This is a genomic window from Mesorhizobium sp. B2-3-11 (assembly GCF_006442215.1).
GTDB lineage: Bacteria > Pseudomonadota > Alphaproteobacteria > Rhizobiales > Rhizobiaceae > Mesorhizobium > Mesorhizobium salmacidum.
In genome coordinates this window covers 56172-111414 of record NZ_VFVS01000018.1, presented here as the reverse complement: position 1 = coordinate 111414, position 55243 = coordinate 56172, and the positions used below count along the sequence as shown (strand labels likewise).

Below are 55243 nucleotides of genomic sequence, written 5' to 3'. Positions count from 1 at the left end.
GCAATCGGGCGACAGCCGCACGCGGTTGACCAGCGCGCCGAATTTTTCCGACGAGATGGTGACGATGTCGCCGACCTTGTGCGTGAACCCCTTGCCCTTTTCGTCGCGATCCTTCGACGGCACGAACATCGTGCCGAGATAGAGCGCCAGCCCGTCCGGATACTGGTGGTGCGGCCCCATGGCCGCCGCAACCAGTTCCTCCGGCGAACGGCTGATCTCGGCCATCGAGCTTGCGCCCTCCAGCGAGAATCCATCGTCGCCTTCGACCTTCAGGCGCACGACGGCCTGCTTCACATCGGCGATGGAGAACGTGTCGTCGAACAACCGGATGAAAGGGCCAAGCGAGGCCGAGGCGTTGTTGTCCTTGGCCTTGCCGAGCAGCAGCGCCGAGCGCCCTTCAACGTCGCGCAGATTGACGTCGTTGCCGATGGTAGCGCCGACGATCCTGCCGCTTGAGGCGGCGATCATGGCGATCTCCGGCTCCGGATTGTTCCAGGTCGACACCGGGTGGAGGCCGACATCGGCGCCGAAGCCGACCGAGGCCATGGGCTGGCACTTGGTGAAGATCTCGGCATCGGGCCCAATGCCCACTTCCAGATATTGCGACCAGGCGCCGCGCGAAATCAGCTTGGCCTTGATCTCCATCGCCTCGGGCGAACCGGGCTTGAGCTTCGACAGGTCGTGGCCGATCAGGCCGGCAATGTCGGCGCGGATAGCGTCGGCCTTTTCCGCCGAGCCGCGCGCCTGTTCCTCGATCACTCGTTCGAGCAGGCTGACGACGAAAGTGACACCGGATGCCTTGATCGCCTGCAGGTCGACCGGAGACAGCAGAAAGGGTTTTGCCGGATCGCGCATGGCTTCGAAACTGTTGGCCGCGATGTCGTCGAGCAGGCCGACCGGCCTGCCCTTGGCCGAACGCACATGGCCGGCCGGATCGGCCAATTCGCAAACGTCGCGCACCGTGGGCGCCGCGCTCGACGTGATGTCTAAAACCGTGCCGTCGCGCACGACAACCACCATGGGATGGGCGACATCGCCGCTCCTGGCGCGCCCGACAAACAGGCCTTCTGCGGGCAGATGTGTCGGGTTGGTCATGCGGGCGGTCCTCGGTCATCGCTGCGGTTTGCCGGATTGGCGCGGCACTTTCACCGGATTCCTGCCAAAGGTCTATCCCCCTTTGGGTGGTCCACTTGCCGTGTTGTCTGTGAGAGACCGATTTGCGACTGCGGTGACGACGCTTCGACGCCTGTGTCATTCCATACTTGAATTTGTTCCTGTTTTGTTCTAGATTGGGCGATCGGATACAAGTGCCGGACGAGATCAGTTGTGAGTGGGCAGCCTGCATTCGGGACAGCAAGGAACGGCCAGACCTTTTTCCGATGGGAGCAGGCCGAGCGACATTTTCATAATCGAATATTCTTCGCTATCCTTGCTGAGAGTGCGACCGCGGCCATGGTCGCGCAAAAGGCTGTCGCCTTGAGTGGAGAGTTCGAACTACAGGGTCGGTTCGTTCCGGAAAAGCACATCCATATCTCGCTCGTCGGTCTCGGCGACCATCATGAATATCCAGAAGAGCTGGTTGTAATCGCCCGGCATATAGGCTCGATGATCGTTGCAAAACCTTTCGAGGTTTCCTTCAATCGGTTGGCGGCTTTTGGTGGTGGTGCTCTGGTTCTGCGTAGCAGCGACGGCAATCCGGCGCTGCAGACGTTCTGGCGTGATCTCACCGCGGTGATTTCCGACAGTCCGCTGAAGCCTTTCATTACGAAATCCATCGAACCGCACGTCACATTGCTTCGCGACGAAGTGCGTGTTCCCAGGATACGCGAACGATTAATCGATCCGGTCGGCTGGACTGTACGGGATTTTGTGCTGGTCCACAGTCTTATTCGGAAGCGTGCCTACAGAGTGCACGGGCGTTGGGAACTGAACGGCCAGGACGATGCCCGGCCAGCGATCTAGAGGTTGGTCATCGTGCCCGCGCCCACCCATCCTGACAGCGCCATGTCAGCTATCGAACGGTCCGGCAATGGTCGGCCAGCAGGCGGTTCCCTATTTGCAATGGGTCTGAACAGGAGGAACACAAATGACCACAGCGGAAATTGCCAAGGATTTCACCGAGCTTCTCAAGCAGGGTGACAATGAAGGCGCTGCCGAGAAGTACAATGCCGACGATATCGCCAGCTACGAAGCCATGGAGGGGCCGATGGCCGTCAGCCACGGCAAAGCGGCTCTCAAGGAGAAGAGCCGGTGGTGGCAAGAGAGCAACGAAGTCCATGGCGGTTCGGTCGAGGGTCCCTATGTCAATGGTGACCAGTTCGCGGTGCGCTTCACGTTTGACATAACGCCCAAGGCCACGGGCCAGCGTGTCACCATGGATGAGGTCGGCCTTTACACGGTCAAGAACGGCAAGATCACCGAAGAGCGATTCTACTATTGAGCTACCGGGCCGGAAAGATCGCTTCCGGCCCACTTCGCGCCTACGATTTGCTGGCAAAGCGGGAAGGGCGGTTTTAGGCTGTGGGCGGATTCGACTGTCAGCCAGAGGACCACGCTTTGACGATCACCATGTACGGCATCACCACCTGCGACACGATCAGGAAGGCGCGCGTCTGGCTGGAGAGCCATGACGTTGCCTATCGGTTCCACGATTATCGCGCGGAAGGGATCGAGGCAGACAGGCTGAATGGCTGGGTCGGCAAGGTCGGCTGGGAAAAGCTGCTCAACAAGGGCAGCACGACGTTTCGCGAACTGCCGGAAGCGGACAGGCAAGGCCTCGACGAGAAGAAGGCGAAAGCGCTGATGCTGGCCAGGCCGACAATGATCAAGCGGCCAGTGCTGGAAGTCGGCGACAGTATCCTCATCGGGTTCAAGCCGGATGTTTATGAGGGGGCGGTGGGCGGGAAGTAGAACCGACTCTCACCCCCGCCGCGATCCTTCGCGCCCCTTCTGTCCCGCCGGCGCCTCGATGTTATGCGTGGGCTCGCAAATACCCCGCCAGCGCCACGGCGTTGTTATGCGCTTCGTCGTGGGCGCCATAGAGCAGCGTCACCTTGCCGTCGCCGAGCAGGGCGCGCAGTTGCGCCACCGCCTTTTCATTCCCATCCAGCTCGCCACGATACCGCTTCTGGAATTCCGCCCAGCGCGCCGGCTCATGCCCGAACCATTTGCGCAGTTCGTCACTCGGCGCGATCTCCTTGAGCCACAGCGCCAGCGCCGCATCCTTCTTGGCGACGCCGCGCGGCCATATCCGATCCACCAGCACCCGCTGGCCATCGTCCTTTACGGGTGCTTCATAGACGCGCTTGACCGCGATATCGAAGGCCATCACACCTCCGCTGGCTAGAGCCCCTGGGCCCACTCGCCCTTGCGCATCACCGGCACGCGGCTGCCATCCCTGGCGACGCCGTCAATGTCGATCTTGTCCGACCCGATCATCCAGTCGATGTGGATGAAGCTCTTGTTGCCGCCGCGCGCCGTGATTTCATCCTGGCTGAGCGACGCGCCGTCGACGAAGCACTTCGAATAGCACTGGCCGAGCGCGATATGGCAGGCGGCGTTTTCATCGAACAGTGTGTTGAAGAACAACAGGCCGCTGGCCGAGATCGGCGAGGAATGCGGCACCAGCGCCACCTCGCCGAGGCGGCGCGCGCCTTCGTCGGTGTCGAGCACTTTCTTCAGGACGTCCTCGCCTTTCGAAGCCTTGGCGTCGACGATCCTGCCTTCCTCGAAGCGCACCGAGATGTCGTCTATCAGCGTGCCCTGGTAGGACAGCGGCTTGGTCGAAGAGACATGGCCCTCGACCCGCCTCGCATGCGGCGTGGTGAAGACCTCCTCCGTCGGGATATTGGGATTGCAGGTGATGCCGTTCTTGGCGGTCGAGGCGCCACCCATCCACTCATGGCCATCCGCCAGCCCGACCGTCAGGTCGGTGCCCGGTCCGGCAAAATGCAGCGAATGGAAGTTATGTTCGTTCAGCCATTTGGTGCGCTCGGCTAACGCTGCGTTGTGCGCCTTCCAGTTGCCGATCGGATCCTCGACGTCGACGCGCGAAGCGGAAAAGATGGCCTCCGCGAGCTTCGCCACGGCGACATCGTCGGGCTCGCCCGGAAACACCTGTTTTGCCCAAGCCAGATCCGGATAGGCGACGATGTTCCAATTGATGTCGAAGCCGGTGATCTTCTCCAGCGCCGGCTGGTAGGCCATCGAATTGGCCTTGTTGGCGCGCGCCACCTTCGCCGGGTCCTGCGCCGACAGCAGCGACGGATCCTCGCCGCGCACGGCAAGCCTGGCGGCGTTGTTGGAAAAGGCCTTCGCCATGCCTTCATAGAGCCAGCCGGCGGCGCGGTCGAAGCCGGGGTCGGCGCCAAAACGGTAGCGCGCCAGCGTCATCTCGTCATCGTTGAAGATCGGCGTCACCAGCCCCGCGCCGGCCTTGTAGGCATGCTCGACGATGCGCCTGGACAGCGGCAGCGCCGCGATCGACGATGTCAGCACCAGATCCTGTCCGGGCTGCAATTGCAGCCCGACCTTGATTGCGACCTCCGCCAGCCTGTCGAGCTTCACCGGGTCGATCGTTGCGGAAACGCCGCGCGAATGTGTGGTCATGATCCTGCCTGTCGTAGTGGGATGTCTGATTGAACATAGACCGGTGCCGCGGTGCTTTCCACCGCGATCGCGCCGCTTGGCTCCGCGACCGACGATCCGAACTGCGCCATCGTCGCCGCGATCTCTTCCTTGATCCAGATTTTGAAGTCCCGGACCTTGCGGCTCTCGGCTTTGGTGGTGGAGGTCACCAGCCAGTAGCCGAGTCCGCTCTGGGCGCGTATTCCGAACGGCGCCACCAGGCGTCCGTCGGCCAGCGCATCGGCCGTCAGCAATTGCCAGCCTAGCATCACGCCATGGCCGGCGATCGCCGATTCCAGGCACAGCATCGGGTCGGTGAAGCGGGCGCCTTTCTGGAAGGTGACGGGTTGAACGCCGGCTGCCGCGAACCAGCTTTCCCAGTTGATCATCGCCCGCTCGTCGGTGATGGCGCAGGTCTGGGCGAGGTCGCCGATCGACGTCAGTTTTCTGGCAATCCCGGGCGCGCAGACCGGGAAGACTTCCTGCGCCAAAAGCAGCTCCGCCTTTCCACCCGGCCATTTGCCGTCGCCAAGCCGGATGGCAATGTCGACGTCCGAGTGATCGAGATTGGCCAGCCGCACCGAAGCGTCGATACGCAGCAGCACGTTGGGATGCCGGTCGAAGTGCCGAGACAGCCGTGGCAGCAGCCATTTGGAGGCAAGGGCCGGTGCCGCCGAAACGACCAATGTGCATTGGGTCGCCTCGTCGGCCAGTGCCACGGCCTGGGCAAGCTCGCGAAATCCAGCGCCAAGGCGGGCCGCGAAGACGGCGCCGAATTCGGTCAGCACGAGACCGCTCGTCGTGCGCTCGAACAGTGCCTTGCCGAGCTGTTTTTCGGTGCGGCTGATCTGCTGGCTGACGGCGCTGACGGAAACATTGAGTTCGCCGGCGGCGCTCGCGAGCGAGCCGACACGGGCGACGGTTTCCACGGCGCGAAGGCCGTTGAGATGAACGCGGTTGAGCATGGCCATTTGAGATTTTCTAAACCGATCCGGCCGAAATCTCAATTGAAAGACTCACCGAAACGGCTGACTTTATTGATGGGAGAACCTCCCGGGAGCCGGAAATGCTGAGGATATTGTCGCCGCTGAAGGTCCTGTTCGCCGCCAGTTCGTCGGATGACACGCGCTGCGATATCGATACGCTGAGGTGGCTGACCGATCCGCTTGCGCATCCGGCGCTTGACGCGATGTCGGAGCGCGAGCTCGGTGATGTGCCGTTCCGGCTGACGGCGCGCCGGACCGTGCATGAAACCGTTTCACTGAGCGCCGGTTTCAGCGGGCGCTGCTGAGCGTGCGATCAGGGCACTGAACTGGCCCAACATAAGGCGGATTGTTTCACCCGCCCGCACATCTATTGTGCACTGCAATGACTTCGCCCCAATCGACAGCGCTGCGTTACGCCTTCGCCGGCATGATCGCCATGGCCGTCGCCATGGGCATCGGCCGCTTCGTCTACACGCCGATCCTGCCCGGCATGATGGAGGAACTGCATCTGTCGCCGGCCGATGCCGGCTGGATCGCCTCGGCCAACTATCTCGGCTACCTCGTCGGCGCGTTGGCGGCGGCGGGCAACTGGGCGCATGGACGCGAGCGTTTGCTGATGCTCGTCGCCCTCGGTGCCAGCGCCATGCTGGCCGCCCTGATGGGGTTGACCGACGCCATGGCCGCCTTTCTCGCCATCCGTTTTCTGGCCGGTCTGGCGAGCGCCTTCGTCATGGTGTTCATGGCCAGCATCGTTTTCAGCCATATCGCCGCGGCGGGGCGCGGCGACTTGCAGGCCTGGCATTTCGGCGGCGTTGGCCTCGGCATCGCGATATCGGCGGCGATGATGGCCGTACTGGTCACGGGTCACGCCGGGTGGGCGCAGGGCTGGCTGTGGTCAGGTGCGATTTCGGCTTGCGGCTTCATCGCCGTGGGGCTGCTGGCGAACCAGGGTCCGCTCACCAATGGCGAAGCCCTCCCTGAACCGGCGCTGCCGAAAGACCGGTCGCTGATGAAGGTGATCGTCGCCTATGGCCTGTTCGGTTTCGGCTATGTGGTGACGGCGACCTTCCTCGTCGCCATTGTCCGGCAAGGCGGCGGCAGCCGCGTCTTCGAGGCCGTGGTGTGGATGGTTGCCGGCCTTGCCGGTTTCCCTTCGGTCTGGCTGTGGCAGAAGATAGCGGCGCGGATCGGGCTCTATGCCGCCTATGCCTTGGGATGCTTCGTCGAAGTTGTCGGCGTTACCGCGAGCGTCGCCGCCGGCGGGCGCACGGGGCCGCTGCTTGGGGGCGTGCTGCTTGGCGGCACCTTCATTGCCATCACGGCACTTGGCCTGCAGGCGGCGCGGCAGCAGGCGCCAGGGTCGCCCCGGCGCGTCTTTGCCCTGATGACTGCCTCCTTCGGTCTTGGCCAGATCATCGGCCCGATCGCGGCCGGGCTTCTGGCGCAGGCATCGGGCGATTTCTTCCTCGCCTCCATCGTCGCCGCGGCCGTCCTGGTCGTCTCCGGCGCCGTCACATGGTCGGCTGCGCCAAAATCGCCATGATTTGCCGTCTTGCTCCGCGCCTGAGATCGGGCAGGCATTTTCTTTCCCCCTAATGTGTGACTTTATGCCCGCCGAACCCACCTGATTTGCGCATAGATCGAGGAATTCGCCACAGTGTTCGTATCCTTCTTCCCGCAGCCGAAGCTCTTCTTCTCTTCGGCCGCCATCTGGAGCCTTGCGGCGATCCTGTTCTGGTTTTTCGGCGGGGAGCAGTTGGGAGGCCTTGTGGGCCTTCCGCCGGCAGCCGCCGATGCGGCGCCCATCATCGGCATCGCCGTGCTGGCGTCGAAACCGTTCATCTGGTTTTATATCTATTTCGCGCTGTGCGTGGCCATCTTCTACGCGTTCTGGAGCTGGTATTCGCCGCATCCATGGCAGCGCTGGTCGATCCTGATGACGGCGGTCATCCTGTTCTTCATCTATTTCAATGTGCAGGTCAGCGTGGCCGTCAACGCCTGGTACGGTCCGTTCTTTGACTATGTACAGGGGTTGATGTCGGGGACCGGAAAGTCGACGAACGCGGAGTTCTATATCGGATTGGCCGACTTCTCATGGTTGGCGCTGGTCGGCATGAACGTGCAGGTGGTCAACGCCTTCATTGTCAGCCACTGGATCTTCCGCTGGCGCACGGCCATGAACAATTACTTTATCGAGAACTGGAGCAGGCTGCGCCATATCGAGGGCGCCTCGCAGCGTATCCAGGAAGATACGATGCGGTTCTCCCAGATCATGGAGGATCTCGGTTCCAGCTTCGTTCAGTCGATCATGACCCTGATCGCCTTCCTGCCGGTCATGATCCAGTTGCAGGCCCATATCAGCGAACTGCCGATCGTCGGCGCGATCCCGCAGCCATTGGTGGTCGCGGCACTTGCCTGGTGCCTGTTCGGCACGATTTCGGTGATGATTGCCGGCATGAAGCTTCCGGGGCTGCAGTTCCGCAACCAACGCGTCGAAGCCGCTTACCGCAAGGAACTGGTCTATGGCGAGGATCATGCGGACAGGGCGCAACCCGCCACCACCACCGAGCTGTTCGCCAATGTCCGGCACAATTATTTCAGGCTCTATTTCCACTACATCTATTTCAACGTCGTCCGGTACACCTACCTGCAGGCCGACAATATTTTCTCGCTGTTGATCCTGGGTCCGTCGCTGGTCGCGCACAAGATAACATTCGGTGCGCTGAACCAGATCTCCAACGCCTTCGGCAAGGTGACGGGTTCGCTGCAATTCCTGCTCACCTCCTGGTCGACCATCGTCGAACTTCAGTCCGTGCACAAACGCCTGCGCGCCTTCGAGGCGACGCTGCTGGGTGAGCCGCTGCCGGATATCGATCAGCGTTATCTCGCAAGGCACGGCGCCGAAGATCCGGCTTGAGGAAGCTCTGACGAAAGACGGGTTGGCGGTTTAACCGCCAACCGAGGCCTGCTTTTGGATGCCATCCTGCCGCGAAACATAATCGCGAAAACTGATGCATTCGACATCTGATTTGACGCAGACCTCGCCGGCAAAGCGTTCCAGCGCGTTCCAGTAGGCGCCGTCATTCATCAGCGTGAAGTGGAGGCCGAGTTCCAGCGGAATGCGCTTGCCCTGATATTGCGCATCGAACGCGGCGCGAAACGCCTGATAGGTCCGGTCGGCGAACTCCCCGGCCTTGCTCGGCCGCTCGAAGCCGCCGGAATGCCGGACATAGAGATTGTAGTCCATGGCGATCACCGGCCGCGATGTCGGTCCCTCCGGGATTAGCGGTAGGGAAAAACGGGTGATGCCGCCGACGGTCGGCGGCAGGGCAGGGCCCTTTGAAACGCCGCTGGCGTCGAATTTATAGCCGGCCGCCGGCAGTGCCTCGTAAAGCGCTTTGCCTGTCGACAGATACGGTGCCCGGAAACCCACCACCGCATGCCGCGCGAAATCACGCCAGCCCTCGGGTTCGGGCGCAATGCCGTTGATCGCATAGGCGTTCTCGAGAATGTGCTCGAAGGAGCCGAACTCTTTCAGCCAGTCGGCCTTGGTCCAGTCCTTGCCGTCGAAATGGCCGCAGACGTGGCTGGCGATGTCGTGGCCCTCGTGGGCAGCGAGGCCGATCTGTTCCAGCCGCTCGGCCACTTCCTGCCTGGAAATGGCAAAGCCGATGTTGGATTTGCCCGCGCTCTTGCCCGGCGCGGTATATTGGCCGCGTGTCTCGGGCGACAGCAGGAAGACGCAGGACAGGAAATAAGTAAAATGCGCGCCGGTGCGCTGGGCCAGCGCCCTGCTGCGCTTCCACTGCGAGATGTCGCGCGCGCTGTCGAAGGAGATGATGACGACCTGCTTCGGCCCTGCCGGTGCTGGTGGCGCGGGCGGATCGGCCAGGGCCGCGCCGGCGGTGGCGAACGAGGCAAGCGAGAATGCGACAGCGCGGGACAAACAAGGGATCGGCAAACTTACGGGCTCCGGGTGGTCGGCAAGCCGGCTATCGCGCAAATGTGGCGCCGGTGCGATTGGGGTTTTCGTGGGTTTGCCCCGGGGACAAACATTCGTTTGCCCCGGCAATAGCCGATTTTCCGCTCGAACCCCTTCCATGCCGACAAAATTTCGCTAAAACGCGGGCTCATGAACCGCCCCGGCCCGGGGCAGGAATGGTTTGATTGATGTCCGACGACAGTTTTATCCGCGAAGTCAATGACGAGATGCGTCGCGAACAAGCGCAGAAGCTGTGGGACCGTTTCGGCCCGGCCTTGCTTGTGATTGCCCTCCTGGTGGTGCTCGGTACCGCCGCCTTCGTCGGCTATCGCTATTGGGACGAGACACGTGCCAACCGCTCCGGCGACGCCTTCTCGCAGGCGCTGAAGCTCGCCAATGACGGCAAGAACGATGACGCGCTGGCCGCGCTCATTCAGCTGGAGAAGGATGGCTACGGCGCCTATCCGCTGCTCGCCCGCATGCGCGCCGCGACCGTCAAGGCCAACAAGGGCGACGTCGATGCCGCCGTCAAGGATTTCGACGATGTCGCCGCCGACACCGCTATTCCCCAGGGTCTGCGCGACATGGCGCGGCTGAGGGCGGCGCTCCTGCTCGTCGATCACGGCTCCTTCGCCGACGTGTCGAGCCGCGTCGAGGCGCTGACATCGGACACCAACACGCTGCGCCACAGCGCACGCGAGGCGCTTGGGCTTGCCGCCTGGAAGGAAGGCAAGACCCAGGACGCCCTGAAACTGTTCGACCAGATCGCCTCCGATGACGGCGCCCCGCGCAACACGCGAGAGCGGGCGACCTTGATGTCCGAGCTGATCCGCGGGTCGGGCAGTGCATCGTGACCTTCAAAGTCGCCATCATAGGCAGACCTAACGTCGGCAAATCGACGCTTTTCAATCGGCTGGTCGGAAGGAAGCTGGCGCTTGTCGACGACACGCCGGGCGTTACCCGTGATCGCCGTGTCCATGCCGCCAAGCTTTACGATCTTCATTTCGATGTCATCGACACAGCGGGCTTCGAGGATGCCGGCGCTTCGACCTTGCCGGGACGCATGCGCGCGCAGACCGAAATCGCCATCCGCGAGGCGGATCTGATCTTCTTCACCATCGACGCCAAGTCCGGCCTGTTGCCGGATGACAGGACCTTTGCCGAGATCGTGCGCAAATCCGGCAAACCGGTTGTGCTGGTCGCCAACAAGGCCGAGGCGCGCGGCGCGCAAGGCGGCATGCTGGAAGCCTGGGAGCTCGGGCTTGGCGAGCCGATCCCGGTTTCGGCCGAGCACGGCCAGGGCATGCCCGACCTGCGCGACGCCGTGATCGAAGCGCTTGGCCAGGCGCGCGCCTTCGGTGAAGACGAGGACGGCGAAGACGAAGAAGCCGCCGCCAACGAAGTGCTGATCGGCGAGGACATCGCCGATCCGGATGCAGAGCCGGCCTATGACGACACCAAGCCGATGCGCATCGCCGTCGTTGGCCGTCCTAACGCCGGAAAGTCGACGCTGATCAATGCACTGATCGGCGAGGAGCGGCTGCTGACCGGACCGGAAGCCGGCATCACCCGCGATTCCATCTCCGTCGACTGGGACTGGCGCGGCCGCCGCATAAAACTGTTCGACACGGCCGGCATGCGCCGCAAGGCCAGGATCCACGAGAAGCTGGAAGTGATGTCGGTGCAGGATGGCTTGCGCGCCATCCGCTTCGCCGAGATCGTCATCATCGTGCTCGACGCCACCATTCCCTTCGAGAAGCAGGATCTGCAGATCGCCGACCTGATCATCCGCGAGGGCCGGGCACCGGTGATCGCCTTCAACAAATGGGACCTCATCGACAACCCGCAGGAGCTGTTGGCCGAACTGCGCGAGAAGACCGAGCGGCTGTTGCCGCAGGCGCGCGGCATCCAGGCCGTGCCAGTCTCGGCCGAGACCGGACGCGGCCTCGACAAGTTGATGGATGCGGTGCTGAAGACGCACAAGGTCTGGAACAGCCGTGTTTCGACCGGCAAGCTCAACCGCTGGCTCGAAGCCATCCTGACGCATCATCCGCCGCCCGCCGTTGCCGGGCGCCGGCTGAAGGTCAAATACGTCACCCAGGCCAAGACGCGGCCGCCGGGCTTCGTGGTCCAGTGCTCGCGGCCGGACGCGATGCCGCAAAGCTATGTCCGCTATCTGTCCAACAGCCTGCGCGAAGCCTTCGACATGCCGGGCGTGCCGATCCGCATCGCGCTGCGCACTTCGGACAACCCCTTCGCTGGCAGGGCGAAGAAGCGCTGAGGCTCGGCTCGGCAACGCTTAAGCGACTTTCAGCAGGTTCTCTTTCGTCTCGGCGCCCTCAGGCAACGCCTCGAACGCCGATTGCAGCAGGATGTCGGCTAGCCGCGCCGCGACCGGATCGAGCTCGGCATCCTTCTGCTGCAGGTGCAGCGCCATCTTCGGCAGCGGCGGCAGCCCGAGCACTCCGGGCGCGAGCGCCCTGACATTTGCGGGCAGGCCGATATTGGTGCGGATCGTCAGCCCGAGGCCTGCTGCCACCGCCGCCCATATGCCGCCAAGGCTAGGGCTGGAGAACGCCATGCGCCAGGGCCGCCCGGCACGATCCAGCGTCTCGGTCGCCACGGTGCGCAGCAGGCAAGGCGCCTCGAACACAACCAGTTGCAGCGTCTCGTCAGTGTGTGGGCCTGCCTCCATCGGTTTTGCCGGGCCGATCCAGCGCGCCTGCACGTCGGCGACATGCCGGCTGTATGGCAGCTTCGTGCCGTCATGCCAGGCGAGTGCGATGTCGAGATTGCCGGAGAGGATACGCTCGGCCAGTTCGTGGCTGCGCCCGATCCGTGCTTCGATCCGAACTTTGGGATGGGCACGGGCGAAGCGACCGAGCACTTCCGGCAACACGGCTTCGCCGAAATCCTCCTGCAGGCCGAGCCGCACCCAGCCCTCCAATTCGACGTCACGGATGGCCAATGCTGCCTCGTCATTGAGCTCGATCAGGCGCCGCGCATAGCCGAGCATCGTCTCGCCGGCTTCGGTCAGTGACAGGCCGCGCCCCGCCTTGCGGAAGATCGGCGTATCGGCCTGCTCCTCCAGTTTCTTCAACTGTGCGCTGACGGCGGAGGTCGAGCGGCCAAGCCGCTCGGCTGCCCTGGCGAAACTTCCCAGTTCCATCCCGGTGATGAAAGTTCTCAGCACGTCAAGATCGAATGTGACACGTCGCATTGGATCGTCCTTGTTTTCAGGATTATTAATCAAAAACTTCCTGATTTTATGGATGAAGCTATGGCGCTACATCCATCCCGTCAAGGCCGCTCGACCGGCGTCACGGGAATGGAATCATGTCTGCCACCGTCATTCGCAACGATTACCAACCATCCGGGCGAGGCGCCGCCACCATCCCGGCCGGCCGGACCTTCGGGCCTAATCATCGCTGGAAGGTCCTGGGTATCGGGGTTGCCGCGAACGCCGGTTTCTCGGCCACTTTTTCGGGCATACCGGCCACGGCGGTCGTGCTTCGCCAAGGCTATCACTTGAACAATGCCGAACTCGGCCTGGCGCTCGGCCTTCTCGGGCTGGGGGTTGCGCTCAGCGAACTGCCATGGGGTCTGCTCACCGACCGCTGGGGGGATCGCCGCGTGCTTCTGATCGGGCTTGGCGCGACGGCGGCGTGGCTGCTTGCAATGGCGATGCTCGTGGTGCCGACAAGGGCGGGCATTCCCGATGTCACGCTGCTGGCGGCAAGCCTGCTCGTCACGGGACTGCTCGGCGGCAGTGTCAACGGTTCGAGCGGTCGCGCCATCATGGCCTGGTTCAGCGAGAATGAGCGCGGTTTTGCCATGAGCATCAGGCAGACGGCGGTGCCGCTTGGCGGCGGCCTCGGCGCGCTCGTCCTGCCTTCGCTTGCCCTGGCTTTCGGTTTTGCCGCGGTGTTCGGGCTCCTGGCGGCGGCATCCGCTCTCTCCGCCCTGTTCGCCTGGCGTTGGCTGCACGAACCGCCGGCGGCGGGTGGCGGCCACGCCGTTCCGTCTGGCGTGGCCGGTCCGGCACCGTTGCGCAACACAGAGGTCTGGCGCATCTCGACCGCCATCGGCCTGCTCTGTTTTCCGCAAGTGGCGGTCCTCACTTTCGCATCGGTGTTCCTGCACGACTTTGCCGGACTTGGCACGACGGCGATCAGCACCAGCCTCGCCGCAGTACAGGTCGGTGCCATGGTCATGCGCGTCTGGAGCGGCCGCTTCACCGACCGCCACGGCAACCGCCGTCAGTTTCTTCGCTTGTGTAGTGCGCTGAGCGCCCTGGCCTTCGTGATGCTCTGGGTGCTGGTTCTGGCCGTACCCGCAATGCCTGGCAGCCAATCCTTCCTGATCGCTGTCCTGCCCTTGGTGCTCGTCGTCGCCGGCATCTCGGTCTCCGCCTGGCACGGCGTTGCCTATACCGAGCTTGCCACGCTGGCCGGTGCCGGCCATGTCGGAACCGCGCTCAGCCTCGCCAACAGCTTTGTCTTCGTCGGCTTCTTCCTGGTGCCGGTAGCCATTCCGGGGCTGCTGCACCTCTGGTCCTGGCCCGGCGTCTGGCTGTCGGCCGCGGTTTGCGCGCTGATCGCCTGGCCGATCTTCCAGCCGCGGGCCTGAGTTCCCGCCGCAAAACCGCCCGACTTCGAAGCCACGACCTTGAACCGACCGGGAAAACCCGACCGATCCCGTTAACGTCCCATCAAGGTTAATGCATCATTTTGCTCTCCAGTGGGGTCAGTTGCGTTCCTGGAGAGAGTTCCGTGCATCGACGTGTGTTGAAGCGGCTGATGGCCGCCGCCGGTGAGAAACGCAGCCTTGTGTCTCCGTTCATCATCGGTCTCGGTATCTGGATCGGCTTTCCGACCGTCGCCGCCTACCAGGACATGACCAGCCTGGTTTCCGGCCTTGAATCGCCGACCGCGCGCTGGAACTCCTATGTCGAGAAATCCGTCGCCGGTTCGGTCCACGCGGCCGAGATGCCGTTCGTCGAGTCCGACATCACCGGCTCGATCTCGGGTTCCGGCGTTCGCCTTCCCGGCATCGGCTCCGTTTCGTTCCGCGGCAAGGGCGGCAAGGTCAGCGGGTCGCCCGACGAGGATCGCGTCGTGCGCGCCGACAAGAAGGGCCGCATCGTCCAGGTCTCTCCCGTAGCGCCGCCGAAGAACTTCAATGCCGGCTCGATCTTCCAGCGGACCTCCTCGCTGATGCGGCCGAGCATGGACAGCGACCTGAAAATGGCATTCGCCAAGCCTCAGATCAAAGGCAAGGAAATCCAGATCGCCGCGGCCTTCCACGCGCGTGAGGACAGGAAGCCGGATCCCGGCGTGCCGGCCATGCTTGCCGCCCTCGTCAACAACGACCATCCCGATGTGCTGGCGACCGCCTATGCGCAATCCGCGCCGGACTATGCCAAGGCCTCGCCCTTTGAAGCCCTGCTTCAGGACGAGCAGCCCAACAGCGGCCGCTTCATTCCGCCGATGGCCAAGGGCGACCACGCCTGGATCCAGAATCCGCTTCCTGCCGGCGTCTTCTCCAAGCCGGAGCAGAAATGCCTGGCCAACGGCATCTATTTCGAGGCACGCGGCGAAGCCGTGCGCGGCCAGGCCGCCGTCGCCCAGGTGATCCTCAACCGGGTCCGCAATCCCGCCTATCCCAATTCGATCTGCGGCGTCGTCTACCAGAACGACAACTGGTTCAACCGCTGTCAGTTTTCATTCGCTTGCGACGGCAGGAAGAAGCGCATCGACAATCCTGTCGCATACCAGACCGCACAGGACATCGGCATGGCCGTCACCGCCGGCAAGATCTTCATTCCGGAAGTAGGATCGTCCACCCACTACTATGCCAATTATGTCCATCCCGGCTGGGCGCGCACAATGCAGAAGATGACCAAGATCGGCCTGCATATCTTTTACCGGACCTATGGTGGCGGCTGGAGTTGAGCGGCCGCCGCCCGCCGTTCTTTTCGCGCGGTCGCACGGTCGATCGGAGAGCCGTTGTCTGGGGGATTCGCGCGGCGCATCCCCCTGATCGCCGCGGGCACGATGTCGCACCTTGCTAGTGCATTGATTTCGTTGTCTAAAATACACAGCTCGGAAGTTCCGTCCGTGGCTTGACGGGCGCAAACCCTCTAACTATGTTGCCGGCGACTTTAGAAGCGGACGGACGGTGACGGTCTGCCCGGGCAGGGGGGTTGCGATGGCCGAAAAAAAAGGGCCAGACGGAACCGGAGAAACCGGCCGTGGCAAAGAGCATGACCCCGAAATCCGCGACGACGATCTTGAGCGACGTCGGCGTGAACTTGGAGCATCGCTTGCGACAAGGCTGCCGAACCGGCTCGAGGGGAAAGACGACGCGAAACCAGTGACCGGATACGGTCAGGCGATCAAACTATCCAGCGAGTTTATCGCCGGGGTGGTGGTGGGCGCCGGCATCGGCTGGATCATCGACCGTATGGCGGGGACATCGCCGTGGGGTCTGATCGTTTTCCTGCTGCTTGGTTTTGGCGCCGGCGTGCTCAATGTCATGCGTTCGGCTGGCGTTGTGGCGGAATTCGGACAAGGTGCCAAGCCGCGCCATGACCGGGACGACAGCAAATGACCGCCCTTCAGGCGGCAATGGTAATTTAGCCGTACGCGGCATTGACGGGGTTTGAAAGTGGCAGCTGACAAGGTCGATCCGATCCACCAGTTCCATATCAACAAGCTGATACCGATCGAGATCGGCGGCTATGACCTGTCTTTCACCAATTCCGCCCTGTTCATGGTCGCCACCGTCGTCGTTGCCGCGGCGTTCCTGTTCCTGACGACGTCGAGCCGCAGCCTGGTTCCAGGCCGACTGCAGTCGGTCTCCGAAATGGCTTACGAATTCGTCGGCAACATGCTGCGCGACGCCGCCGGCACGCAGGGCATGAAGTTCTTCCCCTTCGTGTTCTCGCTGTTCATGTTCGTGCTGGTCGCCAATCTGCTCGGCCTGTTTCCCTATTTCTTCACTGTCACAAGCCACATCATCGTCACCTTCGGCCTCGCGGCCCTGGTGATCGGAACCGTGGTGGTCTACGGCTTCATGAAGCATGGTCTTGGTTTCCTCAAGCTGTTCGTGCCGCATGGCGTGCCGGTGTTCCTGCTGCCGCTGGTGGTGCTGATCGAGGTCATCTCCTTCGTGTCGCGCCCGGTCAGCCTCTCGGTTCGTCTGTTCGCCAACATGCTTGCCGGCCACATCACTCTCAAAGTGTTCTCTGGGTTCGTCGTCAGCCTCTCCGCGCTGGGCGCGGTCGGTGTGGCGGGTTCGATCCTGCCGTTGGCGATGGCGGTGGCGCTGACGGCGCTTGAACTGCTGGTCGCTTTCTTGCAGGCCTACGTCTTTGCCGTGTTGACCTGCATGTATCTCAACGACGCCCTGCATCCCGGGCACTGAGGCCAAGAGTTCCGGCCCAAGAGTTTCCAACATTGGTGCCGGATGAAATCGCAACGGAATTTTCAGATCCAAAGGAGTTGAACAAATGGACGCAGAAGCAGCAAAGTACATCGGCGCCGGCATCGCTTGCCTGGGCATGGGTGGCGCGGGCATTGGCCTGGGCAACATCTTCGGCAGCTACCTCTCGGGCGCGCTGCGCAACCCGTCGGCTGCCGACGGCCAGTTCGGCCGCCTGATTTTCGGCTTCGCCGTGACCGAAGCTCTGGGCATCTTCTCGCTTCTCATCGCGCTGCTGGCCCTATTCGGCTGAGTACTGAGAAGATTGGACAGGCCAGCCGCGCTAGCGGCGGGCCTGATATCTGGGGATAGTCCATGTTCGTGACATCTGCCTTCGCGCAAGAGTCCGCGCCATCAGCCGACACCAGCCACGCTGCGACCGGAGGCGACACGCATTCCGGCACCAGCGTGCCTGCCGAAGCGCACGGCACGTTTCCGCCATTCAATCCGGAGACGTTTCCGTCGCAGCTTCTGTGGCTGGCGATCACGTTCGGGCTGTTCTACCTTTTCCTGAAGCGGGTCGTAATGCCGCGCGTCGGGGGCATCATCGACGTCCGCAACGACCGCATCAGCCAGGATCTCGACCAGGCAGCCAAGTTGAAGGGCGAGGCAGACGCCGCCGTTGCCGCTTACGAGCAGGAACTGGCTGAAGCCAAGAAGAACGCCAACTCGATCGGCCAGCAGGCCAACGATGCGGCCAAGGCGGAAGCCGAGACCGCGCGCAAGAAGATCGAGGCCGCGCTCGACGCCAAGCTTGGCGAGGCCGAGGCACGCATTGCTTCCATCAAGGCCAACGCCATGAAGGAAGTCGGCAGCATCGCCGAGGACACCGCTTCGGCGATCGTCGAGGCACTGGTTGGCGGCAAGACCAGCAAGGCCGAGATCGCGGCCGCGGTCAAATCCGTGGCCCGGTGAGGAGCGCATCATGGACGCTACATCTCTCGCAACGCTCTGGGCCACGATTGCCCTGATCATCTTCCTGGGCATCGCCGTCTATATCAAGGTGCCCCGCATGATCGCCAAGGCGCTCGACGCCCGCGCCGCCAGGATCAGCAGTGAACTCGACGAGGCACGTAAGCTGCGCGAAGAAGCCCAGCAACTGCTCGGTCAGTACAAGAAGAAGCGCAAGGAAGCCGAGCAGGAAGCTGCCGACATTGTCGCGGCCGCAAAGCGCGAGGCAGATCTGCTGGCCGCCGATGCCCACAAGAAGACCGAGGATTACGTTGCCAGGCGCACCGCGCTTGCGGAGCAGAAGATCGGCCAGGCCGAACGCGAAGCGATCGGCGAAGTGCGTGCCAGCGCCGTCGACATCGCTGTCGAGGCGGCACGCGCATTGCTCGCCACCAAGGTCGATTCCAAGGCCGGAGCCGACCTGTTCAGGTCCGCGCTGCAGGATGTGAAGGCGAAGCTGAACTGAGCTGAACGACCAATATTGAAGAGCCGCCGGGCAACCTGGCGGCTTTTCTATGCGGTGCGCCAACGCTGCCAATCTCCCCCACAACGGGGGAGATCGACCGACACCGCTGCCGTCGTTTTACTCCAGCCCGGCGAAGCTTTCTTCTTCTTCTTCTTCCGTCACCTCGGCGCCGCCCAACCGGAACGGCGCAAACGAGGTGCGGTGCAGCCGAGCGACGGGGCCATGCGCCTCGATCGCCGTACGGTGCCGGACCGTGGCGTAGCCCATATGGACTTCGAAGCCGTAGCGATCGTGATGATTGCCGCAGCCGCACATCATGCGGTCGCGCATGACCTTGGCCACGATCGAGGCTGCGGCGATCGACTGCGAGCGCTGGTCGCCCTTGATCAGCGCGCGCCCTTCGCAGGGCAGTCCCGGCGGCACGTCGCGCCCATCCGCCAGCGCGAGCTTTGCCTGGATGGGCAGCCCGACAAGTGCGCGGCGCATCGCTTCGAGGCTCGCCTTGAGGATGTTGCTGCCATCGATGCCTTCGGCGCTGACCGACGCCATCGAGACGCCGAGCGCGGAGCCGATGATGCGCAGAAACAGCGCTTCACGCTGCAAGTGGCTAAGCCGTTTGGAATCGTCGAGCCCTTCGGGAATGTTGGCGGGGTCGAGTACCACTGCCGCCGCGACCACCGGCCCGGCCAACGGGCCACGGCCGGCCTCGTCCATCCCTGCGACCGGCCACATGCCATCGGCCATCGCCTTCGTCTCGAAGGAGAAATCGGGTTTCTCGACGATTTCGAAGAGAAGCGGAGAATCAGAACGCGCGCGAGCCATGTTGCGGCGAGGTTCGCATCGGCTCTGATTCTCCGCAAGTCCCTCCGGGTCGGGTGGGGCGCCGGACCGGGAGGGCACCGTCTGCAGGCCGGGGCAGGCCGGACGGGATTTTTTTGCCACGGCGGTAATGAACAGCCGCGGTGTTTTCGGCTTCAGAGCAGCATCAACTGCTCCTGGTCCTTACCGGCCGCGACGAACTGGTCGGTTCGCAGCGTGCGCCGTTCGGCATTGAGGCCGAGCCGCTTGGCGGTGATCTCGAAGCGCCGGCCGATCTGCCAGGCATAAGGTCCGGCGCCCTTCATGCGCTTGCCCCACTCCGAATCGTAGTCCTTGCCGTCGCGCATCGAACGGATCAGCGACATGACGTGGCGATAGCGGTCGGGATAGTGGCGCAGCAGCCAGTCCTTGAAAATCGGGCTGACCTCCAGCGGCAGGCGCAGCACCACATAGCCGGCCTCGCGCGCACCGGCATGGTGTGCCGAGTCGAGGATGCGTTCCATCTCCTGGTCGGTCAGGCCCGGAATGATCGGCGCCACCATCACCGAAGTCGGGATACCGGCATCCGAAAGCTGCCTGATCGCTTCCAACCGCTTGGTCGGGGTCGATGCGCGGGGTTCCATCGTCCTGGCCAGCATGCGGTCAAGCGTCGTCACCGACAGCGCCACCTTGGCGAGCCCGCGCTCGGCCATGCGCGACAGAATGTCGATGTCGCGCACCACCAGGGCTGACTTGGTGACGATGCCGACCGGATGACCGCGTGCCTCCAGCACTTCGAGGATTTCGCGCATGATCCGGTACTGCTTCTCGATCGGCTGGTAGGGATCGGTGTTGGTGCCGATGGCGATGGTGCGCGGTTGATAGCCATCCTTCGACAACTCCTTGTCGAGCAGGCGTGCCGCATCCGGCTTGGCGAACAGCTTGGATTCGAAATCCAGGCCCGGCGACAGGCCCATGAACGAGTGCGTCGGCCGCGCGAAGCAATAGACGCAACCGTGCTCGCAACCGCGATAGGGATTGATCGACCGGTCGAAGGAGATGTCGGGCGATTCGTTGCGGGTGATGATGGTGCGCGGCTTCTCCACCTGCACCTCGGTCTTGAACGGGGGCAACTCCTCCAGCGAACTCCACCCATCGTCGAAGACATGCCGGCTGACAGGTTCGAACCGGCCAGACGGATTGATGCCCGCCGATCGGCCACGGTTGCGGTCCGGACGGACCCGCATGCCACTCTGCTCGATCATCGCGTTGGCCATCTCGGCTCGTCCTGCTCCGAAGGCCGCAATATCGGCGCGCATGATCGGTTCCATCTTCGCCCGCTCCCAGGGACTGTCCATGTTGTGTCGAATCGCTCTGCTCATGAAATTATTCCTATTTTATTGATGAGAACAAATCAAGAACTTTTCTATGGCGCGATGCAAAAACTGGCGTCGGTCAGTGGTTTCCGCTATTCGGCTCACGATGCTCAGTGTTCTCATCGAAACGCATAATGACGAGGAGGGTCTCGCCCGCACGCTGGCGACGCTGATTGGCGGCGCGGTCGAGGGCGTGGTGCGAGAGGTCGTCGTCTGCGACACCGGCTCCACCGACCACACGCATCGTGTCGCCGAGCATGCCGGCTGCCACTATGTGGGGAGCGGCGGCATCGCCGCCGGCATCCGCCAGGCCAAGGGTGACTGGCTGCTGTTTCTCGAACCGGGTGCGAGGCTGGTAGAGGGCTGGATCGACGCGGTCGTCGCCCATACGGCCAGGCAGACCATGGCCGCCCGGTTCGCGCGGGCGCGGGGCAGCCGTACGCCGTTCCTGGCTAGGGTCTTTTCCGCAAACCGTGCTCTCGCCGACGGACTGGTGATCAGCAAGCGGCAGGCGGCATCTCTGGCCAAGACTGCCGGCAGCGCCGAGGCGTTGGCGCGCGGTCTGGCGACTAAGAAGCTCGACGCCGAGATCTGGGTGGCGCCACCGAGGCAGGCGCAGCGCTCTCCCAGTTGATTTTTGCAGCTGCTCTGCGTGGCGTTGCTTTTTAAGGGGCCGATTTGCCGCGCTGCAGATGTTCGTCCAGGCGCGGCATGATCTCGACGAAGTTGCAGGGCATGTGCCGATAGTCGAGCTGTGCCTTGAGGATGCCGTCCCAGGCATCCTTGCAGGCGCCGGGCGAGCCCGGCAGCACGAAGACGAAAGTGGCGTTGACGACGCCGCCGGTCGCCCGGCTCTGGATCGTCGAGGTGCCGATCTTGTCGTAGGAGATGCGGTGGAAAACTTCCGAAAAGCCATCCATGCGCTTTTCGAAAATCGGCTCCAGCGCCTCGGGTGTCACATCGCGGCCGGTGAAACCGGTTCCACCGGTGGTGATCACGACGTCGATGGCCTTGTCCCGCGACCACGCCAGAACGGTGTCACGGATTTTTTCGCGGTCGTCGGTGACGATATCCCGGCCGGCCAGGATGTGGCCGGCCTCGGTGATGCGATCGGCCAGCGTCTGGCCGGATTTGTCGTTGGCGAGGCTGCGTGTGTCGGAAACCGTCAGCACCGCGATGCGCACCGGAATGAAGGCACGGCTCTCGTCAATCCTGGCCATCTCACTCAGCCTCCGATGCAATGCTGCGTGTTGCCGCGACGAACCAGTCGGGCTGGCGGCTGCGGATCTCGGCCGCCGCGCGCTTGGCGACATTGCCGGTCTCGAACAGGCCGAAGCATGTCGCGCCAGATCCGGACATTCGTGAAAAACCCGATCCGGCCTTATCAAGCCATGAAAGCGCCCTGCCTATGGCGGGCCGCATCGCAAGGGCCGCAGGTTCGAGATCGTTGCGGGTGATCTCCAGCCAGTTGCGCAGGCTGTGAAACTCGATGCTGCGCGGCAGCGGCGGCAGTGGCCCATTGTCGCGCTGGGACAGTGCTGCGAAGATTTCCGTCGTCGAGACCGGCGTGCCCGGATTGACCAGCACCAGACCCAGCGCCGAAAAATCCGGCACCATCGACAGCTCCTCACCGATGCCGCGCGCCACCAGCGGCTTTGCCGCCAGGCACATCGGCACATCGGCGCCAAGCGAGAGACCGATCCGCGCCAGCTCGGCGCTATCGATGTCCAGCCCCCAGCTGTCGACCAGCCCGCGCAGCACGGCCGCCGCGTCGCTCGACCCTCCGCCCACGCCGGACGCGACTGGAAGGTTCTTTTCGAGCCTGATGATCACGGGCGGCGTGCTCCGAAAACCGGTGGCCTGCCGTAACGCGTCGCGTGCCTTGAGCACCAGATTGTCGCCATCGGGCGGAACGTCCGGCGCGTAGCGGCCGGATACGGCGAAGTCGTCGCCTTCAGCCGGCGCGATCTCGATCCTGTCGCCAAAGCGCGTGAACACAGCCAGGCTTTCGATGAGATGATAGCCGTCGGGGCGCCTGCCGGTGACGTGCAGGGCAAGGTTTATCTTGGCGGGTGCTGCCCATGTCCGGACATGCGGACCGGACTCCACAGTCTCGATTGCGAGTGAAATGAGGGTCAGTCCTTGGCCAGCCGGTATTCGCCGGTCTTCGGATCCTTGACCAGCGTTCCCATCGCGCCGTTGGCTGCCTGCTTTTCGGTCCGCCGTACCTTGGCCGTCACGCGCTCAGCCTCGCGCAGGAAGGTGCGGTAGCCGAAATAGGCGGCGATGCCGACGACGGCGAAGAAAATAAGTTGCGGCATGTCAAAACTCCTACCACGCTGGGCCGGTAAGGGCGGCCGGTCGGGTCTTTCGGGCAACCATGCTAGACGCTTTCACGGCTTTTTCAAAGCCCGAAGCGCGCCCACAATGCGCGCTCTTCCGCCGCATCGATGACGCCGCTGGCCGCTGCCGCGGCGATATCGGGCGCTGAAAAGCCCTTGCTCGAGCCGAACAGGCCGAAGCGGCCGAACAGACCGCGCGGCGCCGTTATCAGCTTGAGCTGGGTCTTCGGCCCGAAGCGGGTCTTCAGTACCGTGCGCATGTCGCCGAGCGCATCGACGAGGCCGAGTTCCAAGCCTCTCTTGCCGGTCCAGAACAGTCCGGTGAACAGCTCCGGATCGTCCGCCAGCTTCGTGCCGCGCCGCTCCTTGACCAGATCGATGAAGGTCTCGTGCACTTCGAGCTGCAGCACCTTCAGCCGCTCGACGTCTTCCTTTTTCTCAGGCTTGAACGGATCGAGCACTGCCTTGTTCTGGCCGGCGGTGTGGACACGGCGCTCGATGCCGATCTTCTTCATCAGTTCCGGGAAACCGAACGAGGCCGACACCACGCCGATCGATCCGACGATGGAGGAGGGGTCGGCGAACACCTCGTCGCCGGCGACAGCGATCATGTAGCCGCCAGACGCCGCGACATCCTCGACGAAGACAAGCACCTTTTTGTTCTTCTCGACCGCAAGGTCGCGAATTCGCTTGAAGATCAGCCGCGACTGCACCGGGGAGCCGCCGGGGGAGTTGATCGAGATCGCGACTGCCGGCGCGTCGAAGGAAAACGCCTTTTCGATCAGCCCAGCGGTGGAGGCAAGCGACAGGCTCGGCCGGAACGGACCGCCGCCGGCCATGATGGTGCCGTGCAGCCGGATGACCGGAATGGTGTCGACGGTGGAGCGCCAGGACTTCGGCAGCAGACGGTTGAAAAGACGTTTCACGATGAAGTGGTCTCCGGCGATGGTTGCAGGCATGTAGTGATTTCCCGGCCAACGGCAATGTTCAGGCCGCGAACAGCTCAGTCTCCGAACAGCGAGGCGAGCCCGTTGGTTATCATTTCGCTGCGCTCGTCGGGGCCGTTGCCCGATCGCGCGTGAAGCATCAGGGGCGGACGGATGGCGAGCTTTCCCCGCGCCCCAAGCGCCGCCCGCACGACAATGCGGATCGCCGCCGCGTCCGGGCGAGGGTGCACGGCGAGCATCTCGGCTTCACCGAAGCGGCCTGAAATCGCGTCGAGAATGGAGCCGAGCTGTTCGGGCCGGGCGATCACGGCAAGCCCGCCGCGCGGCCTGACAACCGCTGCCGCACTGCGGATCCAGTTTTCGAACAGGCCATCCTCCATGACATGGGCGTCTTTTCGCAGGCGGTCCGATGTGGCGCGGTCCCGTGCGGCGTTGAAAGGCGGGTTCATGATGACGAAGTCGAAATCATTGTCGGCAAGGCCGGCGGCGGCCCGGGCCCGGCCCGAAACGGTGACATCGGCGACAAGCACGGCCGCGCGATCGCTGAGATGCGCATTGCCGGGATGGGCAAGCGTGGCCGCCGCGAAGGCAGCCATCTCAGGCGCGCGTTCGACCAGCACAGCCTGGGCGTCCGGACAGCGCGACAGCACTGCCAGACCGGCAGCACCGGCGCCGGCCCCGAAATCGGCGAGCCGCCCGCCAAACGAGGATGGCACCGATGCGGCCAGCATCATCGCATCCATCCCGGCGCGATGGCCGCCATGCTTGGGCTGCACGAGCCAGAACCGGCCGCGGTGGAAGGCATCGACCGTATGGGCCGGCATATCCGTGTCAAGGGTGGCTGGCGCGGCGGACATTATTTCTGGCGGATCTCGTTGGCGATGCCGGCGTCGGTCAGGATGCGTCGCGCTGCGTCGGCCTGGTCGGCGTCGACCATGACGCGCCGCGGCAGGATGCCGAGCGAGCCGTCGAGCACGCTCATATTCTGGTCGGCGACGAAGCAGCCGATGCCGGCGTCGCGCATCAGCGATTCGACAAACGAGATGATGACGGCGTCGTTGGTGCGGATTAGCTCTATCATCGCAAGAAACTCGCAGGTTGCAGCATGCATGTAAACGTGTGGCCGCGCTCCCGCATTTGCCGACGTTGACAGGTTGTCGTCGCCGCCGCGCCAATTCGCCACTTGCCGTGGCCGTGCCCGCCGCCCTAGAGTCCGTGCCGGGACTAAGGGTGCCGTCGCACGCGTTATACCAAGACGGGAGTGATTGTCGTGGGTGTCGTTCTCAACATCGAAAACGGGAAGCGGGAGCCCGCCTCCATCCAGGATTTGATCGATCTGACGGCGGCCGATATGGGGCGCGTCAACAAACTGATCCTGTCCAAGGCCGGCTCCGACGTCGAGATGATTCCCGAAGTCGCCAACCATCTGATCTCGTCCGGCGGCAAGCGGCTCAGGCCAATGCTGACGCTGGCTGCGGCGCAGATGTTCGGCTATGCCGGCGAGGGCCACGTCAAGCTCGCCACTTCGGTCGAGTTCATGCATACGGCCACGCTTCTGCATGACGACGTTGTCGATGAAAGCGGCATGCGGCGCGGCAAGAAGACCGCCCGCATGATCTGGGGCAACCAGGCCAGTGTGCTGGTCGGTGACTTCCTGCTCGGCCAGGCCTTCCGCATGATGGTCGATGTCGGCTCGCTCGAAGCGCTCGACATCCTGTCGAGCGCCGCCTCGATCATCGCCGAGGGCGAGGTCATGCAGCTTGCCGCCGCCAAGAACCTCGAAACCACCGAGGACGAGCACTTCGCCGTCATCAAGGCGAAGACCGCAGCGCTGTTTTCGGCCGCCGCCGAGGTTGGCCCGGTTATCGCCCAGGCGACCCGCAACGATCGCGCTGCGCTGCGCTCCTACGGAATCAATCTCGGTCTTGCCTTCCAGCTCATCGACGATGCGCTGGACTATGGCGGCACCAGCAAGGATCTCGGCAAGAATGTCGGCGACGATTTCCGCGAGGGCAAGGTGACCTTGCCGGTCATCCTCGCCTACCGGCGCGGCAGCAAGGCCGAACGCACCTTCTGGAAGCGTGCCATCGAGGACAATGTGGTCGACGACGCCGGGCTGGAAAAGGCGATCGGCCTGATGACCCGCCACGGCGCCATTGCCGACACGATCGGGCGCGCCCGCCATTTCGGCGAGATCGCCCGCGACGCCTTGGCGCCTCTGGAAGAGACGCCGCAGAAATCGGCGCTGATCGACGTCATCGATTTCTGCATCAGCCGGGTGAACTGAGGCGACCGGCTTTCGCTGGGCTTCCCGGGGCTGCGCCAGTGAAAAGACGCCTGTGAATTCGACCTGCCGTCTCGACAAGCCGCCTTGCCGCAAATTATCTATAAATCATGGCAAAGGGCACGGACGACACCATAGCGGTGCGCATCAGCAAGGTATTGGCGGATCGCATCATTTCCGGCGCGATCGAGCCGGGGGCGAGGCTGCGGCAGGATCATGTCGCCGAGGAATTCAACACCAGCCATGTTCCCGTGCGCGAGGCCTTCCGCCGCCTCGAGGCGCAGGGGCTCGCCGTCAGCGAGCCGCGCCGTGGCGTGCGCGTGGCGGCCTTCGATCTGGGTGAGGTCAAGGAGGTCGCCGAAATGCGGGCGGCGCTCGAAGTGCTGGCACTGCGCCACGCCGCGCCGCATCTGACCTCGGCCATTCTCGACCAGGCCGAGGAGGCGACCAAGGCCGGCGACAAATCCCGCGATGTCAGGTCGTGGGAGGAGGCCAATCGCGCCTTTCACCGGCTGATCCTGGCGCCATGCGGCATGCCGCGCCTGCTTGCCACCATCGACGACCTGCACGCGGCAAGCGCGCGCTTCCTGTTCGCGGCATGGCGCTCGGAGTGGGAGACGCGCACCGATCAGGACCATCGGGCGATCCTCAGCGCCTTGCGGCAGGGAAATACCGAATCGGCCGCGGCAACACTGGGACGGCATGTCCAATGGATTGGCCGCAAGCCGGTCAGGACAGCGTCCGGCGCCACGCGCGAAGCCTTCGCGATCGTGGGTTAGGGTCCTTTTCCCGAGCCCGGGCTTGCTATCAGTTCAAAAATGTGGATTCGATAATAGATCGAACGCAGAAATTATCTATAATTTTGGATCGACCAAAGGGAAGCCTATGACCAACCTCGCATTCTCGTCCGCCAGACCATCCTTCAGCCCGCTGCGCCTTCAGCAGCGATCGCTCGGCTGGCAGGCCGGCGCCGTCGTGCTCGGCACGCTCTTCCTTGCGCTCTCCTCCTACATCGAGGTGCCGATGGTGCCTGTTCCCGTGACCATGCAGACCTTCGCGGTAACGTTGATCGGCGCGCTCTATGGCTGGCGGCTTGGCGCGGTGACGATCGCCGCTTGGCTGGTCGAAGGTGCTGTCGGCTTCCCGGTCCTGGCCGGCGGCGCTGCCGGCATACAGCATTTCGTCGGCCCGACGGGCGGCTATCTCTTTGCCTTCCCCATCACCGGCGCGCTGGTCGGCTGGTTGGCCGAACGCGGCTGGAACGGCAACAGGGTTTTGCTTGCCTTCGCCGCCATGCTGCTCGGCAACGTCGCCTGCCTGGCTCTCGGTACGGCCTGGCTTGCCGTCATGATCGGCGCCGAGAAGGCCATCACCTTCGGCTTCGTGCCGTTTATCGTCGGCGGGTTGCTGAAGTCGGCGCTTGGCTCCGCGACACTGATGGCGCTCCCGCGCGGCAAGATGAACTTGCCGAAGCCGTGACGATCAGGCTTCGCGCCCATCATCTCCTTTGCCTGCTCACCTATGTGGGCAAGGGATACAGCCCCGCCTTCATCGCCAATTATGACGGGATCGCGGAGCGCCTGAGCCGGGGCGAGGACATCCTCCTCGTCTCCGGCCCGGACGACATCTGCGCCCCGTTGCTTGGCGAGCCGGAACCGCACTGCTTGCGCGACAGCGCGGCCGGGCGGGACCGGCAGGCCGGCGATGACGTGGAAGCGCTGCTGGCTCGGCCGATCCGGGACGGCGTCCGCCTCGATCTCGATGCCGCGACCCTGATGCGGCTGCGGCTGGCGTTTTCGGCCGGCCACGTGCGCAAGGCATGCGGGGGCTGCGAATGGAGCGGGCTGTGCGGCACGGTGGCAAGTGACGGCTATCGCGATACGCGGTTGCAACGGCCCGTTAAGACGCAAAACTGTCCCTTTTAGCCATGGTTTGTTAATCGGGTGACCCGATTGTGAATTTCGGGCGGATTGAAGCGCGACCCCAAAAAGGCCATGCTTTGCCTGGAAGATCGAGTCTGGGTCGATCCCGCTGACGCGGAGATGGCGCCTGGCTGAAAGGGATATGATGCAGCAAGGACGTGCGCGCTGGCTGACAAGGCTGGCAATTGTGACGGGCATGGCGATCTCGGCTTTGCCGGCCTATGCCAAGCAATCCACCGAACCGGTCAAGATCTCGTCGTTCTCGGGCGCTTATCTGGCTGCCCGGATCGCCGAGGGCGACAACGACCTCGACAGCGCTATCGCGTACTACAAGCAGGCCTTGGCCTTCAATCCGAGCGACACCGCACTGCAGCAGAGCCTGATGCTATCGTTGATCGCGCAAGGCCGCTTCGACGAATCGCTGGTCTATGCCGACAAGCTCAAGGAAGTGCCCGATGTGGAGCGCTTCTCGCGCCTGGCGCTGGCCGTCGATTCCTTCCACAAGAAGGATTTCACCAAGGCGCAGTACTGGCTCAAGCTGTCGCTGGAATCCGACCTCGACCGGCTGATTTCCGGCGTCATGTCCGGCTGGGCCGAACAAGGTGCCGGTCAGGCCAGCGAAGCGATGGCTTCGATCGACAAGTTGCAGGGGCCGGATTGGTTCGGCCTGTTCAAATCCTTCCACCGCGCCCTGATCGCCGATGCGTCTGGTATGCCCGAAAAGGCCGAGGCGATCTACGCGGCGACGATGCAGGATACCACGGCCGGCGGTGCGGCACCTGAAACCTGGATGCGCAACGCGCAGGCCTATGCATCGTTCCTGGCCCGCAAGGGTGACAAGGCCAAGGCGATCTCGGTGCTCGACCAGGCAGAGGCGTTCTCGCCGGGCAAGCTGGAAATCGTCGCCTTGCGTGACAGGATCAGCAAGGGCGAGAAGATTGCGCCCTTCGTTTCCGGTCCGTCCGACGGTGCTTCTGAAATCCTGCTCGATCTTGCCACCGCGCTCAATCGTGGCGGCGGCGAGCCATTCGTGCGCCTCTATTTGCAATATGCTTTAGCCCTGAAGCCCGACAGTGACGCGGCCCTCGTGCAGCTCGCCGCCGTCGCCGAACAGCTGAAGGACGGGGAGGGCGCCATCGCGCTCTATCGGCGCATCCCGGACTCTTCGCCGCTGAAGGAGATTTCGGACCTGCAGCTTGGCCTCAACCTTGCCGACCTCGACCGCCATGACGAGGCGATCACGCATCTGAAGGCCTTCGTCGAGGCCCATCCCAATGACATGCGCGCCTATCTGGCGCTCGGCGGAGTCTACTCCTCGAAGGATGATTTCCGCTCCGCCGCAAATCTCTACGACAAGGCCGTCGAGGCGCTGAAGACGCCAACCGCCGCCAACTGGAACATCTTCTATCAGCGCGGTATCGCCTATGAGCGGCTGAAGGAATGGCCGAAGGCCGAGCCGAATTTCCGCAAGGCGCTGGAATTGCAGCCGGATCAGCCGCAGGTGCTGAACTATCTCGGCTATTCCTGGGTCGACATGAACACCAACCTGAAGGAAGGCCTGGAGATGATCCAGAAGGCCGTCGATCTCAGGCCTAGCGACGGCTACATCGTCGATTCCCTGGGTTGGGCCTATTTCCGCCTCGGCCGCTTCGATGACGCCGTGCGCGAGATGGAACGCGCGGTCGCGCTGAAGCCGGAAGATCCGGTTCTGAACGACCATCTCGGCGACGCCTATTGGCGCGTCGGCCGCAAGCTGGAAGCCACCTTCCAGTGGAACCAGGCCCGCGACCTGAAGCCCGATCCCGATGTGCTGGCCACCCTGCAGCAGAAGCTGATGAAGGGCCTGCCGCCGATCGAATCCAACACGGCGCAGGAGACCCCGAAGGTCAAGCCGGAGCCGGTTCCGGCCCCCAAGGGCTGAAAATCGCCTTTTTTGGAATGCGAACGGGGCTCTCAGGGCCCCGTTTTCGTTGATATCCGTTCCGCTCAAAAATGCCTGCCGGCGCGCCGGAAAGGTCCTCAGAACATCTTACGATAGACGACGAAGCCCGAGCGTTCGCCGACCGTGTCATAGAGCTTCATTGCCGTGTGATTGGTTTCATGCGTCAGCCAATATACCCGGCCGGAACCGGCCGCCTGGGCGCGCTCGTAGACGCCTTCGATCAGCGCCCGGCCGATGCCTTTGCCGCGCGAGCCCTCGTTGGTGAAAAGGTCCTGCAGATAGCAGTTCGGCGCGATCGCCGTGGTGCTGCGGTGGAACAGGTAATGGACGAGGCCAAGAAGCTGGCCCCCGCTCTCGGCGACCAGCGCATGGACCGGCTCGTAGGCGTCGAAGAAGCGCGACCATGTCATCGCGGTGATGTCGCTTGCCAGCGCCGTCTCGCCCGAACGGCCATAGAACGCATTGTAGCCGTCCCACAGCGGCATCCATCGGTCGTAATCCTGGCGCGTAACGGGGCGGATGGTGATCGGGTTGGACATGGCTGAACCTGCTGTGCTTGAAGCGGACGCTTTGTTGGATCGCGGAGCGTGGCGGCGAGCAATGGGCCAGTCGCACGCAAAGTTTTCAACATCGCCCGGCATGCTCACGACGGCCCGTATCGGACGCGCCTTGCTTGACGCTTCGCCGCCGTGTCTCTAGGACGTGGCCGCAAGCTAGCCCGTGTCGCCGAGGCCACCGTGACGATTGAAATATCAGCCCATATGCATCCCAGCCGCTCCTTCCAGGGGCTGATCCTGACCTTGCACAATTACTGGGCGGCTTATGGCTGCGTTATCCTGCAGCCCTATGACATGGAGGTCGGGGCCGGCACGTTTCATCCCGCAACGACGCTGCGCGCGCTCGGGCCCAGGCGCTGGAACGCCGCCTATGTCCAACCATCGCGACGTCCGAAGGACGGCCGCTACGGCGAGAACCCCAATCGGCTGCAGCATTACTATCAGTACCAGGTGATCCTGAAGCCCAACCCGCCGAACCTGCAGGAGCTTTACCTCGGCTCGCTTGCGGCGATCGGCGTCGACCCGTTGCTGCACGACATCCGCTTCGTCGAGGACGACTGGGAAAGCCCGACGTTGGGCGCCTGGGGCCTTGGCTGGGAATGCTGGTGTGACGGCATGGAAGTGTCGCAGTTCACCTACTTCCAGCAGGTCTGCGGCATCGAATGCGCGCCGGTCGCGGGCGAACTCACCTACGGCCTGGAGCGCCTGGCCATGTATGTGCAGGGCGTCGACAATGTCTACGACCTCAACTTCAACGGCCGCGAGGGCGCCGACAAGGTCACCTATGGCGATGTGTTCCTGCAGGCCGAGCAGGAATATTCGCGCCACAATTTCGAATACGCCAACACGGCGATGCTGCTCAGGCATTTCGAAGACGCCGAGGCCGAGTGCAAGGCGCTGCTCGAGGCCGGCGCGCCGGCCTCAAACGACAATCTGCCGATGCACGAGATGGTCTTCCCGGCCTACGACCAGTGCATCAAGGCGAGCCATGTCTTCAACCTGCTCGACGCGCGTGGTGTGATCTCGGTCACCGAACGGCAGAGTTACATCCTGCGGGTGCGCAATCTGGCGAAAGCCTGCGGCGAGGCGTTCTTGAAGACGCAAGCCGGTGGCCTGGCGACCTGAGTCTCAACCGCCGTTGATCATTTCGAGGGAAGCGTTGATCGGCGGCAGGATCTGGCCGCTCGGACCAGCCATCGTCCGCAGCGCCTGCCGCACGCCCGGCATCGAGAAGGCGCCGTGAGCCTGCGCGGCGAAGCAGGCGCTGAGCGCGAGGATCTGAAGAAGTCTGGATGCCGTTTTCATGATCGTTCAGCCAATAGTTCCCTGCCTGAGCGTGGGTCGCTTCAGCGCTGCGTTCGGTTCATGGAAATCTTTGATCCAAGGACGGGCCGGATCGCCTCATCCCGACAGGAGGGTCAAAATTTCCGGAAAGGGTGACAGCGGCCAGCCGAGTTGCTATGCCCCGCGCGGACCCTTTTGCCGCGTGAGCCCCAACCATGCCTGACCTGCTTCTAGAACTTCGCTCGGAAGAGATTCCCGCTCGCATGCAGCGCAAGGCGGCGGGTGATCTGAGGAAGATGCTGGCCGACGGTCTGGTCGAGGCGGGGCTGACCTACGAGGCGGCGCGTGAGTATTGGACGCCGCGGCGCCTCACCCTCGATATCCGTGGCCTCAACGCACGCTCGAAGGATACTCACGAGGATATCAAGGGGCCGTCGACATCGGCGCCTGAACAGGCGGTCCAGGGTTTTCTGCGCAAGGCCGGGTTGTCTTCGATCACCGAGGCGCATGTCCATTCCGACCCGAAGAAGGGCGACTTCTATGTCGCGCACATTTCGAAGCCGGGCAGGGCGGCCGAAGAGATCATCGCCGGTCTGGTGCCAGATATCATCCGCACTTTCCCCTGGCCGAAATCGATGCGCTGGGGGCCGGCCTCGGCCAAGCCCGGATCACTGCGCTGGGTGCGGCCGCTGCAATCGATCCTGTGCACCTTCGGCCCCGAGACCGAGGAGCCGGTCGTGGTCGATTTCGAGATCGACGGCATTCGCTCGGGCAACATCACCTATGGCCACCGCTTCCATGCGCCGGGCGAAATCACCGTGCGCCGCTTCGACGACTATGTGTCGAAGCTGGAGGCGGCCAAGGTCGTGCTCGATGCAGACCGGCGCAAGGAGATCATCCTCGCCGACGCCCGCAATCTCGCTTTCGCCAATGGGCTCGACCTGGTCGAGGACGAGGGGCTGCTTGAAGAAGTGTCGGGGCTGGTCGAATGGCCTGTCGTGCTGATGGGCGAGTTCGAAGAGGCTTTCCTGGCCATTCCGGCGGAAGTGATCCGGCTGACCATCCGCGCCAACCAGAAATGCTTTGTGACGCGGCCGCAGGGCGAAGGCGAGGCGCTCTCCAGCCGTTTCATTCTCACCGCCAACATCGAAGCCAGTGACGGCGGCAAGGAAATCGCGCACGGCAACGGCAAGGTGGTGCGCGCCCGCCTGTCCGACGCGCTCTATTTCTGGAAGACGGACCAGGGCGATCTGCCTGATCTCGAGCAACTCCGGGCGTCTGCGGAAAAATTCGGCCTCGACCTGAAGAAGCCGCTCGACCAGCGCATGGCTCGCCTCGACCATCTCAATGTCACCTTCCACGCCAAGCTCGGCACGCAGGGCGAGCGGGTGGAGCGGATTGCCCGGCTGGCGCAAGAATTGGCGCCGATCGTCGGCGCCGATCCCGCGCTGGCGCGTCGTGCGGCTGTCCTGGCTAAGGCTGATCTCACCACGGAAGTGGTCGGCGAGTTTCCCGAATTGCAAGGCGCCATTGGCCGCAAATACGCGCTGCTGCAAGGCGAGGACGCTTCGGTCGCAGCGGCGGCGGAAGAGCACTACAAGCCGCAGGGCCCGTCCGATTATGTGCCGGGCGACCCGGTGTCGGTCGCTGTCGCGCTCGCTGACAAGCTGGACACGCTGGTCGGCTTCTGGGCCATCGACGAAAAGCCGACGGGATCGAAGGATCCGTACGCGCTGCGTCGATCGGCGCTGGGCGTGGTCAGGATTTTAGTCGAGAATGGGGTGCGATTGCGACTTGAAACGAATTGGCACAAGGCGTGGCTTCGGGTTTTCTGGCAGATCGTTGACCAGAGATACCGCCCAATATTTGAGAAATTCATTGAGCTTGGCCGTATTCTTCCGATGTCTTCCGCAGGGGATTGGAAATTCGATCAAGTCGCAGCCATTTTAGCCGAAGACAGAGCATTTCTGATGGAATGGGCAGACAGATTTAATGCTGCAGAAGCAGACCTCCTCGCCTTCTTTCACGAGCGCTTGAAAGTTTACCTCCGCGATCAAGGCGCGCGGCACGACCTTATCGACGCGGTGTTGTCGGCGGGTTCGCGCCCAATCTCCCCCCTAGTGGGGGAGACATCGGCGAAGCCGACAGAGGGGGGCGCTGTCCCGTTGACCTCTCATACTGTCGCGCCCCCCTCTGCCCTGCCGGGCATCTCCCCCACAAGGGGGGAGATTGGCCAATCGCAGTCCGACGACCTCCTGCAGATCGTGCGCCGCGTCGAGGCGCTTGGCAAATTCCTCGACACCGAGGACGGCAGGAACCTGCTCGCCGGCACCAAGCGTGCCGCCAATATTCTGGCCGCCGAGGAGAAGAAGAAAACGGCCGTCGCAGAAACCGTTGAGCCGGCGTTGTTCCGGCAAGATGCCGAGAAATCGCTGTTTGCGGCGGTGAATCAAGCCGAGAAGCAAGCCGGCGAAGCGATTCAAAACCAAGACTTTTCCGCTGCCCTGCTGGCGCTTAGCGTGTTGCGTGAACCCGTTGATTCATTCTTCGAGCATGTTCTCGTGAATGATGAGGACTTGTCGGTACGTGCCAACCGTCTTGCGCTGCTCGCCCGCATTCGGACCGCTACCGGCCAGGTCGCCGATTTCTCGAAAATCGCCGGCTGAAAAACATGATCCCGAAAAGTGGGCACCGGTTTTCGGACAAGTTCATGCAGGGATAAACCGGGCTGTAGGCCCACGAAAAATATCTTCCAGCCCGCCGTTCGAGCCGGCTTACAGTCATATGACGATGATCTCTCCGTGGCAAAAGGGACATGTTCCCCAACCCAACGGAGGCTTCCATGAATTCCGATCACGAAATCGAAGTGACAGAAGAAATCTCGGCGCCCGCCGAGGCGATTGAATCCGCTTCCGAAACCGCCCTCGATCATGCCGCCGCCGCCACGTTCGAAGCCGCGGATCTGTCTGATGAAGACGAGGATGGCGATGACAAAGATGGCGATGATGAGGACGGCGAAGAGTCTGACGAAGACGACGCCGATGACGCTGTGAAGGCCGAAGGCGACGACGCCGAGGGCGAAGAAGAATCCGACGACGGCGAGTCCGACGAAGAAGACGACGACAAGGAAGAAGCGGCCTGATTTCAGGTGACAGGTTTTCTCGAGGAATGGGCGGTGCTTTGGCGCCGCCCTTTTTGTTGTCTTTTCAAACTGATTTGATCAGTTCTCCAGAATGCTGACGCGCACGCTGTTTTCATAGACGTCGATCTGGATCAGCGGCTCGCCGTTGACGATGGCGCGCTTGGTCGAGGAACTCATCGCGCCGGGGCGCTCCAGCATGCGTTGCAGGTCGGCGCGCTGATCGTTAGTCCTGAACCAGGCATCACCCTCGTCGTCGCTGTCGCGGCGATGGAATTTATGCCAGTTGGCGCGGTCCTGCCGCACCATCTGCGCAGCGCCATCCAGCACATAGCCGTCGCTTGCCTGGTGATCGCGATCGGAAATGCGCGCGACATAGGACCCCAGCATGTCGTCCGCATGAGCCGCGCCGCCAAGCAATGACGCCAGCAGAAGCCCGGCCACTGTAACGGTCTTCGATTTTTTCATGAGCAACCCCCTTGCCTTGAACAATGCAATCCCGTCTGCCGAAACCGCTACGCCGGACGAAATTTGCCTGACAATGGTGCGCAGCGCGCCAGACCGCCGTCAAGCAGCCGAGCATTTGACTGCCCGGTTTGGCGAGGTCGCTATTTGACCTTGCCGGCTCCCGAAGCGGGCTGTCGGGCTGCCGGCCGTGGTGCGGCTGCCGCCGGTGCCGCTGCTTTCCCTTGCACTGCAGGCGCGGGGGCGGCCGAGGCGGTCGCCGTGGCGGGGACGGTTGCCGCTGCCGGGGTTTTGGCCTGCACCGGTGTCGAGAAGGCGCCGCCGACGACCCCGCCGCGAATGATCATCGGGCTCTGCGGGAAGACGTGCCTCGCCTCGGCCTTGTCCGGGATTGCCGCCACCTTTTCATCGGTGACGTCAGGCTCGCCGAGCGCAACGACGGATATCACGTCGCTCGCCTTGCCGTCGGCGGCCTTCAGCGCAAGGATGGAGGGCGTCGAGGCAGGCGCGCTGGGAAAGACCAGCGACGAGGCCTGAGCCCCGCCAGCCGTAGCAGCCAGACTGATAGCAAGCGTTCCCCAGATACGCATAGACACTGACATAGCTCCCCATTGCCCAGAAGCCGCACGATAGTGCCCGGCGATTGATACCGGCTTTCATAGAAACATAGCATTTTAGGAATTGACGAATTGCCAATGCCCGCTTGCCCCGGCGGCGCTGTCGTACTACGCAGCCGGCATCCGCGAGGTGACGAGAGTGGCTGAAATACTTGCCGTCGGCGAAGCGATGGAACCGGCGCTGGCGCTGCTTGAGGGCGGCGATGTCGTCGCCATTCCGACCGAGACCGTCTACGGGCTGGCCGGCGACGCCACCAACGGCATTGGCGTGGCGCGCATTTTCGAAGCCAAGGGGCGGCCGCGTTTCAATCCGCTGATCGCCCATGTCGCCGACATGGCGATGGCCGAGCGCATTGCCTCGTTCGATCCGCTTTCGAAGAAGCTCGCGCTTGCCTTCTGGCCGGGTCCGCTGACGCTGGTGCTGCCGCAGCGCTCCGGCAACGGCATTCATCCGCTGGTCACCGCCGGGCTCGACACGATCGCCTTGCGCATGCCGAGGGGTTTTGGCGGTGACCTGATCGCAAGGCTTGGCCGACCGCTTGCGGCACCGAGCGCCAATTCATCCGGCAAGATCAGCGCGACGACGGCGCAAGCCGTTGCGGCGGACCTCGGCGCCCGCATCAAGCTGGTGGTCGATGGCGGCGCCACACCGGTCGGGCTGGAATCGACCATCGTCAAGGCCGAAGGCGAGAGATTGCACCTGCTTCGGCCCGGTGGCATTGCCGCAGGGGAAATCGAGGCGGCCACCGGCATCGACCTGCTGCGCGGCGGCGCTGCCGGCGTCGAAGCGCCGGGCATGCTGGCCTCGCACTACGCGCCGGGTGCCGCGGTGCGGCTCAATGCGCGGGCGGTCGGCGAGGGCGAAGCGCTGCTCGGCTTTGGCAGCCAGAGAGCGGAAGGCTGGCGCGGCGCAACCGCTTTCCTCAACCTGTCGGTTTCAGGCGACCTGCGTGAAGCGGCAAGCAATCTCTTCGCCTACATGCAGGATCTCGACCGCAGCGGCGCGTGCACCATCGCGGTCGAGCCGATACCCTTTGACGGCCTCGGCGAGGCTATCAACGACCGGCTCTCCCGTGCCGCCGCTCCTCGTGACAATGCATAGCCCTCGACGTAGTTTTGCCAGATGACCGAAACTGCAAAGACACTCGATCCCGCTCTCGTCGATCGTTTCGCGGCGATCGTCGGCGACAAATATGCGCTGCGCGACCAGCAGGACATCGCACCTTATCTGATCGAGCGACGCGGCCTCTGGCATGGCGCGACGTCCCTGGTGCTGCGGCCGGGCAGCGTCGACGAGGTCAGCCGGATCATGCGGCTGGCGACAGAGACCAGAACGCCAATCGTGCCGCAAAGCGGCAACACCGGGCTGGTCGGCGCGCAGGTGCCGGACAAATCCGGCCATGAAATCGTCCTGTCGCTGTCACGGCTGAACCGCATCCGCGAGATCGATGTCTTGTCGAACACGGTCACGGTCGAGGCCGGTGTCATCCTGCAGACCTTGCAGGAAGCGGCCGACGCCGCCGACCGGCTGTTCCCGCTCTCGCTCGCCGCGCAAGGCTCCTGCCAGATCGGCGGCAATCTGTCGTCCAATGCCGGCGGCACCGGCGTGCTTGCCTATGGCAATGCGCGCGAACTCTGCCTCGGCGTCGAGGTGGTGCTGCCGACCGGCGAGGTCTTCGACGATTTGCGCAAGCTGAAGAAGGACAATACCGGCTACGACCTGAAGAACCTGTTCGTCGGCGCCGAAGGCACGCTCGGTATCATCACCGCCGCCGTGCTCAAACTGTTTCCGAAGCCGAAGGGGCGCGACGTCGCCTTCGTCGGCCTGTCGTCGCCCGAGGCCGCTCTTTCCCTGTTCAGCCTGGCCATGGACCGCGCCGGGGCAGCGCTCACCGCCTTCGAACTGATCGGCAAGCGGCCATACGATTTCACGCTGGTGCATGCCCCGGGCGTGACGCGGCCGCTGATGGAGGATTGGCCCTGGTATGTGCTGATGCAGATATCGTCCGGCCGCTCATCGGAGGATTCTCGGGCGCTGATCGAGGACGTGCTTTCCGCGGGCCTCGAGCAGGAATTCGTCGGCGACGCGGTCATCGCCGCCAGCCTCGGGCAGGGCGACGCCTTCTGGGATTTCCGCGAGCTGTTGCCCGAGGCGCAGAAGCCGGAAGGCGCTTCGATCAAGCACGACATTTCAGTGCCGATCGCATCGATACCGCGCTTCATCGCGGAGGCCGCTGGCGCGGTAGCCTCGGTCAGTGCTGGCGCCAGGGTTGTCTGTTTCGGCCATATGGGAGACGGCAACCTCCACTATAACATCTCGCGGCCCGTCGACGGCGACGACGAGGCATTTCTGGCGCTCTATCATGCCATGAACAAGGCCGTGCATGACGTGGTGCGCAGCCTGCATGGTTCGATCTCGGCAGAGCACGGCATCGGTCAGTTGAAGCGCGATGAACTGATCGCCACCGCGCCGCCGATGGCCATCGATCTGATGCGCCGGGTAAAGGCTGCCTTCGATCCGGCCGGCATCATGAATCCTGGTAAGGTTATCTGATCCTTTCAACATCTTGTGGCTGGTGGCATTCCGATAACCATCCCTGAGATCAGCAAAATTTAACCGACTTTCTTAAGCGCGGCGGTAAGGAGCCGGCGCTACTGTTTCCCCATAACGAGGCCGGGAAAACTGGCCCGGAGGGAACCGGACACCGGCTCTCAGGAGACAGACAGGAAGGCGCTCTATGAACGTGAACACTGGACTGAAGCCAGTCTGGGCGGGACGCAACATGCGTCTCGACCCATTCCGCCTGCCGCAGGTAGTGAGCTACGCGACACGCGACGATTACGGCGACGTGACCTTCACCATCGACCAGCGTGGCGCCGTGATCCGCCGCCTGCTCGAGATGAGCGGCCTGCCGGCGATCATTGTGCTGCCCGCCAATGCATTTCGCGGTGTCGCCGCTCGTGCGATGGAGGATCCGGAAGGCAATGTCACGGTGACCCTTGAACTCCTGCACAACGATCCGATGTTGTCGGTGCCGCTGCTGGTGGCTGACGATCTCGAAGACGTCGCCGCCGACTGGCGCGCCTGGGCCGATGCCTACCGCCTGCCGATGCTGTTGATCGAATCCGACGGCGTCGCCCGCACCCTGGAAGAATCGCTCGGCGCCGCCATCAAGACATTGCCGCCGCGGGAGCGCCGCAAGGGCCGCGTTTCCAATATGCGCCGCCCCCGCTTCCTTGCCCGCCGCAGACCCGGTGACCTCGGCCTCAGGCTGGTCATCGGCGGCCAGGAGATCATTGCGCGGGAATAAGCACCTTTACTGTTCCGGATTGCCGACACTGGGGCCGCTACACCAGCGGCTTCAGCGCCACCCACAGCGCGCCGCCGATCAGGCCGAGGAAGATCAGCCAGCCGACTTGGTTGTTCGACCGAAACAGCCGCAGGCACTGGTCCGGATCGTCGATATCCAGAACCGCGATCTGCCGGGCCATGTGGGCGCCGGCGGCGATCAGTCCCGCCAGTGCCACCACCGGGGCCTGTGCCGAGGCGAAGGCGATGGCGAAGCAGATCAGCGTACCGCCATAGAGCCCCGCGAGCCATGCCTTGGTGTTGTCGCCGAACAGCCGCGCGGTCGAACGCACGCCGACAATGGCGTCGTCTTCCTTGTCCTGATGGGCATAGATCGTGTCGTAGCCGATCACCCACAGGATCGAACCGATATAGAGCATGATGGCGGGGCCATCGAGATCACCGAACTCGACCGCCCATCCCATCAGCGCGCCCCAGGAAAAGGCGAGGCCGAGAAACAGTTGCGGCCAGTTGGTTATCCGCTTCATGAATGGATAGACAGCCACGATCACCAGCGAGCAGACGCCGAGCAGGATGGCGAAGCTGTTGAACTGCAACAGCACCGCCAGGCCGACCAAGGCCTGCAGCACAAGAAACAGCCAGGCCCGCCGGCGCGTGGTCTGGCCGGATGGCAGCGGGCGCGAGCGGGTGCGTTCGACCTGGTTGTCGATGTGCTCGTCGACAATGTCGTTATAGGTGCAGCCGGCGCCACGCATGGCAATGGCGCCAATCAGGAACAGCACGAGATATAGTGGCGCCGGCAGCAGCGAAAGCAGCGGGTCGCCAGGCCGGGGATAGGCGCTCGCCGCCAGTGCGGCCGACCACCAGCATGGCCACAAAAGCAACTGCCAGCCGATCGGCCTGTCCCACCGTGCAAGCTGTGCATAGGGCCAGATCGCGCGCGGCAGCACGCGGTAGACCCAATGGCGGTTCGGCGCATCGGAGACGCGGCCCTGGGACGCTTTCGACTGGACAGGTTCCATTGGCATGGAGTGGCAGCAGCGGCGGAAACCGTCAAGCGGCAAGCAGCGCAGGAGCGTCCGTCCACCCGTCAGGAGGTGAAGATGTCGCGTGTGGAAAACCAGACTTTCGCCACCTCGATGAAAGCCAGCGCCGCATTCGACACGCGCTGATGCGTATCGTGGGTGAGGATGATGCGCTGCATGGGCAGCGGATCCGACAGCGGTTTGCAGACGAGGCGCAAGCCGTCATAGCTGTGGTCGCCATGCGGGCGGGTATAGCTGACCGCGACGCCGAAGCCGTTCGCCACCATGCTGCGCTGGAGTTCGAACGAGCTTGTGCGCATGTCGGCGACGGGTGACAGGCCACGGCTGCGGAACAGGTCAAGCATATGCTGCCAGCTATGCGGCTGGTCGGTCGTGATCAGCGGGTAGGCGGCCAGATCCGCCAGGCTGACCTCGGGGCGGTCCGCCAGCGCATGGCCCGCCGGCAACAGCGCATGCGGCCGCAGCTCGTGCAGCAGGATGCGGGCGAAATGCGACGGCAGGCCGAGATCGTAGCTGAGGCCGAGATCGACGGCGGCGTCCGCCAGGCGTCGCCCGAGCGTCTCGAACGTCTCGTCTCGGACGATGACGGCCACCGCTGGATGGCGTTCGGAGAAGGCGCGGATGAGACCCGGCGCGAAATAGGGCGCCAGATCCTCGAAGCAGCCGAGCACCAGCTCGCCGCCGATCGCCGAGTTGACCTTTCCCAGGGCAAGGAGTTCGTCTGTCTCGGCAAGAACCTGCTTTGCCTTTGCCACGGCGGTACGACCGAAAGAGGTCAGCGAGACACCGCTTCCACGCTGGCGCACAAACAGTTTCTGGCCGAAATCCTGTTCGATGGCGTCGATCGCCACCGAAATAGACGGTTGCGAAATGTTGAGCGCCCGGGCCGCGCCCGTGACGCTGCCATGGCGGGCGACGGCGACGAGATAGCGTAGCTGGGTGAGCGTCACGCTCATAGTTCAAACCTATGTGTCAGATGAGAAGTTATTATTTTACTGAATGAGCGGCCGTTGCGATAGTCGCCTCGATCCTGAAAGGAGGACAACATGGCTTCCCAACCCGCTCCACCGGCAATGGACACCGAAATCATCGATGCGCGGACAATCGCCGACTACCAGCGCGACGGCGCGGTCTGTGTCCGCGGCGCCTTCAAGGGCTGGGTCGACACGATCGCCGCCGGCATCGAGCGCAACATGCAGAACCGCAGCGCCACGGCGTCCGACATTGCCAATGGCCGCGGCAGCTTTTTCGACGATTACTGCAATTGGGAGCGCATCCCCGAATTCGTCAAGGTGGTGCACGAATCGCCCGCAGCGCGACTGGCAGCCGCGGTGATGCAGTCGCGTACCGCGCAGTTCTTCCACGATCATGTCCTGGTCAAGGAACCTGGCACGCAGAAGCCGACGCCGTGGCACCAGGACATTCCCTATTATTTCGTCGACGGCCAGCAGACGGTGAGCTTCTGGATCCCTATCGATCCGGTGAAGGAGGCGACGCTGCGTCTGATCGCCGGCTCGCACAAATGGGACAAGATGATCCTGCCGGTACGCTGGCTGGACGACGGCAATTTCTACGCCGCCGAGGGTGATTATCGTCCGGTGCCCGATCCCGACAACGATCCATCGATGAAAGTTATCGAGTGGGAGATGGAGCCGGGCGACGCCATCCTGTTCGACTTCAGGACGGCGCACGGCGCGCGCGGCAACATGACCTCGGCCCGGCGCCGGGCGCTGTCGCTGCGCTGGGTCGGCGACGATGCCTATTATGTCGAGCGGCCGGGCCGCACCTCGCCGCCCTATCACGGTCATGGCATGCAGCCGGGGCAGAAGCTGCGCGAGGATTGGTTCCCGATGGTCCATCAGGGCTGAACGAGAGCCAGAATAGGGGGCGCCGGTGGCCTGCGCCCCCTATTCGGCAGGCATAACGTTCCCGTGTGCAATTCCGATCAATCCACCCTGATGCCTTGACCCGTCGTCCAGAGAGCAATAGCGGGTTGTTCTCTCTATGGGATAGTCGGCATCATGAGGTGGCCATGAACATTCTTCTTCTCGGCTCCGGCGGCCGCGAACATGCGCTGGCCTGGAAGATCGCCGCTTCACCGCTGCTGACCAAGCTCTACGCGGCTCCCGGCAATCCGGGCATCGGCGCCGAGGCCGAACTGGTGAAGCTCGATATCGCCGATCATGCCGCCGTAGCCGCCTTCTGCCGCGAGAAGATCGATCTCGTCGTGGTCGGTCCGGAAGGGCCGCTGGTCGCCGGTATCGCCGATGATCTGCGCGCCGAAAACATCCGCGTCTTCGGGCCTTCGAAGGCCGCCGCGCGGCTGGAAGGCTCGAAGGGTTTCACCAAGGATCTCTGCGCCCGCTACAACATCCCGACCGCCGCCTATGGCCGGTTCGGCGATCTGGCCTCCGCCAAGGCCTATGTCGAGAAGATGGGTGCGCCGATCGTCATCAAGGCCGATGGGCTCGCAGCCGGCAAGGGTGTCACCGTCGCCATGACGATGGATGAAGCGCAGGCGGCACTCGCTTCCTGCTTCGACGGGTCCTTCGGCGCCGCCGGCGCGGAGGTGGTGATCGAGGAATTCATGACCGGCGAGGAGGCGAGTTTCTTCTGCCTCTGCGACGGCACAACGGCGCTTCCCTTCGGCACCGCGCAGGACCACAAGCGCGTCGGCGACGGCGATGTCGGTCCCAACACCGGCGGCATGGGCGCCTATTCGCCGGCCCCGGTGATGACGCCTGACATGATCGAGCGCACCATGCGCGAGATCATCGAGCCGACCATGCGCGGCATGGCCGATCTCGGTGCGCCTTTCGCCGGCATTCTGTTCGCCGGGCTGATGATCACGGAAAACGGGCCGAAGCTGATCGAATACAACACCCGCTTCGGCGATCCTGAATGCCAGGTGTTGATGATGCGGCTGAAGGACGATCTTCTGGTGCTGCTCAATGCCGCCGTCGACGGCCAGCTTGCGCATACCTCCGTGCGCTGGCGCGACGAGGCGGCGCTGACCGTTGTGATGGCGGCGAGGGGCTATCCCGGCACGCCGGAGAAAGGCTCCGTCATCCGCGGCGTCGAGGACGCCGCGGGGGAAGGCGTCCAGATTTTCCATGCCGGTACAGCCATCAATGGCGGCGCGCTGGTCGCCAATGGCGGCCGTGTGCTCAACGTCACGGCGACCGGCGCCACCGTTGGCGAGGCGCAGGCGCGGGCCTATGCCGCGCTCGACCGGATCGACTGGCCGGACGGGTTCTGCCGCCGCGACATCGGCTGGCAGGCCGTGGCGCGCGAGCAGGCAGGCTGAAGCTCCGACCGGGTGGCGGCTACCGCTGGCCACGGTCGAGAGTTGTCGAGGCCGTGCTCAGCGGGTCGGCGGCCGCTGCGAAGGCGGCGTCGAGTTGCTCGGGTGAACGCTGCCCGGCCCGCTTCCAGGCGACATATTGGACAATACCGAAGCCCGGCCGTCGCGGCACCGTCTTCACGACAGGCATGCGGAACCCGTCGCGGAATTTCGACCAGCGCGAACCGAGCACGGCGGCCATTTCCTCGAATGTCGGCGGCGTCGCCACATCGGCATAGATGATGGTCGCTTTGCCGGCCAGGGCGGCTTCCCGCGAGAGCGGCACCGGCACGCTGGCAAGATAATCGGGAGGCACGTCGATCAGGCCGCCGAAAGGCCATTGCTGGCGTAGCGTGACGGCATCCGTGGGCGCCACGTTGACGTCGATGTTGTCGGGCGTGCCGGCAACCCTGTAGGGGCAACGGAAGCGCCCGCAATTGGCCTGCGCCGAAAACTGCCAGAGCGCGTAGCCTTGCCAGTTGCCCATCGGAAAATGCACGTCGATGTCGGGCTTGTAGCGCGCGTACCACAGAGGCAGGCGCGACAGGAGCCGGTATTTGTAGCGGTTGTCGGCGATATATTGTGCGGTCTTGCCATTGGTGTAGAGCACCGGGAAGCGGCCGACGCGCCGATGCACCTGGCGCGCGAACTCCTCGGCGTCATCGAGCGACATCCATTGCGAGGGATCGTTGCCCTCGAGGTCGAGAGCCATGAGATCATCCGGCGCGGGGTCGGCGAAATCGAGGAAATTGTTGGCCTGCTCGACCGGATTGCCGGGACGGGCGAGATGATAGGCGCCCCATTTCATGCCGAGCGCCTTGGCCACGACCCTACGTGTCTGGAACAATTCGCGCGTCACCGCGTGGCGTTTCCACAGCGCCTTGCACAGCTTCACGTCGGTGTCGCTGCCGAAACAGAAGTAGGGCGGCGGCATGCCGTCGGACGCCTTGTTGATGAAAGCGACGATGCGTTTGTCGGTGGCAAGCCGGGCCCAGTCGATGGAATTGTACTCGTAGGCATCGACCACCAGGGCACGGTCGGCACTCTTCCACGGCTCGGAAAAGTCCGAAGCCTTTGCCGCCATCGACAGCGCCATTGTCGCCGCAAGAGCGAGAAGCGCTGTGCGGCGAAGGAAACACGCCGTCCTTTTCAAACAGGGAATCCCCGTTGATCAAAGGCAAATCCTGGACCGCTATGGTTAACGAAATGCTTCGGGAATGGCCAGGATCGACGCGGTCCTTGGCAGATAGCTGGCAAGCGCGAAATTTACCGGGAATCCATGACCAGCCGTTTGTAAGCATCGGCGGCTGCGCGTAGCGCTTCATTCGGTTCGGGCGGATTCACAATCGCCTACGCCAAGGCGATCTGATCCTCGATTGAGAGGCGCATGACTGCGGCCTCGTCAGGGGAGGGCAGCGCTGACCGGGTCCGCGCAATAACGGCCTGCTTGTTTGGCAGCATGTCTCCTCTGGCCCAGCTTTCACCGCTGGCTGAGCGGCTGAAATTCGAACGGGTCCGGCGCGGGCTCTTGCTGCAGTGTCCCTTCGGCGGCGCGTTTGCGGTGGTGGGCAAGCGAGCATCGCGGCGAGCACAATATGCCGCGATCCGACCAGTAGGCGGCACCGTTTGCCACGTCGCCGTGATAGTAGGAAAATCCCGCTGCCCGATAGGGTAAGCCGCATTCAATACACCGATAGGCGTCAGGTCTGGCAAGCATTGGAATGTTCCGGTCGGCTGGTTTTCTGTCGCCGTTCGATATGATCCGACATCGGTCGAATTTAATACAGGCCGGCCCGATTGCAAAATCCGCGTGACAAATTTTGACGTTTACGTAAAAAGAAATGGGAGACCGCCCAAAGGCGGATGGTTTTGCGGCGGCACTGGCTCTAGGGTCGGGAAGGCCGGTGCATCAGGAGGATCGAGCGGCATGTATCGGGCACCGGTCGAGGATATTGCGTTCACCCTGAAGCACGTCGCCGGAATGAAATCGGCCATCGATGCCGGTGCGTTCGGCGATCTCGGCGAGGATCTGGTCGATGCCGTTCTTGGCGAAGCTGGCCGCTTCGCCACCGAGGAGGTGGCACCCCTTTATAAAATCGGCGACGAACAAGGCGCCGTGTTGAAGGACGCGGTCGTCACCACCCCGCCGGGCTGGAAGGAACTCTATCGCCGCTGGATCGAAGGCGGCTGGAACGCGCTCTCCGGGCCGGAAGAGTATGGCGGTCAGGCATTGCCGACCATGCTCGGCGTCGCCGCGCTCGAAATGTGGAATTCGGCCGCCATGGCGTTCGGCATCGGCCCGACGCTGACGATGGGCGCGGTCGAAGCGCTGGACAAGCACGCCTCTGAAGACCTCAAAGCGAAATATCTGGCAAAGCTCGTCTCCGGCGAGTGGATGGGCACGATGAACCTGACCGAGCCGCAGGCCGGATCGGATCTCGCCGCCCTGCGCAGCCGCGCCGAGCCGGCCGGCGACGGCACCTACCGCATCTTCGGCCAGAAGATATTCATCACCTATGGCGAGCACGATTTCACCGACAACATCGTCCACCTGGTGCTGGCGCGGCTGCCCGATGCACCGGCCGGAACGCGCGGCATCTCGCTGTTCCTGGTGCCGAAATTCCTGGTCGGCGACGATGGCACGCTGGGTGCGCGCAACGACGTCTTCTGTTCCGGCCTCGAGCACAAGCTCGGCATCCATGCCTCGCCGACCTGCACCATGATTTATGGCGATGGTTTCCAGGGTGCCCAACCCGGCGCCATCGGCTGGCTGATCGGCGAGGAGAACAAGGGCCTCGCCTGCATGTTCACCATGATGAACAATGCGCGGCTTTGCGTCGGCATGCAGGGCGTCGCTGTCGCGGAAGCCGCGACCCAGAAAGCGATCGCCTATGCCAATGACCGGCGTCAGGGCAAGGCGGCAAGTTTTGGTGGCACCGGCTTGGCGCCGATCGTCCATCACCCGGACGTGCAGCGCAATCTCCTCACCATGAAGGCGCTGACACAGATCGCCCGCGCGATCAGCTATTCCTGCGCCCACGCCATCGATCTCGCGCGCGTATCGTCTGGTGACGAGGCGGCGCGTTGGCGCGACCGTGCCAATCTCTTGACGCCGCTCGCCAAGGCCTTTTCCACTGATGTCGGCGTCGAGGTCGCCTCGCTTGGCGTCCAGGTGCATGGCGGCATGGGCTTCATCGAGGAAACGGGTGCGGCAGCCCTCTACCGCGACGCGCGTATCGCGCCGATCTATGAAGGCACCAACGGCATCCAGGCGATCGATCTGGTGATGCGCAAGCTGCCGCTTGGTGGCGGCGAGCACGTGCATGGCTATATCGACGAACTGGCTGGTATTGCCAATGCGGTGCGAACGTCGAACCTCGAAGGGTTTGGCCGCACCGCTGATGCTCTCGATCAGGCGCTCTTCGATTTGACGCAGGCAACGCGCTTCCTGCAGAAATCGTCGGCCGACGGCCGGACGGAGGAGGCGCTGGCGGGTGCGACGCCTTATCTCAGGCTGATCTCGCTGGCCGCCGGCGGCGCCTATCTGGCGCGGGCCGCTCTCGCCGACCAGGGCCGCATCGCGCTTTGCCGCTTCTTCGCCGAAAACCTGCTTGGCGAAGTCGGCGCTTTGAAGGAGCGCGTGATCGGCGGCGCCGAAAGCCTGGCTGCTGCCGGCAAGGCACTGATTTCTGCCTGACCTTCACAAGGAAAAGACCGTGACAGACCACATCCTCGTCGAGCGCCAGGGCGCCATCCAGATCATCCGCATGAACCGCCCGGACAAGAAGAACGCCCTGACGCGCGCCATGTATGCCAAGATGTCGACGGCCCTTGCCGAAGGCGACGCCAATCCGGCGGTCCGCGTTCATGTCTTTCTCGGTGTGCCCGGGGCCTTCTCATCCGGCAACGACCTTGCCGATTTCATGGTTATGGCTACCGGCGGCGATGGTGGCACGGAAGTCTGGGATTTCCTGCTGGCGTTGGTCCGGGTCGAAAAACCCATCGTCTCTGGCGTCGACGGCATCGCGGTCGGCATCGGCACCACGATCAACCTGCATTGCGATTTGACCTTCGCCACGCCACGCACTGTGTTCCGCACGCCCTTCGTCGATCTCGGCCTCGTGCCGGAGGCTGGATCGAGCCTTTTGGCGCCGCGCATCCTGGGTCAGCAAGCTGCGTTTGCGCTGCTTGCCCTCGGCGAAGGCTTCTCGGCCGAGCGCGCGAAGGCCGCTGGAGTGATCTACGAGGTGGTCGAGGAGGGCGCTCTGGAGGCCTCGGTCCTCTCGGCAGCCGGCCAGATCGCGGCCAAGCCCCCGCAGGCTCTCAAGATCGCGCGCGACCTGATGCGCGGCTCACGCGACGATCTGGTTGCCCGCATCGGAGTGGAGAGCGAGCATTTCCGTGAGCGGCTGAAATCCGATGAGGCGCGCGCGGCCCTCACGGCATTCATGACCAGGAAAAAGGGCTGAATCTTACCCTTTCAGGGATAAAGCCTCGTCTTGCTCCAACCACGATCGGCGTCGCGTGAGAAGACCACTCGGTCATGCAGCCGGAACGGCCTGTCGTGCCAGAATTCGATCGTCTTCGGCACGATGCGGAAGCCCGACCAGTGCTTGGGCCGTGGAATCTCGCCGATAGCGTAGCGCGCTGTGTATTCCGCGACGGCCTTTTCCAGGGCAAAGCGGCTTTCCAGCGGCCGCGACTGCTTCGAGGCCCAGGCGCCGATGCGGCTGCCGCGTGGCCGCGTTGCGTAATAGCTGTCGGCCTCGGCGTCGCTGACGATTTCCACCGGACCGCGAATGCGGACCTGGCGGCGCAGCGATTTCCAGTGGAAACACATCGCCGCCTTCATGCTGCCTAGAATCTCCTGGCCCTTGGCGCTCTCGAAATTCGTGTAGAACACAAAGCCGCTTTCATCGAACCCCTTGAGCAGCACCATCCGTACGTCCGGCATGCCCTCGGCATCGACGGTCGCCAGCGCCACGCCGTTGGCATCGTTGATTTCGCTCTTGGTGGCGTCGTCCAGCCATGCGGCAAAGAGACGAAACGGCTCGGCCGCTTCGGTAAAGTCACTGGTTATTAACGCTGTGTCACTCATAGTTTTTCTCAAATTGTCACGAGATCAGGGAGGTTGCCGATTGTCGCGTATCGCGCAAGCTTTTGACAGCAGGCAATGGGGCGTTATCGCTTCAGCCAGCGCGAAAGCGGCGATCGTGGCAATCGCCCTGCCGCTTGCCGGCTGCGGTGCGGGCGGCTTCAGCCTGGACAAAGCCGAAGTCGACCGCTCGATCCTGACCAGCAGCACATCGGCTTCGGCCAAGCCGGCCGATTCGGATCGCGACTCCGACCAGACGACGATCGGCAATGCGGTATCCTCCGCCGACATCGAGCAACTCAGTGGCCAGGCCGTGCCTTGGGCGAATGCCGGCACCGGCTCGCGCGGCTCCATCACGGAACTGGCGGAATTGAAGGACAGCGGCCAGACCTGCCGCCGCTTCAGGGCTTCGCGCGAGAGCTTTGACGGCGTTGCCATGTTCGAGGGCGAACTCTGTCTTGCCAGCGCCGGCGGCTGGCGCATGCAGGGCTTCAAGGCACTCTGATTTTCCGGCCTTGATATGATGCACCGCTACTGGAATTTCTTCCTATGCGAGCGCATATAGGGGGCAAGTATGGACTCACTCCTTTTCCAGGGCAGGAAGCATGCGCGACCCCTATGAGGTGCTGGGCGTTGCAAAGAACGCATCGGCCAAGGACATAAAATCGGCGTACCGGAAACTCGCAAAGAAACATCATCCGGACCAGAATCCGAATGATCCCAAGGCGAAGGACCGTTTTGCCGCGGCCAATCAGGCCTACGAGGTCATCGGCGACGAGAAGAACCGTGCCGCTTTCGATCGTGGCGAGATCGATGCCGACGGCAAGCCGCGTTTCCAGGGTTTTGAAGGTGCAGCCGGCGGCGGTGACCCCTTTGCCGGGTTTCGCCGCCAGCAACAGGGCGCCGGCGGCTCGCGATTCGAGTTCCGCTCGGGCCGCCCCGGTGGCGATCCGTTCGACGGCAACAGCGACATCTTCAGCCAGATTTTCGGCGATGCCTTTTCAGGCGCGCGCGGGCCAGGGGCAGGCGACCGCCGCCAGCCGGCGACATCAGCTGACCTGAACGTCACGCTCGACGTCACCATCGAGGAAGCTGCGAACGCCGAAAAGGTCACGGCGATGTTCCCGGACGGCCGCAAGGTGGCGGTCAAGCTGCCGGCCTATGTCGAGGATGGCCAGACCATCCGGTTGAAAGGCCAGGGCGAGCAGGGACCGGGCCAGCCCGGCGACGCACTGGTCAAGATCCACATCCGCCGCCATCCGCGCTACCGCATCGAGGGTCGCGACCTGCACGCCGATCTGCCGGTTTCGCTGGCCGATGCTGTGCTGGGCGCCAAGGTGCCGGTCGAGACGCCGACCGGCAGGCTCGCTGTCAACGTTCCCGCTTGGTCCAGTTCCGACAAGGTCCTGCGGCTCAAGGGCAGGGGCTTGCCGGAGAAGGCCGGCGGCCATGGCGATCTCTATGCCCATGTGCGCATCATGCTGCCGGAAGGCGGCGACAGCGCGCTGGAAACGCTGTTGCGCGGCCAAAAAGGCTGATCAAGAGCTTTTGTCCCCCGAACTGTCCGGTTTGAACGCTTGAAGGGGCTGTGTGCCTGTGCGATAGGCACTCCACAAAGAGAAACCTTGCGGAGAGCGCTGACATGGCGGGTGGACAGGGCCTAATGGCCGGCAAGCGCGGCCTTATTCTTGGCGTCGCCAATAACAGGTCGATCGCCTATGGCATTGCCAAGGCCTGCGTCGATCACGGCGCCGAGATCGCACTGACCTATCAGGGCGAAGCCTTCAAGAAGCGGGTCGAGCCTCTGGCGGCGGAACTGGGCGCCTTTGTCGCCGGCCATTGCGACGTCACCGATTCCGCGAGCTTGGACGAGGTTTTCGCCAATGTCGCCAAGCATTGGGGCAAGCTCGACTTCCTCGTCCATGCCATCGCTTTTTCCGACAAGGACGAGCTGACCGGCCGTTATGTCGAGACGACGCGCGACAATTTCCTGCGCACCATGGACATTTCGGTCTATTCCTTCACCACCATCGCCAAGCGCGCCGAAGCGCTGATGACCGAGGGCGGTTCGCTGCTGACGCTGACCTATTACGGCGCCGAGAAGGTGATGCCGCACTATAACGTCATGGGCGTCGCCAAGGCGGCACTCGAGGCCAGCGTGCGTTACCTCGCGGTTGATCTTGGCGCCAAGAAGATCCGCGTCAACGCGATTTCCGCCGGCCCGATCAAGACGCTTGCCGCCTCCGGCATTGGCGATTTCCGCTACATCCTGAAGTGGAATGAATACAATTCGCCGCTGAAGCAGACAGTCACGCAGGAAGAAGTCGGCGATTCCGGCGTCTATTTCCTGTCCGACCTGTCGCGTGGCGTCACCGGCGAGGTGCACCATGTCGATTCCGGCTATCATGTCGTCGGCATGAAGGCGGTCGACGCGCCGGATATTTCGACGGTCAAGGATTAGTTCTCTCCGCCTATCCTCCGTCCAGGCCCTGGGCCGATCTCCGGAAGAGCTGATGTACCCGCTGGTTTATATCGCGCGCCACGGCCAGACCGCGTGGAACGCCGAGTTCCGGCTTCAGGGCCAGGCCGACACCGATCTCAATGCTCTCGGCCGCGAGCAGGCGACCAGAAACGGCCATCGGCTGGCCGAACTCATCGGCGATCCTAACGAGTTCGACTTCGTCGCCAGCCCAATGAGGCGGACGCGCGAGACGATGGAACGCATCCGCGCCTCCATGAAGCTCGATCCGCTCGCCTATCGAACCGATCTCAGGCTCATTGAAGTCAATTTCGGCGATTGGCAGGGCTTTACCTTTGCCGAGCTCGATACGCGGTTTCCCGGGGCAAGCAGGACGCGTGCACGCGACAAATGGAATTTTCAGCCGCCGGGCGAAGGTGCCGAGAGCTATCAGATGCTGCTTGAGCGGGTGAAGCCATGGTTCGACGAGATCGACCGCAAGACGATCTGTGTCACGCATGGCGGTGTCATGCGCGCCCTGTTTCGCTTCGTGCTTGATAGGCCCGAGGACGAGGCCGCGAACCTGGAGATACCGCACGATCGCGTGCTCAAACTCGAAGGCAACAGCCTGGAATGGCTTTAGGACGCCTGGTAAAGGCCAATTCCTAACGCATGTCGCCCAAAGTGACCTCGGTTTTTGGGAAGACGACATGCACAAAAACACGACCTAAAGCGTGTCGCATGAATCCGTTTCGACGCGACGCGCTTCAGTTCGTGTCGCTGTCTCCCGGCAACTGCATGTCGGTGACGACGTTTTCGCCATCGGTCACATCGTAAGCGATGACGATGTCCATGCCTGGCTTCAGCGCGTCGAGATCGGTCTCGGCGTTCAGCTTGTAGGATTTGCCGTCATCAAGCGTCAGCGTCAACGCGTCCTTGTCGACCTTCTTGATCAGGCCTTCGGTCTGGCCGGCAAAGGCGGCGGTGGAAAGCAGCAGCGTGGCGGCAACAGCGCCAATCAGGGTACGCATCATCGTCCTCTTTGGTCATTGCGCCGGCCTGGGTGGCGGCGGATCCTCAACGGCGAATGGAGCAAAGCAGAAACCAACCGAATGTGTCAAAACTAAATCCGCCAGATCACAGTTTGACCACTGTGGAAAACGCCAATAGAAGGCTGGCTTCAGCCGGTTTCGATGCCGGGCAGGGCACTTTCCATGTCTCACAACACGTTTGGCCATCTTTTCCGCGTCACCACATGGGGCGAGAGCCATGGCGCGGCGCTCGGCTGCGTGGTCGATGGCTGTCCGCCGGGTATCCGCTTCACGCGCGATGAAATCCAGGCCGAACTCGACAAGCGCCGACCCGGCCAATCGCGCTTCGTCACCCAACGCCGCGAGCCGGACGAGGTGAAGATCCTCTCAGGCTTCGTCCTCGACGAGGACGGCGCGACGATGATCACTACCGGTACGCCAGTCTCGATGCTGATCGAGAATGTCGATCAGCGCTCGAAGGACTATGGTGAGATCGCCCGCCAGTTCCGGCCGGGCCATGCCGACTACACCTACGAGGCCAAATACGGGGTACGGGACTATCGCGGTGGCGGCCGCTCTTCCGCACGCGAGACCGCGGCCAGGGTCGCCGCCGGCGCGCTCGCCCGCAAGGTGGTGCCGGGCATGGTCGTGCGCGGGGCGTTGGTGTCGATGGGCGAAAAGTCGATCGACCGAGCCAACTGGAACTGGAATTTCATCGGCGACGCGGAAAATCCGTTCTTCACCCCCGATCCCGCTTCCGTTCCTGTTTTCACGCAATATCTCGACGCCATTCGCAAGGCCGGCTCCTCGGTCGGCGCGGTGATCGAGATTGTCGCTGACGGCGTGCCTCCCGGCCTCGGCGCGCCGATCTACGCCAAGCTCGACCAGGACATTGCCTCCGGCCTGATGTCGATCAACGCCGTCAAGGGCGTCGAGATCGGCAACGGCTTCGAGGCCGCCCGCATCACCGGTGAGCAGAATGCCGACGAGATGCGCATGGGCAATGACGGCGAGCCGGTGTTCCTGTCCAACAATGCCGGCGGCATCCTCGGCGGCATCTCCACCGGCCAGGCGATCGTCGCGCGCTTTGCCGTGAAGCCGACGTCGTCGATCCTGACGCCGCGCAAATCGATCGACAAGGACGGCAACGACGTGGAGGTGATGACCAAGGGTCGCCACGACCCTTGCGTCGGCATCCGCGCCGTGCCGATCGGCGAGGCCATGGTTGCCTGCGCCATCGCCGACCACTATCTGCGGCACCGAGGACAGACAGGAAGGGGATAGGGACTAGGGGACTAAGCTTGGCTGCCACGCCGAAACGGCCAAATTTTCCTTTTCCCTACTCCCGCATTACCCTATTCCCCTACTCCCTGCGAGTGAAACGAGCGCTTTATGCCTTACGACCAGAAGAAAATCGTCGAAGCAATTCGGGCCTTCGAACGCGGCGAGATCGTCGTCGTCATGGACGATGACGGGCGTGAGAACGAGGGCGACCTGATCGTCGCCGCCGTCCACTGCACGCCGGAGAAGATGGCCTTCATCGTGCGCAACACGTCGGGCATCGTCTGTACGCCGATGCCGCGCGAGGAGGCCAAGCGGCTGAACCTCGCGCCGATGGTGGCCGACAATGATTCGGCCCACACGACCGCCTTCACCGTCAGCGTCGACTTCAAGCATGGCACCACGACAGGCATTTCAGCCGACGACCGCACGCTGACCGTTCGCAATCTTGCCAACGGCAATGTCGGCGCCTCCGATTTCGTCCGCCCCGGCCACATCTTTCCGCTCATCGCGCGCGAAGGCGGCGTGTTGATGCGCTCGGGTCACACCGAGGCCGCGGTCGACCTCTGCAAGCTCGCCGGCCTGCCGCCGATCGGCGTGATCTCGGAACTGGTCAATGATGACGGCACCGTCAAGCGCGGCCCGCAGGTCGCGGCCTTCGCCGAGGAGCACGGTCTCAAGCAGGTATCGGTCGCCGACCTCATCGCTTACCGGCAGCGCAAGGAAACGCTGGTCGAGCGCGTCGCCTGTTCCGACATCGAGACGCTGGGTGGCAAGGCGCAGGTCTTCACCTACACGCTGCCCTGGGACACGATGCATCACGTCGCCATCGTCTTCGGCGATATCCGCGACGGCGAGGACGTCCCGGTGCGACTGCATTCGGAGGACGTCGTAACCGATGTGTTCGGCACCAGCCACCGCCTCGATGGCATCATGAAGGCGATGGGCGAGCGCAAGCGCGGTGTCATCGTCTATCTGCGCGAGGGCTCGGTCGGCGTCGCCCACCAGGAGCGCAACCGGCCGGCGCCGGGCGATCGCGAGGATCATGAAGAGGCGCGCCGGCGCGAGAGCGAATGGCGCGAGATCGGCCTTGGTGCGCAGATCCTGAAGGATCTCGGCATTTCCTCCATCAACCTGATCGCCTCGCGCGAACGCCATTATGTCGGTCTCGAAGGGTTTGGCATCCACATCGCCAAGACCGAGATTATCTGAGCTCAAGAAATCCTGGCTGTCACTCGGCCGGGATTGCCGCCTCGCATCCTTCCAACTCGCATTCATGGGTGGCGAAGCTGCGCTGGCCGAGCAGCACCGTGACCAGTGCGATAACGCCTGATGCCACCGAAACCCAGAACCCGTTCTGGGCGCCGAACGCATCCACCACGGCGCCGGCAGCGAACGAACCGAGCGCCATGCCGATGCCGATGCCGGTGGTCACCCAGGTGATGCCTTCGGTCAGCATCGTCTCAGGCACATGCCGTTCGATCAGGCCGAAGGCGGTGATGAAGGTCGG

Annotated in this window: 62 protein-coding genes (2 of these 62 only partly in view); 37 read left to right on the top strand and 25 right to left on the bottom strand. The window is 63.4% G+C overall.

The features are described 5' to 3' along the window. A protein-coding gene (locus FJ960_RS22785; RefSeq protein WP_140716938.1) for a fumarylacetoacetate hydrolase family protein crosses the window boundary here: on the bottom strand, nt 1-1095 show its 5' portion. 63 nt of this gene lie to the left of the window's left edge; 1095 of the gene's 1158 nt are visible here — the first part of the coding sequence; it begins with the start codon at nt 1093-1095; its stop codon lies beyond the left edge, outside the window. A gap of 357 nt (nt 1096-1452) precedes the next feature. Here FJ960_RS22785 and FJ960_RS22780 point away from each other — a divergent pair, with 357 nt between their 5' ends. From FJ960_RS22780 to FJ960_RS22770, 3 genes are all read left to right on the top strand, one after another. After that, a complete protein-coding gene (locus FJ960_RS22780; RefSeq protein WP_246672904.1) occupies nt 1453-1962 on the top strand; it encodes a 2'-5' RNA ligase family protein in 510 nt (169 codons plus the stop codon). 124 nt (nt 1963-2086) lie between these two features. Beyond that, entirely contained in the window at nt 2087-2440 is a 354-nt protein-coding gene (locus FJ960_RS22775) for a nuclear transport factor 2 family protein (protein WP_140716934.1), read from the top strand. 116 nt (nt 2441-2556) lie between these two features. Then, a complete protein-coding gene (locus tag FJ960_RS22770) occupies nt 2557-2910 on the top strand; it encodes an ArsC family reductase (protein WP_140716932.1) in 354 nt (117 codons plus the stop codon). 61 nt (nt 2911-2971) lie between these two features. On the opposite strand, the gene FJ960_RS22765 is transcribed toward FJ960_RS22770, so the two are convergent. Genes FJ960_RS22765 through FJ960_RS22755 form a run of 3 tightly spaced genes read right to left on the bottom strand, consistent with a single transcriptional unit; the run spans nt 2972 to nt 5597 of the window. Further along, complete coding sequence (locus FJ960_RS22765; protein ID WP_140716930.1) at nt 2972-3328, bottom strand: DUF488 domain-containing protein; 357 nt, start codon at nt 3326-3328, stop codon at nt 2972-2974. Between the two features lie 14 nt (nt 3329-3342). Then, the gene (locus FJ960_RS22760) at nt 3343-4608 is read right to left on the bottom strand and encodes an aminopeptidase (RefSeq protein WP_140716928.1); all 1266 of its coding nucleotides are present in this window, start codon (nt 4606-4608) and stop codon (nt 3343-3345) included. Beyond that, nucleotides 4605-5597: a LysR substrate-binding domain-containing protein gene (locus tag FJ960_RS22755; protein WP_140716926.1), complete on the bottom strand. Its 993-nt coding sequence runs from the start codon at nt 5595-5597 to the stop codon at nt 4605-4607. Before FJ960_RS22755 ends, FJ960_RS22760 begins: the two co-directional genes overlap by 4 nt. 95 nt (nt 5598-5692) lie before the next feature. On the opposite strand from FJ960_RS22755, the gene FJ960_RS22750 reads away from it, so the two are divergent. The 3 genes from FJ960_RS22750 (at nt 5693) to sbmA (ending at nt 8529) form a co-directional block, all read left to right on the top strand. Further along, nucleotides 5693-5917 (top strand): propionyl-CoA synthetase, encoded by a 225-nt coding sequence (locus FJ960_RS22750; protein ID WP_140716924.1) that lies wholly within the window; start codon nt 5693-5695, stop codon nt 5915-5917. Between the two features lie 77 nt (nt 5918-5994). Then, nucleotides 5995-7155 carry a YbfB/YjiJ family MFS transporter gene (locus FJ960_RS22745; RefSeq protein WP_140716922.1) on the top strand — a complete coding sequence of 387 codons (1161 nt, stop codon included), beginning with the start codon at nt 5995-5997 and terminating at the stop codon, nt 7153-7155. Nucleotides 7156-7269: 114 nt separating this feature from the next. Continuing rightward, complete coding sequence (gene sbmA / locus FJ960_RS22740) at nt 7270-8529, top strand: peptide antibiotic transporter SbmA (protein WP_140507891.1); 1260 nt, start codon at nt 7270-7272, stop codon at nt 8527-8529. A gap of 30 nt (nt 8530-8559) precedes the next feature. On the opposite strand, the gene FJ960_RS22735 is transcribed toward sbmA, so the two are convergent. After that, nucleotides 8560-9567, bottom strand: coding sequence for a polysaccharide deacetylase (locus FJ960_RS22735; RefSeq protein WP_140716984.1), 1008 nt, complete (start codon nt 9565-9567; stop codon nt 8560-8562). 215 nt (nt 9568-9782) lie between these two features. On the opposite strand from FJ960_RS22735, the gene FJ960_RS22730 reads away from it, so the two are divergent. Both FJ960_RS22730 and der read left to right on the top strand, forming a co-directional pair. Beyond that, nucleotides 9783-10448, top strand: coding sequence for a tetratricopeptide repeat protein (locus FJ960_RS22730; protein ID WP_140716920.1), 666 nt, complete (start codon nt 9783-9785; stop codon nt 10446-10448). After that, nucleotides 10445-11875 (top strand): ribosome biogenesis GTPase Der, encoded by a 1431-nt coding sequence (gene der / locus FJ960_RS22725; protein ID WP_140716919.1) that lies wholly within the window; start codon nt 10445-10447, stop codon nt 11873-11875. The genes FJ960_RS22730 and der overlap by 4 nt, the downstream gene beginning before the upstream one ends. Before the next feature lie 18 nt (nt 11876-11893). On the opposite strand, the gene FJ960_RS22720 is transcribed toward der, so the two are convergent. Continuing rightward, nucleotides 11894-12814, bottom strand: coding sequence for a LysR substrate-binding domain-containing protein (locus FJ960_RS22720; RefSeq protein ID WP_140716917.1), 921 nt, complete (start codon nt 12812-12814; stop codon nt 11894-11896). A gap of 116 nt (nt 12815-12930) precedes the next feature. Between FJ960_RS22720 and FJ960_RS22715 the strand changes: the two genes are divergently transcribed. From FJ960_RS22715 to FJ960_RS22685, 7 genes are all read left to right on the top strand, one after another. Next, the gene (locus tag FJ960_RS22715) at nt 12931-14223 is read left to right on the top strand and encodes an MFS transporter (RefSeq protein ID WP_140716915.1); all 1293 of its coding nucleotides are present in this window, start codon (nt 12931-12933) and stop codon (nt 14221-14223) included. Nucleotides 14224-14366: 143 nt separating this feature from the next. Further along, nucleotides 14367-15548: a cell wall hydrolase gene (locus tag FJ960_RS22710; RefSeq protein WP_140716913.1), complete on the top strand. Its 1182-nt coding sequence runs from the start codon at nt 14367-14369 to the stop codon at nt 15546-15548. A 256-nt stretch (nt 15549-15804) separates the two neighbouring features. After that, on the top strand, nt 15805-16206 hold the full coding sequence (locus tag FJ960_RS22705; RefSeq protein WP_027142300.1) for an AtpZ/AtpI family protein: 402 nt from the start codon (nt 15805-15807) through the stop codon (nt 16204-16206). 57 nt (nt 16207-16263) lie between these two features. Beyond that, entirely contained in the window at nt 16264-17022 is a 759-nt protein-coding gene (locus FJ960_RS22700; protein WP_027142301.1) for a F0F1 ATP synthase subunit A, read from the top strand. A gap of 85 nt (nt 17023-17107) precedes the next feature. Next, nucleotides 17108-17332, top strand: a complete 225-nt coding sequence (locus tag FJ960_RS22695; RefSeq protein WP_013896722.1) for a F0F1 ATP synthase subunit C — start codon at nt 17108-17110, stop codon at nt 17330-17332. Nucleotides 17333-17394: 62 nt separating this feature from the next. Next, nucleotides 17395-17994, top strand: a complete 600-nt coding sequence (locus FJ960_RS22690; RefSeq protein ID WP_140507881.1) for a F0F1 ATP synthase subunit B — start codon at nt 17395-17397, stop codon at nt 17992-17994. A gap of 10 nt (nt 17995-18004) precedes the next feature. After that, nucleotides 18005-18496 carry a F0F1 ATP synthase subunit B gene (locus FJ960_RS22685; RefSeq protein ID WP_140716911.1) on the top strand — a complete coding sequence of 164 codons (492 nt, stop codon included), beginning with the start codon at nt 18005-18007 and terminating at the stop codon, nt 18494-18496. A gap of 117 nt (nt 18497-18613) precedes the next feature. Here FJ960_RS22685 and FJ960_RS22680 read toward each other — a convergent pair whose 3' ends face one another. Both FJ960_RS22680 and FJ960_RS22675 read right to left on the bottom strand, forming a co-directional pair. After that, entirely contained in the window at nt 18614-19318 is a 705-nt protein-coding gene (locus FJ960_RS22680) for a ribonuclease HII (protein WP_140716909.1), read from the bottom strand. Between the two features lie 152 nt (nt 19319-19470). Further along, nucleotides 19471-20625, bottom strand: coding sequence for a PA0069 family radical SAM protein (locus tag FJ960_RS22675; protein ID WP_140716982.1), 1155 nt, complete (start codon nt 20623-20625; stop codon nt 19471-19473). Nucleotides 20626-20776: 151 nt separating this feature from the next. Between FJ960_RS22675 and FJ960_RS22670 the strand changes: the two genes are divergently transcribed. Beyond that, nucleotides 20777-21304, top strand: a complete 528-nt coding sequence (locus FJ960_RS22670) for a glycosyltransferase (RefSeq protein WP_140716907.1) — start codon at nt 20777-20779, stop codon at nt 21302-21304. A gap of 31 nt (nt 21305-21335) precedes the next feature. On the opposite strand, the gene moaB is transcribed toward FJ960_RS22670, so the two are convergent. The 6 genes from moaB to FJ960_RS22640 form a co-directional block, all read right to left on the bottom strand. Beyond that, the gene (gene moaB, locus FJ960_RS22665) at nt 21336-21890 is read right to left on the bottom strand and encodes a molybdenum cofactor biosynthesis protein B (protein ID WP_140716905.1); all 555 of its coding nucleotides are present in this window, start codon (nt 21888-21890) and stop codon (nt 21336-21338) included. Nucleotide 21891: 1 nt separating this feature from the next. Further along, the gene (locus tag FJ960_RS22660; protein WP_140716903.1) at nt 21892-22779 is read right to left on the bottom strand and encodes a 4-(cytidine 5'-diphospho)-2-C-methyl-D-erythritol kinase; all 888 of its coding nucleotides are present in this window, start codon (nt 22777-22779) and stop codon (nt 21892-21894) included. Between the two features lie 26 nt (nt 22780-22805). Next, the gene (locus FJ960_RS22655) at nt 22806-22991 is read right to left on the bottom strand and encodes a membrane protein (RefSeq protein WP_027142309.1); all 186 of its coding nucleotides are present in this window, start codon (nt 22989-22991) and stop codon (nt 22806-22808) included. Between the two features lie 83 nt (nt 22992-23074). Beyond that, the gene (locus tag FJ960_RS22650) at nt 23075-23938 is read right to left on the bottom strand and encodes a S49 family peptidase (protein WP_140507976.1); all 864 of its coding nucleotides are present in this window, start codon (nt 23936-23938) and stop codon (nt 23075-23077) included. A 77-nt stretch (nt 23939-24015) separates the two neighbouring features. Next, nucleotides 24016-24816, bottom strand: a complete 801-nt coding sequence (locus tag FJ960_RS22645) for a methyltransferase (protein ID WP_140716901.1) — start codon at nt 24814-24816, stop codon at nt 24016-24018. Continuing rightward, nucleotides 24816-25040, bottom strand: coding sequence for a DUF2007 domain-containing protein (locus FJ960_RS22640; protein ID WP_027142312.1), 225 nt, complete (start codon nt 25038-25040; stop codon nt 24816-24818). Before FJ960_RS22640 ends, FJ960_RS22645 begins: the two co-directional genes overlap by 1 nt. 189 nt (nt 25041-25229) lie before the next feature. On the opposite strand from FJ960_RS22640, the gene FJ960_RS22635 reads away from it, so the two are divergent. The 5 genes from FJ960_RS22635 (at nt 25230) to FJ960_RS22615 (ending at nt 30086) form a co-directional block, all read left to right on the top strand. Continuing rightward, the gene (locus tag FJ960_RS22635; protein WP_140716899.1) at nt 25230-26246 is read left to right on the top strand and encodes a polyprenyl synthetase family protein; all 1017 of its coding nucleotides are present in this window, start codon (nt 25230-25232) and stop codon (nt 26244-26246) included. Between the two features lie 107 nt (nt 26247-26353). Next, a complete protein-coding gene (locus FJ960_RS22630) occupies nt 26354-27022 on the top strand; it encodes a GntR family transcriptional regulator (protein WP_140507868.1) in 669 nt (222 codons plus the stop codon). 106 nt (nt 27023-27128) lie between these two features. Beyond that, entirely contained in the window at nt 27129-27722 is a 594-nt protein-coding gene (locus tag FJ960_RS22625; protein WP_140716897.1) for a biotin transporter BioY, read from the top strand. Beyond that, the gene (locus tag FJ960_RS22620; protein WP_140716895.1) at nt 27719-28168 is read left to right on the top strand and encodes a DUF1284 domain-containing protein; all 450 of its coding nucleotides are present in this window, start codon (nt 27719-27721) and stop codon (nt 28166-28168) included. Before FJ960_RS22625 ends, FJ960_RS22620 begins: the two co-directional genes overlap by 4 nt. A gap of 142 nt (nt 28169-28310) precedes the next feature. Continuing rightward, complete coding sequence (locus FJ960_RS22615) at nt 28311-30086, top strand: tetratricopeptide repeat protein (protein WP_140507973.1); 1776 nt, start codon at nt 28311-28313, stop codon at nt 30084-30086. Between the two features lie 98 nt (nt 30087-30184). On the opposite strand, the gene FJ960_RS22610 is transcribed toward FJ960_RS22615, so the two are convergent. After that, nucleotides 30185-30646, bottom strand: coding sequence for a GNAT family N-acetyltransferase (locus FJ960_RS22610; RefSeq protein WP_140716893.1), 462 nt, complete (start codon nt 30644-30646; stop codon nt 30185-30187). A 198-nt stretch (nt 30647-30844) separates the two neighbouring features. Here FJ960_RS22610 and FJ960_RS22605 point away from each other — a divergent pair, with 198 nt between their 5' ends. Further along, nucleotides 30845-31789, top strand: coding sequence for a glycine--tRNA ligase subunit alpha (locus tag FJ960_RS22605; RefSeq protein ID WP_140716891.1), 945 nt, complete (start codon nt 30845-30847; stop codon nt 31787-31789). 3 nt (nt 31790-31792) lie between these two features. Here the strand turns inward: FJ960_RS22605 and FJ960_RS29570 are convergent, their stop codons facing one another. Further along, a complete protein-coding gene (locus FJ960_RS29570) occupies nt 31793-31969 on the bottom strand; it encodes a hypothetical protein (RefSeq protein WP_181165842.1) in 177 nt (58 codons plus the stop codon). 194 nt (nt 31970-32163) lie between these two features. Here FJ960_RS29570 and glyS point away from each other — a divergent pair, with 194 nt between their 5' ends. Continuing rightward, nucleotides 32164-34614, top strand: coding sequence for a glycine--tRNA ligase subunit beta (gene glyS / locus FJ960_RS22600; RefSeq protein WP_140716889.1), 2451 nt, complete (start codon nt 32164-32166; stop codon nt 34612-34614). A gap of 176 nt (nt 34615-34790) precedes the next feature. Continuing rightward, nucleotides 34791-35090 carry an ATPase gene (locus FJ960_RS22595; protein ID WP_140716887.1) on the top strand — a complete coding sequence of 100 codons (300 nt, stop codon included), beginning with the start codon at nt 34791-34793 and terminating at the stop codon, nt 35088-35090. Nucleotides 35091-35168: 78 nt separating this feature from the next. Here FJ960_RS22595 and FJ960_RS22590 read toward each other — a convergent pair whose 3' ends face one another. Both FJ960_RS22590 and FJ960_RS22585 read right to left on the bottom strand, forming a co-directional pair. Then, the gene (locus tag FJ960_RS22590) at nt 35169-35555 is read right to left on the bottom strand and encodes a hypothetical protein (RefSeq protein WP_140716885.1); all 387 of its coding nucleotides are present in this window, start codon (nt 35553-35555) and stop codon (nt 35169-35171) included. 140 nt (nt 35556-35695) lie between these two features. Continuing rightward, on the bottom strand, nt 35696-36142 hold the full coding sequence (locus tag FJ960_RS22585; protein WP_246672908.1) for a hypothetical protein: 447 nt from the start codon (nt 36140-36142) through the stop codon (nt 35696-35698). 166 nt (nt 36143-36308) lie between these two features. Between FJ960_RS22585 and FJ960_RS22580 the strand changes: the two genes are divergently transcribed. From FJ960_RS22580 to FJ960_RS22570, 3 genes are all read left to right on the top strand, one after another. Further along, entirely contained in the window at nt 36309-37271 is a 963-nt protein-coding gene (locus FJ960_RS22580) for an L-threonylcarbamoyladenylate synthase (protein WP_181174291.1), read from the top strand. A 21-nt stretch (nt 37272-37292) separates the two neighbouring features. Further along, a complete protein-coding gene (locus FJ960_RS22575) occupies nt 37293-38723 on the top strand; it encodes an FAD-binding oxidoreductase (protein WP_140716879.1) in 1431 nt (476 codons plus the stop codon). Nucleotides 38724-38913: 190 nt separating this feature from the next. Beyond that, nucleotides 38914-39480 (top strand): DUF6101 family protein, encoded by a 567-nt coding sequence (locus tag FJ960_RS22570; protein ID WP_140507971.1) that lies wholly within the window; start codon nt 38914-38916, stop codon nt 39478-39480. 37 nt (nt 39481-39517) lie between these two features. Here FJ960_RS22570 and ubiA read toward each other — a convergent pair whose 3' ends face one another. Beyond that, nucleotides 39518-40501: a 4-hydroxybenzoate octaprenyltransferase gene (ubiA, locus tag FJ960_RS22565; RefSeq protein WP_181166699.1), complete on the bottom strand. Its 984-nt coding sequence runs from the start codon at nt 40499-40501 to the stop codon at nt 39518-39520. Nucleotides 40502-40569: 68 nt separating this feature from the next. Beyond that, nucleotides 40570-41481 (bottom strand): LysR family transcriptional regulator, encoded by a 912-nt coding sequence (locus tag FJ960_RS22560; protein WP_140716875.1) that lies wholly within the window; start codon nt 41479-41481, stop codon nt 40570-40572. Nucleotides 41482-41571: 90 nt separating this feature from the next. On the opposite strand from FJ960_RS22560, the gene FJ960_RS22555 reads away from it, so the two are divergent. Together FJ960_RS22555 and purD are read left to right on the top strand one after the other, a co-directional pair. Then, nucleotides 41572-42393, top strand: a complete 822-nt coding sequence (locus FJ960_RS22555; protein WP_181174290.1) for a phytanoyl-CoA dioxygenase family protein — start codon at nt 41572-41574, stop codon at nt 42391-42393. Between the two features lie 164 nt (nt 42394-42557). After that, complete coding sequence (purD, locus tag FJ960_RS22550; RefSeq protein ID WP_140716873.1) at nt 42558-43832, top strand: phosphoribosylamine--glycine ligase; 1275 nt, start codon at nt 42558-42560, stop codon at nt 43830-43832. Between the two features lie 19 nt (nt 43833-43851). On the opposite strand, the gene FJ960_RS22545 is transcribed toward purD, so the two are convergent. Then, nucleotides 43852-44964 carry a glycoside hydrolase family 25 protein gene (locus tag FJ960_RS22545; protein WP_140716871.1) on the bottom strand — a complete coding sequence of 371 codons (1113 nt, stop codon included), beginning with the start codon at nt 44962-44964 and terminating at the stop codon, nt 43852-43854. Nucleotides 44965-45348: 384 nt separating this feature from the next. Next, the gene (locus FJ960_RS29985) at nt 45349-45585 is read right to left on the bottom strand and encodes a hypothetical protein (RefSeq protein WP_140716869.1); all 237 of its coding nucleotides are present in this window, start codon (nt 45583-45585) and stop codon (nt 45349-45351) included. A 210-nt stretch (nt 45586-45795) separates the two neighbouring features. On the opposite strand from FJ960_RS29985, the gene FJ960_RS22535 reads away from it, so the two are divergent. Further along, complete coding sequence (locus FJ960_RS22535) at nt 45796-47565, top strand: acyl-CoA dehydrogenase (RefSeq protein ID WP_140716867.1); 1770 nt, start codon at nt 45796-45798, stop codon at nt 47563-47565. A gap of 19 nt (nt 47566-47584) precedes the next feature. Beyond that, nucleotides 47585-48337, top strand: coding sequence for a crotonase/enoyl-CoA hydratase family protein (locus tag FJ960_RS22530; protein ID WP_140716865.1), 753 nt, complete (start codon nt 47585-47587; stop codon nt 48335-48337). Between the two features lie 11 nt (nt 48338-48348). On the opposite strand, the gene pdxH is transcribed toward FJ960_RS22530, so the two are convergent. Next, entirely contained in the window at nt 48349-48966 is a 618-nt protein-coding gene (gene pdxH, locus FJ960_RS22525) for a pyridoxamine 5'-phosphate oxidase (protein WP_140507834.1), read from the bottom strand. 40 nt (nt 48967-49006) lie between these two features. Between pdxH and FJ960_RS22520 the strand changes: the two genes are divergently transcribed. The 4 genes from FJ960_RS22520 to FJ960_RS22505 all read left to right on the top strand — a co-directional run bounded on the left by FJ960_RS22520 (nt 49007) and on the right by FJ960_RS22505 (nt 52064). Continuing rightward, a complete protein-coding gene (locus FJ960_RS22520) occupies nt 49007-49468 on the top strand; it encodes an RT0821/Lpp0805 family surface protein (RefSeq protein ID WP_140507832.1) in 462 nt (153 codons plus the stop codon). A gap of 100 nt (nt 49469-49568) precedes the next feature. Next, nucleotides 49569-50501 carry a J domain-containing protein gene (locus FJ960_RS22515; protein WP_140507830.1) on the top strand — a complete coding sequence of 311 codons (933 nt, stop codon included), beginning with the start codon at nt 49569-49571 and terminating at the stop codon, nt 50499-50501. Between the two features lie 104 nt (nt 50502-50605). Further along, a complete protein-coding gene (gene fabI, locus FJ960_RS22510; RefSeq protein WP_140507828.1) occupies nt 50606-51424 on the top strand; it encodes an enoyl-ACP reductase FabI in 819 nt (272 codons plus the stop codon). A 52-nt stretch (nt 51425-51476) separates the two neighbouring features. After that, nucleotides 51477-52064: a histidine phosphatase family protein gene (locus FJ960_RS22505; protein WP_140716863.1), complete on the top strand. Its 588-nt coding sequence runs from the start codon at nt 51477-51479 to the stop codon at nt 52062-52064. Between the two features lie 124 nt (nt 52065-52188). Here FJ960_RS22505 and FJ960_RS22500 read toward each other — a convergent pair whose 3' ends face one another. Next, nucleotides 52189-52452, bottom strand: coding sequence for a DUF1344 domain-containing protein (locus FJ960_RS22500; RefSeq protein WP_023783490.1), 264 nt, complete (start codon nt 52450-52452; stop codon nt 52189-52191). Nucleotides 52453-52635: 183 nt separating this feature from the next. Between FJ960_RS22500 and aroC the strand changes: the two genes are divergently transcribed. Together aroC and ribB are read left to right on the top strand one after the other, a co-directional pair. Next, the gene (gene aroC / locus FJ960_RS22495) at nt 52636-53736 is read left to right on the top strand and encodes a chorismate synthase (RefSeq protein ID WP_140716861.1); all 1101 of its coding nucleotides are present in this window, start codon (nt 52636-52638) and stop codon (nt 53734-53736) included. Nucleotides 53737-53844: 108 nt separating this feature from the next. Beyond that, nucleotides 53845-54945: a 3,4-dihydroxy-2-butanone-4-phosphate synthase gene (gene ribB, locus FJ960_RS22490; protein WP_027142339.1), complete on the top strand. Its 1101-nt coding sequence runs from the start codon at nt 53845-53847 to the stop codon at nt 54943-54945. 19 nt (nt 54946-54964) lie between these two features. On the opposite strand, the gene FJ960_RS22485 is transcribed toward ribB, so the two are convergent. Further along, nucleotides 54965-55243 carry the final stretch of an MFS transporter gene (locus tag FJ960_RS22485; protein WP_140716859.1) on the bottom strand. 942 nt of this gene lie beyond the right edge of the window, so 279 of the gene's 1221 nt are visible here — the last part of the coding sequence; its start codon lies beyond the right edge, outside the window; its stop codon occupies nt 54965-54967.

Coding starts and splice junctions, on each gene's coding strand:
- FJ960_RS22685 (WP_140716911.1), top strand. CDS start 18,005: ATGGACGCTACATCTCTCGCAACGCTCTGGGCCACGATTGCCCTGATC.
- FJ960_RS22695 (WP_013896722.1), top strand. CDS start 17,108: ATGGACGCAGAAGCAGCAAAGTACATCGGCGCCGGCATCGCTTGCCTG.
- moaB (WP_140716905.1), bottom strand. CDS start 21,890: ATGGCCAGGATTGACGAGAGCCGTGCCTTCATTCCGGTGCGCATCGCG.
- FJ960_RS22625 (WP_140716897.1), top strand. CDS start 27,129: ATGACCAACCTCGCATTCTCGTCCGCCAGACCATCCTTCAGCCCGCTG.
- glyS (WP_140716889.1), top strand. CDS start 32,164: ATGCCTGACCTGCTTCTAGAACTTCGCTCGGAAGAGATTCCCGCTCGC.
- FJ960_RS22760 (WP_140716928.1), bottom strand. CDS start 4,608: ATGACCACACATTCGCGCGGCGTTTCCGCAACGATCGACCCGGTGAAG.
- FJ960_RS22715 (WP_140716915.1), top strand. CDS start 12,931: ATGTCTGCCACCGTCATTCGCAACGATTACCAACCATCCGGGCGAGGC.
- FJ960_RS22560 (WP_140716875.1), bottom strand. CDS start 41,481: ATGAGCGTGACGCTCACCCAGCTACGCTATCTCGTCGCCGTCGCCCGC.
- FJ960_RS22545 (WP_140716871.1), bottom strand. CDS start 44,964: ATGGCGCTGTCGATGGCGGCAAAGGCTTCGGACTTTTCCGAGCCGTGG.
- FJ960_RS22670 (WP_140716907.1), top strand. CDS start 20,777: ATGCTCAGTGTTCTCATCGAAACGCATAATGACGAGGAGGGTCTCGCC.
- FJ960_RS22630 (WP_140507868.1), top strand. CDS start 26,354: ATGGCAAAGGGCACGGACGACACCATAGCGGTGCGCATCAGCAAGGTA.
- FJ960_RS22595 (WP_140716887.1), top strand. CDS start 34,791: ATGAATTCCGATCACGAAATCGAAGTGACAGAAGAAATCTCGGCGCCC.
- FJ960_RS22655 (WP_027142309.1), bottom strand. CDS start 22,991: ATGCCGCAACTTATTTTCTTCGCCGTCGTCGGCATCGCCGCCTATTTC.
- FJ960_RS22585 (WP_246672908.1), bottom strand. CDS start 36,142: ATGCGTATCTGGGGAACGCTTGCTATCAGTCTGGCTGCTACGGCTGGC.
- aroC (WP_140716861.1), top strand. CDS start 52,636: ATGTCTCACAACACGTTTGGCCATCTTTTCCGCGTCACCACATGGGGC.
- FJ960_RS29985 (WP_140716869.1), bottom strand. CDS start 45,585: ATGCTTGCCAGACCTGACGCCTATCGGTGTATTGAATGCGGCTTACCC.
- FJ960_RS22780 (WP_246672904.1), top strand. CDS start 1,453: ATGGTCGCGCAAAAGGCTGTCGCCTTGAGTGGAGAGTTCGAACTACAG.
- FJ960_RS22680 (WP_140716909.1), bottom strand. CDS start 19,318: ATGGCTCGCGCGCGTTCTGATTCTCCGCTTCTCTTCGAAATCGTCGAG.
- FJ960_RS22750 (WP_140716924.1), top strand. CDS start 5,693: ATGCTGAGGATATTGTCGCCGCTGAAGGTCCTGTTCGCCGCCAGTTCG.
- ubiA (WP_181166699.1), bottom strand. CDS start 40,501: ATGGAACCTGTCCAGTCGAAAGCGTCCCAGGGCCGCGTCTCCGATGCG.
- FJ960_RS22775 (WP_140716934.1), top strand. CDS start 2,087: ATGACCACAGCGGAAATTGCCAAGGATTTCACCGAGCTTCTCAAGCAG.
- pdxH (WP_140507834.1), bottom strand. CDS start 48,966: ATGAGTGACACAGCGTTAATAACCAGTGACTTTACCGAAGCGGCCGAG.
- FJ960_RS22720 (WP_140716917.1), bottom strand. CDS start 12,814: ATGCGACGTGTCACATTCGATCTTGACGTGCTGAGAACTTTCATCACC.
- FJ960_RS22640 (WP_027142312.1), bottom strand. CDS start 25,040: ATGATAGAGCTAATCCGCACCAACGACGCCGTCATCATCTCGTTTGTC.
- FJ960_RS22730 (WP_140716920.1), top strand. CDS start 9,783: ATGTCCGACGACAGTTTTATCCGCGAAGTCAATGACGAGATGCGTCGC.
- FJ960_RS22755 (WP_140716926.1), bottom strand. CDS start 5,597: ATGGCCATGCTCAACCGCGTTCATCTCAACGGCCTTCGCGCCGTGGAA.
- FJ960_RS22690 (WP_140507881.1), top strand. CDS start 17,395: ATGTTCGTGACATCTGCCTTCGCGCAAGAGTCCGCGCCATCAGCCGAC.
- FJ960_RS22645 (WP_140716901.1), bottom strand. CDS start 24,816: ATGTCCGCCGCGCCAGCCACCCTTGACACGGATATGCCGGCCCATACG.
- FJ960_RS22575 (WP_140716879.1), top strand. CDS start 37,293: ATGACCGAAACTGCAAAGACACTCGATCCCGCTCTCGTCGATCGTTTC.
- FJ960_RS22515 (WP_140507830.1), top strand. CDS start 49,569: ATGCGCGACCCCTATGAGGTGCTGGGCGTTGCAAAGAACGCATCGGCC.
- FJ960_RS22610 (WP_140716893.1), bottom strand. CDS start 30,646: ATGTCCAACCCGATCACCATCCGCCCCGTTACGCGCCAGGATTACGAC.
- FJ960_RS29570 (WP_181165842.1), bottom strand. CDS start 31,969: ATGAAAACGGCATCCAGACTTCTTCAGATCCTCGCGCTCAGCGCCTGC.
- FJ960_RS22590 (WP_140716885.1), bottom strand. CDS start 35,555: ATGAAAAAATCGAAGACCGTTACAGTGGCCGGGCTTCTGCTGGCGTCA.
- ribB (WP_027142339.1), top strand. CDS start 53,845: ATGCCTTACGACCAGAAGAAAATCGTCGAAGCAATTCGGGCCTTCGAA.
- FJ960_RS22535 (WP_140716867.1), top strand. CDS start 45,796: ATGTATCGGGCACCGGTCGAGGATATTGCGTTCACCCTGAAGCACGTC.
- FJ960_RS22505 (WP_140716863.1), top strand. CDS start 51,477: ATGTACCCGCTGGTTTATATCGCGCGCCACGGCCAGACCGCGTGGAAC.
- FJ960_RS22745 (WP_140716922.1), top strand. CDS start 5,995: ATGACTTCGCCCCAATCGACAGCGCTGCGTTACGCCTTCGCCGGCATG.
- fabI (WP_140507828.1), top strand. CDS start 50,606: ATGGCGGGTGGACAGGGCCTAATGGCCGGCAAGCGCGGCCTTATTCTT.
- FJ960_RS22500 (WP_023783490.1), bottom strand. CDS start 52,452: ATGCGTACCCTGATTGGCGCTGTTGCCGCCACGCTGCTGCTTTCCACC.
- FJ960_RS22705 (WP_027142300.1), top strand. CDS start 15,805: ATGGCCGAAAAAAAAGGGCCAGACGGAACCGGAGAAACCGGCCGTGGC.
- purD (WP_140716873.1), top strand. CDS start 42,558: ATGAACATTCTTCTTCTCGGCTCCGGCGGCCGCGAACATGCGCTGGCC.
- FJ960_RS22765 (WP_140716930.1), bottom strand. CDS start 3,328: ATGGCCTTCGATATCGCGGTCAAGCGCGTCTATGAAGCACCCGTAAAG.
- FJ960_RS22615 (WP_140507973.1), top strand. CDS start 28,311: ATGCAGCAAGGACGTGCGCGCTGGCTGACAAGGCTGGCAATTGTGACG.
- FJ960_RS22675 (WP_140716982.1), bottom strand. CDS start 20,625: ATGGAACCGATCATGCGCGCCGATATTGCGGCCTTCGGAGCAGGACGA.
- FJ960_RS22555 (WP_181174290.1), top strand. CDS start 41,572: ATGGCTTCCCAACCCGCTCCACCGGCAATGGACACCGAAATCATCGAT.